Source organism: Embleya sp. NPDC008237, from assembly GCF_042956465.1.
Lineage (GTDB): Bacteria > Actinomycetota > Actinomycetes > Streptomycetales > Streptomycetaceae > Embleya.
The window spans coordinates 1-56683 of the sequence record NZ_JBIBGL010000008.1 but is presented as its reverse complement, the minus strand read 5'-3'; the positions used below and the strand labels follow the sequence as shown (position 1 = coordinate 56683).

54 protein-coding genes, 2 tRNA genes and 1 pseudogene (1 of these 57 cut by a window edge) are annotated in these 56683 nt (G+C 71.2%); 37 read left to right on the top strand and 20 right to left on the bottom strand.

What is annotated here, in order from left to right:
• Positions 1-412, top strand: the end of a protein-coding gene (locus ACFZBU_RS21325) for a UvrD-helicase domain-containing protein (RefSeq protein ID WP_391585200.1). It extends 3191 nt beyond the left edge of the window; the window shows 412 of its 3603 coding nt (coding positions 3192-3603); its start codon lies off the left edge, out of view; the stop codon is at positions 410-412.
• Positions 413-528: 116 nt separating this feature from the next.
• Positions 529-1689, top strand: coding sequence for a PP2C family protein-serine/threonine phosphatase (locus ACFZBU_RS21320; RefSeq protein WP_391585199.1), 1161 nt, complete (start codon positions 529-531; stop codon positions 1687-1689).
• Positions 1690-1704: 15 nt separating this feature from the next.
• On the opposite strand, the gene ACFZBU_RS21315 is transcribed toward ACFZBU_RS21320, so the two are convergent.
• Positions 1705-2553, bottom strand: a complete 849-nt coding sequence (locus ACFZBU_RS21315; protein WP_391585198.1) for an endonuclease/exonuclease/phosphatase family protein — start codon at positions 2551-2553, stop codon at positions 1705-1707.
• A 97-nt stretch (positions 2554-2650) separates the two neighbouring features.
• On the opposite strand from ACFZBU_RS21315, the gene ACFZBU_RS21310 reads away from it, so the two are divergent.
• Together ACFZBU_RS21310 and nudC are read left to right on the top strand one after the other, a co-directional pair.
• A complete protein-coding gene (locus ACFZBU_RS21310; RefSeq protein WP_391585197.1) occupies positions 2651-4069 on the top strand; it encodes a dipeptidase in 1419 nt (472 codons plus the stop codon).
• Positions 4066-4986: an NAD(+) diphosphatase gene (gene nudC / locus ACFZBU_RS21305; RefSeq protein WP_391585196.1), complete on the top strand. Its 921-nt coding sequence runs from the start codon at positions 4066-4068 to the stop codon at positions 4984-4986. Before ACFZBU_RS21310 ends, nudC begins: the two co-directional genes overlap by 4 nt.
• 73 nt (positions 4987-5059) lie before the next feature.
• Here the strand turns inward: nudC and ACFZBU_RS21300 are convergent, their stop codons facing one another.
• Positions 5060-5329, bottom strand: coding sequence for a mycoredoxin (locus ACFZBU_RS21300; RefSeq protein WP_391585195.1), 270 nt, complete (start codon positions 5327-5329; stop codon positions 5060-5062).
• 150 nt (positions 5330-5479) lie between these two features.
• On the opposite strand from ACFZBU_RS21300, the gene ACFZBU_RS21295 reads away from it, so the two are divergent.
• From ACFZBU_RS21295 to ACFZBU_RS21280, 4 genes are all read left to right on the top strand, one after another.
• Positions 5480-7675 (top strand): ATP-dependent DNA helicase UvrD2, encoded by a 2196-nt coding sequence (locus tag ACFZBU_RS21295; protein WP_391585194.1) that lies wholly within the window; start codon positions 5480-5482, stop codon positions 7673-7675.
• Positions 7676-7850: 175 nt separating this feature from the next.
• A complete protein-coding gene (locus ACFZBU_RS21290) occupies positions 7851-8273 on the top strand; it encodes a hypothetical protein (RefSeq protein ID WP_391585193.1) in 423 nt (140 codons plus the stop codon).
• A 138-nt stretch (positions 8274-8411) separates the two neighbouring features.
• The gene (locus ACFZBU_RS21285) at positions 8412-8750 is read left to right on the top strand and encodes a WhiB family transcriptional regulator (protein WP_355541030.1); all 339 of its coding nucleotides are present in this window, start codon (positions 8412-8414) and stop codon (positions 8748-8750) included.
• Between the two features lie 59 nt (positions 8751-8809).
• Complete coding sequence (locus ACFZBU_RS21280; RefSeq protein WP_355541032.1) at positions 8810-9031, top strand: hypothetical protein; 222 nt, start codon at positions 8810-8812, stop codon at positions 9029-9031.
• A 115-nt stretch (positions 9032-9146) separates the two neighbouring features.
• Here ACFZBU_RS21280 and ACFZBU_RS21275 read toward each other — a convergent pair whose 3' ends face one another.
• Together ACFZBU_RS21275 and ACFZBU_RS21270 are read right to left on the bottom strand one after the other, a co-directional pair.
• Positions 9147-10523 carry an ABC1 kinase family protein gene (locus tag ACFZBU_RS21275; protein WP_391585192.1) on the bottom strand — a complete coding sequence of 459 codons (1377 nt, stop codon included), beginning with the start codon at positions 10521-10523 and terminating at the stop codon, positions 9147-9149.
• Positions 10520-11626, bottom strand: coding sequence for a ThiF family adenylyltransferase (locus tag ACFZBU_RS21270; protein ID WP_391585191.1), 1107 nt, complete (start codon positions 11624-11626; stop codon positions 10520-10522). Before ACFZBU_RS21270 ends, ACFZBU_RS21275 begins: the two co-directional genes overlap by 4 nt.
• Before the next feature lie 219 nt (positions 11627-11845).
• On the opposite strand from ACFZBU_RS21270, the pseudogene ACFZBU_RS21265 reads away from it, so the two are divergent.
• From ACFZBU_RS21265 to ACFZBU_RS21250, 4 genes and pseudogenes are all read left to right on the top strand, one after another.
• A pseudogene (locus ACFZBU_RS21265) lies at positions 11846-12457 on the top strand (M48 family metallopeptidase); the annotation flags it as partial.
• A gap of 436 nt (positions 12458-12893) precedes the next feature.
• On the top strand, positions 12894-14696 hold the full coding sequence (locus ACFZBU_RS21260; protein WP_391585190.1) for a TerD family protein: 1803 nt from the start codon (positions 12894-12896) through the stop codon (positions 14694-14696).
• 7 nt (positions 14697-14703) lie between these two features.
• On the top strand, positions 14704-15390 hold the full coding sequence (locus tag ACFZBU_RS21255; RefSeq protein WP_391585189.1) for an AIM24 family protein: 687 nt from the start codon (positions 14704-14706) through the stop codon (positions 15388-15390).
• A gap of 22 nt (positions 15391-15412) precedes the next feature.
• A complete protein-coding gene (locus tag ACFZBU_RS21250; RefSeq protein WP_391585188.1) occupies positions 15413-16168 on the top strand; it encodes an AIM24 family protein in 756 nt (251 codons plus the stop codon).
• Between the two features lie 85 nt (positions 16169-16253).
• On the opposite strand, the gene ACFZBU_RS21245 is transcribed toward ACFZBU_RS21250, so the two are convergent.
• Positions 16254-16784 carry an NUDIX hydrolase gene (locus tag ACFZBU_RS21245; protein WP_391585187.1) on the bottom strand — a complete coding sequence of 177 codons (531 nt, stop codon included), beginning with the start codon at positions 16782-16784 and terminating at the stop codon, positions 16254-16256.
• Positions 16781-18259 carry a zinc-dependent metalloprotease gene (locus tag ACFZBU_RS21240; RefSeq protein ID WP_391585186.1) on the bottom strand — a complete coding sequence of 493 codons (1479 nt, stop codon included), beginning with the start codon at positions 18257-18259 and terminating at the stop codon, positions 16781-16783. The genes ACFZBU_RS21245 and ACFZBU_RS21240 overlap by 4 nt, the downstream gene beginning before the upstream one ends.
• 398 nt (positions 18260-18657) lie before the next feature.
• Here ACFZBU_RS21240 and ACFZBU_RS21235 point away from each other — a divergent pair, with 398 nt between their 5' ends.
• From ACFZBU_RS21235 to ACFZBU_RS21220, 4 genes are all read left to right on the top strand, one after another.
• Entirely contained in the window at positions 18658-19725 is a 1068-nt protein-coding gene (locus ACFZBU_RS21235; RefSeq protein WP_391585185.1) for an NAD-dependent epimerase/dehydratase family protein, read from the top strand.
• Between the two features lie 204 nt (positions 19726-19929).
• Positions 19930-20352 carry a molybdenum cofactor biosynthesis protein MoaE gene (locus ACFZBU_RS21230; RefSeq protein WP_391585184.1) on the top strand — a complete coding sequence of 141 codons (423 nt, stop codon included), beginning with the start codon at positions 19930-19932 and terminating at the stop codon, positions 20350-20352.
• 124 nt (positions 20353-20476) lie between these two features.
• Positions 20477-20713 (top strand): hypothetical protein, encoded by a 237-nt coding sequence (locus tag ACFZBU_RS21225; RefSeq protein WP_391585183.1) that lies wholly within the window; start codon positions 20477-20479, stop codon positions 20711-20713.
• A gap of 47 nt (positions 20714-20760) precedes the next feature.
• A complete protein-coding gene (locus tag ACFZBU_RS21220; RefSeq protein WP_391585182.1) occupies positions 20761-21813 on the top strand; it encodes a PDZ domain-containing protein in 1053 nt (350 codons plus the stop codon).
• Positions 21814-21841: 28 nt separating this feature from the next.
• On the opposite strand, the gene ACFZBU_RS21215 is transcribed toward ACFZBU_RS21220, so the two are convergent.
• Positions 21842-22384, bottom strand: coding sequence for a PPA1309 family protein (locus tag ACFZBU_RS21215; protein WP_391585181.1), 543 nt, complete (start codon positions 22382-22384; stop codon positions 21842-21844).
• 192 nt (positions 22385-22576) lie between these two features.
• On the opposite strand from ACFZBU_RS21215, the gene ACFZBU_RS21210 reads away from it, so the two are divergent.
• Positions 22577-25591, top strand: a complete 3015-nt coding sequence (locus ACFZBU_RS21210) for a UPF0182 family protein (RefSeq protein WP_391585180.1) — start codon at positions 22577-22579, stop codon at positions 25589-25591.
• A 112-nt stretch (positions 25592-25703) separates the two neighbouring features.
• Positions 25704-25777 (top strand) — tRNA-Met (locus ACFZBU_RS21205).
• Between the two features lie 205 nt (positions 25778-25982).
• On the opposite strand, the gene ACFZBU_RS21200 is transcribed toward ACFZBU_RS21205, so the two are convergent.
• Positions 25983-26255 (bottom strand): hypothetical protein, encoded by a 273-nt coding sequence (locus tag ACFZBU_RS21200; RefSeq protein ID WP_391585179.1) that lies wholly within the window; start codon positions 26253-26255, stop codon positions 25983-25985.
• A gap of 320 nt (positions 26256-26575) precedes the next feature.
• Between ACFZBU_RS21200 and ACFZBU_RS21195 the strand changes: the two genes are divergently transcribed.
• The 3 genes from ACFZBU_RS21195 to ACFZBU_RS21185 all read left to right on the top strand — a co-directional run bounded on the left by ACFZBU_RS21195 (position 26576) and on the right by ACFZBU_RS21185 (position 30286).
• Positions 26576-26652: transfer RNA gene (locus ACFZBU_RS21195), tRNA-Met, on the top strand.
• Positions 26653-26791: 139 nt separating this feature from the next.
• The gene (locus ACFZBU_RS21190) at positions 26792-28717 is read left to right on the top strand and encodes a sel1 repeat family protein (protein ID WP_391585178.1); all 1926 of its coding nucleotides are present in this window, start codon (positions 26792-26794) and stop codon (positions 28715-28717) included.
• A 519-nt stretch (positions 28718-29236) separates the two neighbouring features.
• Positions 29237-30286: a hypothetical protein gene (locus ACFZBU_RS21185; RefSeq protein WP_391585177.1), complete on the top strand. Its 1050-nt coding sequence runs from the start codon at positions 29237-29239 to the stop codon at positions 30284-30286.
• Positions 30287-30302: 16 nt separating this feature from the next.
• Here the strand turns inward: ACFZBU_RS21185 and ACFZBU_RS21180 are convergent, their stop codons facing one another.
• The gene (locus tag ACFZBU_RS21180; protein WP_391585176.1) at positions 30303-30719 is read right to left on the bottom strand and encodes a Fur family transcriptional regulator; all 417 of its coding nucleotides are present in this window, start codon (positions 30717-30719) and stop codon (positions 30303-30305) included.
• Between the two features lie 123 nt (positions 30720-30842).
• Between ACFZBU_RS21180 and ACFZBU_RS21175 the strand changes: the two genes are divergently transcribed.
• Entirely contained in the window at positions 30843-32300 is a 1458-nt protein-coding gene (locus tag ACFZBU_RS21175; RefSeq protein WP_391585175.1) for a catalase, read from the top strand.
• A gap of 88 nt (positions 32301-32388) precedes the next feature.
• Here ACFZBU_RS21175 and ACFZBU_RS21170 read toward each other — a convergent pair whose 3' ends face one another.
• Positions 32389-32790 (bottom strand): cyclic nucleotide-binding/CBS domain-containing protein, encoded by a 402-nt coding sequence (locus ACFZBU_RS21170; protein WP_391585174.1) that lies wholly within the window; start codon positions 32788-32790, stop codon positions 32389-32391.
• A 262-nt stretch (positions 32791-33052) separates the two neighbouring features.
• Positions 33053-33850, bottom strand: a complete 798-nt coding sequence (gene hisN / locus ACFZBU_RS21165) for a histidinol-phosphatase (protein WP_391585173.1) — start codon at positions 33848-33850, stop codon at positions 33053-33055.
• 194 nt (positions 33851-34044) lie between these two features.
• Between hisN and ACFZBU_RS21160 the strand changes: the two genes are divergently transcribed.
• From ACFZBU_RS21160 to ACFZBU_RS21145, 4 genes are all read left to right on the top strand, one after another.
• Positions 34045-34584, top strand: a complete 540-nt coding sequence (locus ACFZBU_RS21160; protein ID WP_391585172.1) for a hypothetical protein — start codon at positions 34045-34047, stop codon at positions 34582-34584.
• 105 nt (positions 34585-34689) lie between these two features.
• The gene (locus ACFZBU_RS21155; RefSeq protein ID WP_391585171.1) at positions 34690-35799 is read left to right on the top strand and encodes a ferritin-like domain-containing protein; all 1110 of its coding nucleotides are present in this window, start codon (positions 34690-34692) and stop codon (positions 35797-35799) included.
• 86 nt (positions 35800-35885) lie between these two features.
• On the top strand, positions 35886-36575 hold the full coding sequence (locus ACFZBU_RS21150; protein WP_391585170.1) for an HAD family hydrolase: 690 nt from the start codon (positions 35886-35888) through the stop codon (positions 36573-36575).
• A 73-nt stretch (positions 36576-36648) separates the two neighbouring features.
• Positions 36649-37194, top strand: coding sequence for a DUF2087 domain-containing protein (locus tag ACFZBU_RS21145; protein WP_391585169.1), 546 nt, complete (start codon positions 36649-36651; stop codon positions 37192-37194).
• 25 nt (positions 37195-37219) lie between these two features.
• Here ACFZBU_RS21145 and ACFZBU_RS21140 read toward each other — a convergent pair whose 3' ends face one another.
• Complete coding sequence (locus ACFZBU_RS21140; protein ID WP_391585168.1) at positions 37220-37996, bottom strand: DUF4097 family beta strand repeat-containing protein; 777 nt, start codon at positions 37994-37996, stop codon at positions 37220-37222.
• Between the two features lie 234 nt (positions 37997-38230).
• Here ACFZBU_RS21140 and ACFZBU_RS21135 point away from each other — a divergent pair, with 234 nt between their 5' ends.
• Positions 38231-38746, top strand: coding sequence for a DUF2231 domain-containing protein (locus tag ACFZBU_RS21135; protein ID WP_391585167.1), 516 nt, complete (start codon positions 38231-38233; stop codon positions 38744-38746).
• A gap of 19 nt (positions 38747-38765) precedes the next feature.
• On the opposite strand, the gene rsgA is transcribed toward ACFZBU_RS21135, so the two are convergent.
• Entirely contained in the window at positions 38766-39806 is a 1041-nt protein-coding gene (rsgA, locus tag ACFZBU_RS21130) for a ribosome small subunit-dependent GTPase A (RefSeq protein WP_391585166.1), read from the bottom strand.
• Positions 39807-39819: 13 nt separating this feature from the next.
• Positions 39820-41097, bottom strand: coding sequence for a 3-phosphoshikimate 1-carboxyvinyltransferase (gene aroA, locus ACFZBU_RS21125; RefSeq protein WP_391585524.1), 1278 nt, complete (start codon positions 41095-41097; stop codon positions 39820-39822).
• 69 nt (positions 41098-41166) lie between these two features.
• On the opposite strand from aroA, the gene ACFZBU_RS21120 reads away from it, so the two are divergent.
• The 5 genes from ACFZBU_RS21120 to ACFZBU_RS21100 all read left to right on the top strand — a co-directional run bounded on the left by ACFZBU_RS21120 (position 41167) and on the right by ACFZBU_RS21100 (position 44331).
• Positions 41167-41937, top strand: coding sequence for an SOS response-associated peptidase (locus tag ACFZBU_RS21120; protein ID WP_391585165.1), 771 nt, complete (start codon positions 41167-41169; stop codon positions 41935-41937).
• A gap of 67 nt (positions 41938-42004) precedes the next feature.
• The gene (locus tag ACFZBU_RS21115; RefSeq protein ID WP_391585523.1) at positions 42005-42685 is read left to right on the top strand and encodes an alpha/beta family hydrolase; all 681 of its coding nucleotides are present in this window, start codon (positions 42005-42007) and stop codon (positions 42683-42685) included.
• A 148-nt stretch (positions 42686-42833) separates the two neighbouring features.
• On the top strand, positions 42834-43469 hold the full coding sequence (locus tag ACFZBU_RS21110) for a sigma-70 family RNA polymerase sigma factor (protein WP_063744985.1): 636 nt from the start codon (positions 42834-42836) through the stop codon (positions 43467-43469).
• Entirely contained in the window at positions 43466-43786 is a 321-nt protein-coding gene (rsrA, locus tag ACFZBU_RS21105) for a mycothiol system anti-sigma-R factor (protein ID WP_391585164.1), read from the top strand. The genes ACFZBU_RS21110 and rsrA overlap by 4 nt, the downstream gene beginning before the upstream one ends.
• A 329-nt stretch (positions 43787-44115) precedes the next feature.
• On the top strand, positions 44116-44331 hold the full coding sequence (locus ACFZBU_RS21100) for a biotin/lipoyl-binding carrier protein (protein WP_355535427.1): 216 nt from the start codon (positions 44116-44118) through the stop codon (positions 44329-44331).
• Positions 44332-44383: 52 nt separating this feature from the next.
• Here the strand turns inward: ACFZBU_RS21100 and ACFZBU_RS21095 are convergent, their stop codons facing one another.
• From ACFZBU_RS21095 to ACFZBU_RS21070, 6 genes are all read right to left on the bottom strand, one after another.
• Entirely contained in the window at positions 44384-44578 is a 195-nt protein-coding gene (locus ACFZBU_RS21095) for a hypothetical protein (RefSeq protein ID WP_020557291.1), read from the bottom strand.
• A 53-nt stretch (positions 44579-44631) separates the two neighbouring features.
• Entirely contained in the window at positions 44632-45195 is a 564-nt protein-coding gene (locus ACFZBU_RS21090; protein WP_391585163.1) for a GNAT family N-acetyltransferase, read from the bottom strand.
• 23 nt (positions 45196-45218) lie between these two features.
• Positions 45219-46910 (bottom strand): acetolactate synthase, encoded by a 1692-nt coding sequence (locus ACFZBU_RS21085; protein WP_391585162.1) that lies wholly within the window; start codon positions 46908-46910, stop codon positions 45219-45221.
• A 147-nt stretch (positions 46911-47057) separates the two neighbouring features.
• Entirely contained in the window at positions 47058-48092 is a 1035-nt protein-coding gene (gene bioB / locus ACFZBU_RS21080) for a biotin synthase BioB (RefSeq protein ID WP_391585161.1), read from the bottom strand.
• A gap of 5 nt (positions 48093-48097) precedes the next feature.
• Complete coding sequence (bioD, locus tag ACFZBU_RS21075; RefSeq protein WP_391585160.1) at positions 48098-48823, bottom strand: dethiobiotin synthase; 726 nt, start codon at positions 48821-48823, stop codon at positions 48098-48100.
• Between the two features lie 218 nt (positions 48824-49041).
• Positions 49042-49827, bottom strand: a complete 786-nt coding sequence (locus ACFZBU_RS21070; RefSeq protein WP_391585159.1) for a GntR family transcriptional regulator — start codon at positions 49825-49827, stop codon at positions 49042-49044.
• 323 nt (positions 49828-50150) lie between these two features.
• Between ACFZBU_RS21070 and ACFZBU_RS21065 the strand changes: the two genes are divergently transcribed.
• From ACFZBU_RS21065 to ACFZBU_RS21045, 5 genes are all read left to right on the top strand, one after another.
• Positions 50151-51443, top strand: coding sequence for an extracellular solute-binding protein (locus ACFZBU_RS21065; RefSeq protein WP_391585158.1), 1293 nt, complete (start codon positions 50151-50153; stop codon positions 51441-51443).
• A 220-nt stretch (positions 51444-51663) separates the two neighbouring features.
• Positions 51664-52668: a carbohydrate ABC transporter permease gene (locus ACFZBU_RS21060; protein ID WP_391585157.1), complete on the top strand. Its 1005-nt coding sequence runs from the start codon at positions 51664-51666 to the stop codon at positions 52666-52668.
• Positions 52665-53498: a carbohydrate ABC transporter permease gene (locus tag ACFZBU_RS21055; protein ID WP_391585156.1), complete on the top strand. Its 834-nt coding sequence runs from the start codon at positions 52665-52667 to the stop codon at positions 53496-53498. The genes ACFZBU_RS21060 and ACFZBU_RS21055 overlap by 4 nt, the downstream gene beginning before the upstream one ends.
• Before the next feature lie 6 nt (positions 53499-53504).
• Entirely contained in the window at positions 53505-54971 is a 1467-nt protein-coding gene (locus ACFZBU_RS21050; protein WP_391585155.1) for a glycoside hydrolase family 3 protein, read from the top strand.
• A 350-nt stretch (positions 54972-55321) separates the two neighbouring features.
• Positions 55322-56392: an SIS domain-containing protein gene (locus ACFZBU_RS21045; protein ID WP_391585154.1), complete on the top strand. Its 1071-nt coding sequence runs from the start codon at positions 55322-55324 to the stop codon at positions 56390-56392.
• Positions 56393-56683: the final 291 nt, after the last annotated feature.

Below are 56683 nucleotides of genomic sequence, written 5' to 3'. Positions count from 1 at the left end.
GGGCGCGGCCGACGAGGAGATCACCGACGAGGCCGACCTGCTCGCGCTCCAGGAGGCGTTCCTGCGCACGCCCTACGCGCAGCGCGCCCCGTACCGGGTGGAGGCACCCTTTCAGCTCTTTCTCGGCGGTCGGATCGTGCGCGGTCGGATCGACGCGGTCTACCGCGAGGGCGAGGGCTTCGAGGTGGTCGACTGGAAGACCAACCGGGTGCAGAACGCGGACCCGCTCCAGCTCGCGGTCTACCGGTTGGCCTGGGCCGAATACGCCGACGTGCCGATCGAGGAGGTCTCGGCCGCGTTCCTGTACGTGCGCACCGGGGAACTCGTCCGGCCCAGGGGACTGCCGGGCCGCGACGAATTGGAACAGTTGTTCACAGAAGCCGACGAATCGGGTCGGGACCGAGGTCCTTGATCCGCGCGAAACCCGGATCGGGGGACGATGGGCCCGATGCGGCCGGTTTCCGACGCTCGTATGGTTTATGGAAATCGGCAGTACGGCGAACTTCGACGGGACGGGAAACGGCACCGGTGCGCGGAACAGCACAGACGAGACGGGCACTGCGGCTCGTCGGCGTTGCGGGCGACCGTCCCCTGCTGCCGGTGATCGGCCTGTTCCTGCGCCTGTTGCCGTTCCTGGTGATCTTCGCGGTCGTGGTGCTGGCCGCCGCGACGCCGGAGGACGTGCACGTGGGACCGCTGCTCGCGGTCGCGCCCGCGCTGTCCGGGCTTACCCAGACGGTGCCGCGCGGACCGTTGATCACCGGCGCGGTGGCGGCCGTGGTGGCGGTGGCGCTGGCCGCCCTCGGCCAGGGCCGAGGCGGCGGCGAGCCCTTCATCACGCTCGTCTCGATCGCGTTGGTGACCACCACCGCGTGGGCCGGCGTGCATGTGCGGATGCGCCAGGAGCGCACCATCGAGGAGGTGCGCAGCGTCGCCGAGGCGGCCCAGGAGGTGCTGCTGCCCCAGGTTCCCAGGAGCATGGGCCACCTCACCGTCGGCGTGCGCTACCGCGCGGCGGCGGCCGAGGCGCGGATCGGCGGGGACCTGTACGAGGTGGTGCCGACCCCGTTCGGCGTCCGGGTCGCGATCGGGGACGTGCGCGGCAAGGGACTCGGCGCGGTGCGGACCGCCGCGGCGGTGCTCAGCGCGTTCCGCGAGGCCGCGTACGAGGAGCCGGACCTGCCGGGCGTGGCCCGACGGCTCTCGGCCAGCCTGGAGCGTCGACTCGGCGAGGACGACGAGGAGTTCGTCACGCTGATCCTGCTCGGCTTCCCGGGCGACGGCGCCTGCGTGGACATCCTCAACTGCGGCCACCCCGCGCCGCTGCTGCTGCGCGGCGTGCACGCCGAGCCGCTGGATCCGCCGGCCCCGACGCCGCCGCTGGGCATCCTGGACCTGCGCAAGCTGGAGCTGCCCGTACTGCGGGTGCCGCTGCTGCCCGAGGACCGGCTGCTGCTCTACACGGACGGGATCATCGAGGCGCGCAACCCGGCCGGCGAGTTCTACCCGCTCCCGGACCGCGCGCCGGACAGCCTGCCCGGAGTCGAGGACACCCTGGACCGGCTGGAGGCCGACGTGCAGCGGCACGTGGGCCATCCGCTCCAGGACGACGCGGCGATGGTGCTGCTGCGCTACCGGCCCGTGCTCGCCCGACAGGACGGGCTGCGCGGGGAGCGGCTGACCGCCTGAGCGCCGCCGTCCCGCTCAGCCGACCTCCAGCTCCACCACGAGCGCGCAGTGGTCCGACACGCCCAACCGGACCGCCTCGGTGCGCCGGACCGCCTCGGGGCCGATGCCGTGCCCGAGCACGTGGTCGAATTGCACCCGCGGGCGATACGAGGGATACGTGGGCACCCGGGCCAGCGAGCGCCAGCGCACCGCACCGGCACCCCGCCCGCGCCGACCCACCACCGCCTGCGGGATGCGCCCGGGCAGGTTGAAGTCGCCGAGCAGCAGCTGCGGACCGGGCAGGTCGGCGGTGGAGCGGCGGATCCGGGCGAGCTGCGAGATGTTCCAGCCGGGTACGAAGGACAGGTGCGCCGCCAGCACCGTGAACGGTCCGTGCGGCCCCTCCACGACCGCCGCGAGCACGCCGCGGGGCTCGTCCGGGACGCGGGTCAGGCCCGGCCGGCCCTGGACCCGCAGCGGCAGGCTCAGCGGCGCCGCCGGGAAGCGCCGGACCCGCCAGCGCGAGACCGGCAGCCGGGACAGCAGGGCGATGCCGTATCCGGGCCCGCCCTCGCCACGCTCGCCATCCGCGTACACGCGACGCTCGCCCGGCACCGGTTCGTCCTCGGTCCACCCCGACACCGGCGCGGGCACGCCGTGCACCGACGCCAGGAAGCGCCACTGCGACATGCCCAGCGCGTCGGCCGCGATCGCCGCCTGGTCCGCGCCACCCGAGCGTTGTTGATGCCGGTCCACCTCCTGGAGGGCCACGATGTCGGCGTCGAGGTCGGCCAGCGCGGCGCGCAGCCGCTCCGGATCGGACTCGCCGTCGGCCAGATCCATACCGTGCAGGAGATTGAAGGTCGCGATCCGCAGCGTCGTCATCGACCGACGGTAACCCCGGCGGGCTCACGAGCGTGGGCCGATCGCCGCCCCGACGCCACACGCCGCCCGTCCGCGCGGCAGGCATATGGTCGGATCCATGAGCATCCCCGACCACGACATCTCCGCCTACGTGCACGCGCACGCGGCCGACTTCTTCGCCGATCTGCGCGCCTGGCTGGCCATTCCCTCGATCTCCGGCGACCCGGCCGCGGCGGCCGACGTCGAGCGCAGCGCGTGGTGGCTGGGCGGCGCGTTGCGCGATGCCGGCTTCCCCACCGTCGAGGTGTGGGAGACCGCCGGGTTGCCGGCGGTGTTCGCCGAGTGGCCCTCGGCCGACCCGGACGCACCCACCGTGCTGGTCTACGGGCACCACGACGTGCAGCCCGCGGCGCTCGCCGACGGCTGGAGCACGCCGCCGTTCGAGCCGACCGATCGGGGCGACCGGCTGTACGCACGCGGCGCGGCGGACGACAAGGGTCAGGTGCTCTTCCACCTGCTCGGCGTGCGGGCGCACCTGGCGGCGACCGGACGGGACACGCCCGCGGTCCACCTCAAGCTGATCGTCGAGGGTGAGGAGGAGTCCGGCTCGGAGCACCTGCCGGGGCTGCTGCGCGAGCGCCGGGATCGGCTGGCGTGCGATGTCGTGGTGGTCTCCGACACCGGCATGTGGGGCGCGGACACACCCAGCACCTGCACCGGCATGCGCGGTCTGGCCGAGGTGCAGATCGACTTCTTCGGCCCCACCTCGGACATCCACTCCGGCTCCTTCGGCGGCGCGGTGCCCAATCCGGCCACCGCGCTCGCCAGGCTGATCGCCGCGCTGCACGACGACGACGGCCACGTCACGATCCCCGGCTTCTACGACGGCGTCGGCGAACTGACGGACCGCGAGCGGGAGTTGTTCGGCAAGCTGCCGTTCGACGAGGCGGCGTGGCTGGCCAACGCGAAGTCCGCCGCGACGAGCGGCGAGGCCGGATACACCACCCTGGAACGGGTCTGGGCGCGTCCGACCGCCGAGGTCAACGGCATCTGGGGCGGCTACACCGGCCCCGGCCGCAAGACCATCGTGCCCGCCTCCGCCCACGCCAAGCTCTCCTTCCGGCTGGTGGACCGCCAGGACCCGGAGCACATCGACCGGATCGTGCGCGCGTGGGTGGCCGAACGGGTGCCCGCCGGGATCCGCTGCGAACTCGACTTCGGCACCGGTGTCCGGCCGTGCCTGACCCCGTTGGACCATCCCGCACTGCGCTCGGTGGTGAGTGCGCTCGGCCGCGCGTTCGACAGGGAGATCCTGTACACCCGCGAGGGCGGCTCCGGGCCGGAGGCCGACCTCCAGGAGGTGCTGGGCGCGCCGGTGGTCTTCCTGGGCGTCTCGCTGCCCGACGACGGCTGGCATTCGGTCGATGAGAAGGTGGAGAAGCCGCTGCTCCTCAAGGGCGCGGAGGCCGCCGCACACCTTTGGCACGATCTGGCGGCGACCTGGCACGAAGCACGATCCGGAAGGGACGTCAGTTGATCCACCCCAAGCCTGTCGCCGGACAGGCCCTGGCCCGAGCCACCCTCGACCGGGCGGCCGAACACCGCCTGGACCAGGCCTGGTTGGACCAGGCGTGGCGCACGCCCGAAACCCGCGTCCTGGTCCTGGCGCAGGGCCGGTCGCACTGGACGGGCGACCCGGGCGCGCCGCGCCTGGTCCTGGTCGAGCCGGCCCAGGCGCCCGCGGGCGAGCGGTACCTGCTCGGCGTCGACGCGGACGGCGTGCGCTACTTCGCGGTCACGGTGGAGGAGTTGGCGGAGCCCGCGGCGGACGTGCGCGCGGGCACCCTGCGCGAGCTCGGCACGCTCCTGGACGATCGGGACGCGGGGCTGCTCGTGCACGCCACCGGGCTGCACCACTGGCACCGCACCCACCGGTTCTGCGCGCGTTGCGGGCAGCCGACCGAGATCGCCGCGGCCGGCCACGTGCGCCGCTGTCCGGCCTGCGAGGCCGAGCACTACCCGCGCACCGACCCGGCGGTGATCATGCTGGTGCTGGACCGGGACGACCGGTGCCTGCTCGGCCGGCAGGCGAGTTGGCCGGACCGGCGGTTCTCCACCTTCGCCGGCTTCGTCGAGCCCGGCGAGTCGCTGGAGCAGGCGGTCGCGCGCGAACTGCACGAGGAGGTCGGCGTCCGTACCGCGTCCACCGAGTACCTCGCCAGCCAGCCGTGGCCGTTCCCCTCCAGCCTGATGCTGGGCTTCATCGCCTACGCCGAGGACGACCGGGTGCGGGTGGACGGCGAGGAGATCTCCGAGGCCCACTGGTACTCGCGGGCACAGCTCAAGGAGGCGATCGACGCGGGCGAGGTGCTGCTGCCCGGGACGCTCTCCATCGCCCGATACCTGATCGAGAAGTGGTATGGCGAAGCCTTGGACGAGGGCAACCACTGGTAGCCCCCGTCCGCACGTGCCGCGGCCCGCGACGGGAATCCGTCGTGGGCCGCGGCATTCGTCGGGTCGCTCGCGCTCAGGCGGCGAGTTCCGCGACGGCGGCCTTGACCTGGGCGAGGCTGGGGTTGGTCGCGGTCCACAGCGGGTCCCCGCCGTCCGCCGGCAGGATCACCAGCGTCGGCACCGTCTGGTTGCCGCCGTTCACACTCATCACGAAGTCGGCGGCGGCGGGGTCGTGCTCGATGTTCACCTCGGTGTAGGCGATGCCCTCGCGCTCCATCTGGCTCTTGAGCCGGCGGCAGTAGCCGCACCACGTCGTGCTGTACATCGTCACGGGGGCCGACATCGTCATGCACTCCTTTGTTCGCCCGGTCCGGGAACGGCTTCCGACATCGGCAACGTGTGTGCGACCGGTTTGATTCCACGCCTGTGCACAACCCGGGCGCCTGTGCACAACCGGGCTTCGCGTGCTCGGGATGCCTGAGAGGATGGGCCGATGATCGCTTCCCCCGACGACGTCCTGGACGCGCTCGATCCCGAGCAGCGCAGGGTGGCCAAGGCCGTCGACGGCGCCGTGTGCGTGCTGGCGGGCGCGGGCACCGGCAAGACCCGGGCGATCACCCATCGGATCGCCTACGGCGTGCTGACCGGCGCGATGCAGCCCGGCCAGACCCTGGCGGTCACCTTCACCGCGCGCGCCGCGGGGGAGATGCGCGGCCGGCTGCGCGACCTGGGCGTGCCCGGCGTTCAGGCGCGCACGTTCCACGCGGCGGCCCTGCGCCAGTTGTCCTACTTCTGGCCGAAGGTCTTCGGCGGCGCGCCGCCCCAGCTGGTGGAGACCAAGATCATGCTGGTCCGCGACGCGGTGCAGCACTGCCGACTGCGGGCCGATCGGGCCGAGCTGCGCGACATCACCGGCGAGATCGAGTGGGCCAAGGCGACCCAGACCGCGCCGGACGACTACCCGGGCGCGGTGCTCGCGGCGAGCCGCAAGCCGCCGCGTGCGGCGGCCGAGATCGCCCACGTCTACGCGGCCTACGAGAAGATCAAGTCCGGCAAGGGCCGGATGGACTTCGAGGACGTGTTGCTGCTCACCATCGGACTGCTGGACGAGCGCCCCGAGGTGCGCGAGGCGGTCCAGGCGCAGTACCGACACTTCACCGTGGACGAGTACCAGGACGTCAACCCGCTCCAGCAGCGGCTGCTGGACCTGTGGGCGAACGAGGCCCGCAGCCTGTGCGTGGTCGGCGACGCGAGCCAGACGATCTACTCGTTCACCGGCGCGACGCCCGCCTACCTGCTCGGCTTCCGCCGCCGGTATCCGGACGCCGAGGTGGTCGAGCTGGTCCGCGACTACCGCTCCACCCCCCAGGTGGTGGGCCTGGCCAACCGGCTGCTCGCACACGCCTCGGGCGAGGCGGCGAAGCACCGGCTGAAACTGATCTCGCAGCGCGGCGAGGGCCCGGCCCCGCGCTTCGTCGAGCACGCCGACGAACAGGCCGAGGCGGAGAGCACCGCGAAGCAGATCCGCGCGCTGATCGAGGACGGTGTGCGGCCCGCCGAGATCGCCGTGCTGTTCCGGACCAACTCGCAGTCCGAGGCGTACGAGCAGGCGCTCGCCGAGCAGTCCGTGGCGTATCTGCTCAAGGGCGCCGAGCGCTTCTTCGAGCGCGCCGAGGTGCGCCAGGCGGTGGGCTTCCTGCGTGCGCACGCCATCTCGGGTGGATCCGAATCCGAGTCGGAGACCGGCTCCCTGCCGGGCGAGGTGCGCGCGGTGCTGGGCAATACCGGGTGGAGCGCGGAGCCGCCCGCCGGATCCGGTCAGGCGCGGGAGAAGTGGGAGTCGCTGGCCGCGTTGTTGCGGCTCGCCGAGGAGTTCGCGGCCAAGCGGCCACAGGCGACGCTGCGCGACTTCAACGTCGAATTGGCCGAGCGGGCGAACGCGCAACACGCGCCGACGGTGGAGGGGGTCACGCTCGCGTCGCTGCACGCGGCCAAGGGCCTGGAGTGGGACGCGGTGTTCCTGGTCGGCCTCAACGAGGGCATGATGCCGATCGCCTACGCGGACACCCCGGACAAGATCGAGGAGGAGCGCCGGCTGCTCTACGTCGGGGTGACCCGCGCCCGCGAGCGGTTGACCCTGTCCTGGGCGCTGGCCCGCACTCCCGGCGGGCGGCCGCGCAAGGCCTCCCGGTTCCTGGACGGCCTGCGCGGCGGCGGCTCGTCCGGCACCGGCTTCGGGCAGCCCGACGCGTTCCGCGCCCCGGGCTCGGTCCGCGGTCCGGACGGTACGACCCGGCCCCGGCGCAAGGTGGGACCGGTGCGCTGCCGGGTCTGCGCGCGCGCGCTCCAGGACGCCGCCGAGCGCAAGATCGGCCGCTGCCTGGACTGCCCCTCGGACATCGACGAGTTCCTGTTCGAGCAACTGTGCGCGTGGCGGCTGGAGCAGGCTCAGGAACAGAGCCAGCCCGCGTTCGTCATCTTCACCGACGCGACGCTGACCGCGATCGCCGAGGCCCGGCCGCTCAACGAGCGCCAACTCGCCGCGATTCCGGGGGTGAGCCGGACCAAGCTGGACCGATTCGGTGACGACGTGCTCGCGCTGTGTGCGGGCCACGACCCGACGATCGAGCCCGTACCGGACGACTTCGAGCACATCCCGGTGGACGAGGATGCCCCCGACGGGGTGTGAGGTGTGAGGGGTTTCCCTCAAGTGACGAGAACCATGCAATAAATCGTTTGCGTCTCGCTCCGAACCGCATCTACGCTCACGAGCACGGTCGGAACGTTCGACCGTGCTCGTCCGTGAAACTTGGAAGCACCCCTGCGGTGTTGCCCCGAAACCCTCTCGAAAGGAGGTGAACGTCGTGATCACCAGGAACTTGAAAGCCCAGCGTCAGGCGTTCGCCGCCGCTTCGGTCGTGGTGTCGGTGGGCTCCGCCAAGCTGTCGCATGCCGATCTCTCCCTGCCCAAGTCCGGCCTGGCCGGGCTCCCCCTGGATCTGTCCTATGCCGGGACCGATGCCCTGATCACCGCCTCCGCGCGACTGCGCGGCAACGGCAGTGGTGTGTCCGCAGCAGCGGGTGCCTCAGGTCTCGTCGGTCTGGCGGGCAGCGCCGAGGGTCCGTGGCAAGGCGAGCAGGCAGCCACGACGCGTCGCAACGAGCGACCGTCGAGTGCGGCGGCTTGCGAGCAGGCGCAGAAGCAGGAAACGCAGCAGGCCAATGGCATGACCATGGCCGGTTTTGCCGGTAACAACGGGTATCCGTCCTGGAGGAACAGGACCTGACGAGACGTCAGGTCGGCACCCTCCAGGGCCGCGGAATCCCGAACACCGGGATCCGCGGCCCTTGTCTTTTGTCGGCTGTCAGCAGCACCGAGTAGCGACCACCGGGGACACGAGTCCCACGAATCACAGGAGCACCACGTGCCCCACGTCAAACCCCCCGCACCCGGCAGCACAGCCACAGCGACATCGGAGGTAGACCTGATGACCCTCACCGCTTTCGAGGACGTCGAGCAGCTCGAGTCGACGATCCCCTGCCGTTCCTACGACCCGGAGGTCTTCTTCGCCGAGTCCCCCGAGGACGTCGAGTACGCGAAGGCCCTCTGCCGTGAGTGCCCCGTGCGCGAGATGTGCCTCCAGGGTGCGCTCGAGCGCCGCGAGCCCTGGGGCGTCTGGGGTGGCGAGCTCTTCGTGCAGGGCGTCGTCGTCGCCCGCAAGCGTCCCCGTGGCCGTCCGCGCAAGACGGAGGTCGCCGCGTGACCCCGCCCGCAGGACCCCGACGCACGAGCACCCGACGCACCACGTACGCGCAGGAACCCATGAAGCACATCCACGACACGAACGCCGTTTTGCCCAATGACAGGAGCAGGGAGTTGCATCTCATCAACGAAGCCCTCGCGAGGGCTCAGATGGATCAACAGCTCCGTGAAGCGGAGCTCCAACGCAGGGCGTACCACGTCCGGATGGCGCGCAGGATGCGCCGTCGGGCGGAGGTCGCCTCCATGCGCGCCCGCCGGGCCCTCGCCATCGCGGTGATGTAGCAGAGCCGGTGCGCAACACGCCGAAGGGCGGGCACTCCCCGAGGGGAGTGCCCGCCCTTCGGCGTGCGCGGGGCCAACGCCCGGTGGTGCGCCCGGAGTTCTCGCCCGCGTCGGTCTACTCGACGTCTTCGACGTCCTCGGCATCCTCGACGGAGAAGTCGAACTCCTCGGCCTCGTAGTCCTCTTCGGCGAAGCCGGGCAACCACGTGACCAGTTCGTCGCGGAACGGCGCGGTCGCACCGAGCTGGCACAACACGCCGATCGTGCTCAGCGTGACCCGGTGGATCAGCAGGTAGCTCGGCGGCAGATTCAGCTGCCGGGCCAGCGCGGACGCGGGATTGCGCGGGTCGCCGACCCGCGCGCCCTGTTCGCGCATCCAGGCTCGGGTGAAGGTGAACTCCTCGGCCTCGGCCGGTTCCAGGAACGGCAGCAGGTAGTCCAGGACTTCGGCCGCGTCCAGCCGGATCGACGGCTTGACGAAGCCCTCGGTGCGGAGCACCTGCATCACGCTCTCCGCGTCGCCGTCGAGCGCGAGCCGAAACGCCCGGCCGATCGGCTCGGGCAGCCCCTCGGGCAGTCGGTTGACCGTGCCGAAGTCCAGGACGCCCAGCCGCCCGTCGTCGAGCAGGCGGAAGTTGCCCGGGTGCGAGTCGGCGTGCAGCATGCCGGTGCGCGCGGGGCCGGAGAACAGGAAGCGGCTGAGCATGTGCCCGGCCCGGTCGCGCTCTTCCTGGCTGCCCTTGTCGATCACCTGGGACAGCGGCTTGCCGTCCATCCACTCGGTGATCAGCACCCGCTCGGTCTGGTGCACCACGTGCGGCACGAAGATGTCCGGGTCGCCGTCGAACTCCACGGCGTGCGCGGTCTGCGCCTCCGCTTCGAGCTGGTAGTCCAGCTCCTCCGCGACCCGGGCCTTGAGCTCGGCGATCAGCGGCTTGACGTCGATGCCCGGGATCAGCGCGCCGGCGAAGCGGGCGACGTGGCCGAGCTGATTGAGGTCGGAGATCAGCGCGTCGCCGGCCCCGGGGTACTGGATCTTGACCGCGACGGCGCGCCCGTCGTGCCAGACCGCCCGGTGCACCTGGCCGATCGAGGCGGCTGCGGCGGGGGTCTCGGAGAACTCCTCGAACAGCGAGCGCCAGTCGCCGCCGAGATTGTCGGCGAGTGCCTTGTGCACGGTACGCGCCGGCATCGGCGGAGCCGCGTCCTGGAGTTTGGTCAGCGCCGAGCGGTAGGGCCCGGCCACCTCCTCGGGCAGCGCCGCCTCGAACACCGACAGGGCCTGCCCGAGTTTCATCGCGCCGCCCTTCAACTCGCCGAGCACCTTGAAGAGTTGTTGCGCGGTGCGCTGCTGGAGTTCGGCGGCGACGATCTCGGCCGGTCTGCCACCGATGCGCCTGCCCAGGCCCAGTGTCGCCCGGCCGGCCACCCCCAACGGGAGGGAGGCGAGCTTGGCGGTGCGGGTCACGGCCCTACGCGGAAGATCGCTCACGCGACCCATTGTGTCCGACTCGACGCTTCGGCATGTGCGATGGGCCCCACCTCTTGCGCCGGGTGGGTGGCCCGACAGTCGCAGCGGGGGTGCGGCGACCAGCTCCGGCGCCGGGTCAGGCCGTCCGGCAGCTCGATCTCCACGGTGCCGTCCACGGTCGTGGGCAGCGCGCCGTCGAGGAAGGTGAGCACCTGCAGGCACGCCCGCGCCGCGACCTCGGTGGCGAGCACCACATCGCACGGGGCGTCGCCGGGCACGGGCGCCGCCGCGAGTTGGGCGAGCAGGCGCGGCCAACCGGGATCGCGGTCGCTGCGGGCCAGATCCAGACAGCGCCCGCACGCCGACCGTCCCACCAGCACGAACGGCCCGATCACCCCGGTCGTCTCGCGGATGTCCGCGTACAGGTGCGGCACCCGCTGCCGGACCAGCCGGGCGCCCGGCGCCGGATCCGGGCGGCCCTCCGGCACGAGCACCGCGACGTCGGGGGTGCCGCGTCCGGCGGGCAGCGCACACCGCACGCCCGGGGCCAGTCGGCGCAGCGCGGCTCGCACCGTGGTCTCCCGGCGCGGGCGCTCCTCGTCCCAGCCGAACGCCACCGGCCCGGCATCGCCCGGGCGCACCGGCCGGCGGTCCGCGGGCACCACGTGGCCCACGCCGGCGGCGGCGAGCAGCCCGGCCACCGCCGCGCCCACCCGGCCGGCGCCGTGCACCGCCACCACAGCCCGGGCGCGTCGGTCCAGCGCGGCCAGGCCCGCGTCGCCGCTGCCGTGCACCAGGGCGAGCGAGGTCAGGTCGGGACCCAGCCGGGCCCGCTCGCGGGGCAGCGCGGGCACCGGGGTGGGTCGCCCGGAGGCGTCCTCCAGAACTCCCTCGCGGGCCAGCAGGTCGAGCACCGCCTCGGCGTGCGCGCGACCCAGCCCCACCCGTTCGGCCAGCTCCCAGGTCCGGTCCAGGTCGCGGGTGCCGTCCAACTGCTCGACGAAGCGGGTGGTGGTCGGATCCAGCCCGCCGAGCAGCACCGCCCGGCGCGGATCCAGGCCCAGTTGCAGGGTCTGTCGATCGCGCCACAACCGACGCAGGGCGGGCTTGAGGAGCGGGCGCATGGTCGGCCTCCGAGCATCGATACACCGGGAACGGGGAGAGGGACCGAGATCCGCGGGACGGCTCGGCCGGCCCAGCGTGCCCGACCGCGGACCGCCGGGTATTTCGTCGTCCACAACCGGCGTATGAATATGCTATTTGGAAATATTAGGCACAGAAGAATGGAATGGGAGATATCGAACGAATAGCGCTTTCGCCGCGCTGCGACATGGGATCGGGCGATGTCGAATATCCCCCGGCCGGCCCGAAGTGCGGGCGCCCTGTCGGTGCGGTCGGTTAACGTCCTGGTTGTGGTCGCCGATCCCGGGGCCGGACGCGACACGTCGTCCGGAGCCCCCTACCAGGGTGCCGTCGAGGTGCGTCGCAGCGCCCGACGGAAACGAACCGTGTCGGCCTACCGGGACGGGGATCGGACCGTGGTCCTGCTCCCCGGCCGGATGACGCAGACCGAGGAGAAACGCTGGGTCGGCGTGATGCTCGAGCGCCTGGCCGCCCAGGAGCGCCGCCGACGGCCCAGCGACGAGGACCTCGCCGTCCGGGCCCGCGAGCTCTCCGCCCGCTATCTGGGCGGACGGGCGCAGCCGGCGAGCGTGCGTTGGGTGGGCAATCAGAACACCCGCTGGGGTTCGTGCACGCCGGTCGACGGCACGATCCGACTCTCCACCCGGCTGCGCGGCATGCCGACGCATGTCGTCGACTATGTATTGCTGCACGAACTCGCGCATTTGCTGGTGCCCGGTCACGGGCCGCGCTTTTGGACGCTGCTCGCCGCATATCCGCGCACCGAACGCGCACGGGGATATCTGGAGGGTGTCGCGGCCGCGAGCGGACTGGCGATGAGCGACGACAAGGACGATGTGGAAACCGCGGCAGGCACCCCGCAGGCGGTGCCGCCGGAAGCGGCGCCGACCACCCGCGGCCGAGGCGCCTCGCCGGGCCCGCGCGCGGCCCGCAAGGGCACCGCCGCTGCGGACGGTACGCGCGCCGGGACTGCGCGCGATCGCACCGGCCGCAAGCCCCGCGGCTGACCCGGATCCGGGCCCCGCGAGTCGTCGCGGCGCCGGATTCGGGCGTATAGCGTGAGGCGCGTACGCAACCGGGAACCGGTCGTGGGGAATCGCTCGTCGGCGCTACGAGAGCGCCGTCGGGCGTTGTGCCGTACCCGGACCGGGGCGGATCCGATGTTGTAGCGTGCCGAGCGCGGCGGGGACCCAGGTGGTGGGCGCCCGCACCGCCGGTGGGCGGAAAAGCGGGGAAGGGAGCCACACAGTGGTCGAGTTCAGGAAGGGACAGAAGTCGAAGCTGTCCGACCTGACCGCGGGGACCGATCTGTATGTCGGGGTGCAGCTGGAAAGCCCCGGGCTGACGTTCGACATCGCGTGCTTCGGGTTGGACGCGGGCGAGCGGCTGTCCGACGATCGGTACTTCATCTTCTTCAACCAGCCCAAGTCGCCCGAGGAATCGATCCAGCTCCTCGGTGCCCAGGCCGGTGACACCGAGTCCTTCCGGGTGACGCTCGACCGAGTCCCGCCGAACGTCAACAAGCTCGCGTTCACCGCGACCGTGGACGGCGACGGCGTGATGTCCCAGGTCGCCTCCGGCTACCTGCGGATCGTCGCGGGCGGCCAGGAGGTCGCGCGCTACTCGTTCACCGGGCGCGAGTTCAGCACCGAGCGTGCCGTGATGATCGCGGACATCTACAAGAAGGACGTCTGGCGCTTCTCCGCCGTCGGACAGGGCTTCGACGGCGGGCTGCGCGCGCTCTTGGAGAACTTCGGCGGCGAGGTCGCCGAGGACGAGCCGGACGAGGCGCCCAAGCCGAACCCGGTGCCCTCCGGTGCCGCCCCGGGCTTCGCTCCGCCCGGCGCCGGCGGCATGCCGCCGCAACAGCCCGCACCCTCGTTCGGCCCGCCCGGAGGCGGCCCGCCGCCTGCCCCGACCCCGAACTTCGGCCCGCCGCCCGGCGCGCCCCAGCCGGTCGGCGCGATGCCGGCGCACGGCGGCCCGCCGCCCGGCCCGCCCCAGTACAACCAGCCCGGCACACCGCCGCACGGCGCCCCCGGCGGGTATCCGCCGCCGCCCGGCCCGCCGCAGTACAACCAGCCCCAGGGCACGCCGCCGCACGGCGCGCCGGGAGGCTACCCGCCGCCGCCCGGCCCGCCCGGTCCCGGCGGCTTCCCGCACCAGACGCCGCACCAGGGCCACATGGCGCCGCCCGCTCCGCCCGGCGGCTACCCGCCTCCGTCCGGCCCCGGGGGCTACCCGCCGCCCGGCCCGCCCGGACCCGGCGGCTACCCGGGAGCGGGGCAGCCCGGCCAGATGCAGCCCACGCTGCAGATGCCGGTGCCCGGCGGCCCGCCCGGCCCGCCCGCACCGCCGCCCGGCATGCAGGGAGTGGGCGTCGCCTCGTCCGAGCCCGCCTTCCAGTACGGCATCGAGCAGTACCGCGAGGTGGCCGCCGGCGGTCGCTGGACCCAGCAGAACGCCAAGATGGTCCGCGTCGACGTCTCCGGCGGCAAGGTGATCGCCCGCCAGGGCGTGATGGTGGCCTACCAGGGCGACGTGAAGTTCAAGTTCCAGGGGCAGAGCCTGCGCAGCCGCTACGACAACCGGCAGACCGGCCAGTCGCTCGAACTGATGCGCTGCGAGGGCAACGGCGAGGTGTTCTTCGCCGAGGACGCCGCCCACCTGCACCTGGTCGAGCTCCAGGGCAACAAGCTGTTCGTCAACGTGGCCAACGTGCTCGCCTTCGACGAGGGCCTGACCATCGAGCCGGCCCGGGTCGAGGGCGTGGGCATCCCCGGCGGCGCGCTGTTCGCGCAGACCTTCAGCGGCCAGGGCACGGTGGTGGTCAAGACCCAGGGCATCCCGCTGGTGCTCCCGGTCCAGGGGCCCACCTTCGCGGACAGCAACGCGATCGTGGCGTGGACCGACATGGACGTCTCCACCACGACCCAGATGCGGCTGCGCCGGACCGCCTTCCCCGGGCACAGCGGCGAGACGGTCAACCTGCAGTTCCGCTGCCCGCCCGGCAGCAACAACTTCATCGTCGTCCAGCCCTACGAGGTGTGAGGGGAACATGGATCAGCAACTGATCGCCGCGTACGGGCAGACCGCCCCTCAGGCTCGGATGAGCGCACACGGCAACAAGATCTGTCGGGTCAACATCCAGCCCGGCGCACCCGGCGTGTTGGCCAAGCAGGGCGCGATGATCGCCTACGAGGGCTACATCCGGTTCGCCGGCCACGGCCAGGGCGCGCAGCGCCGGGTGACCGGCGGCCTCACCGGCGAGCGCATGCACCTGATGAGCTGCACCGGCCAGGGCGACGTGTACTTCGCCGACTACGGCGCGGACGTGGCCATCATGCAGCTCAACCAGGGCGAGGGGCTGTCGGTCAACGCGAGCAACATCCTCGCGTTCGACGAGAACCTGGAACACCGGATCAAGATGGTGAGCGGGGTCACCGCGAAGTTCAGTGGCAACGGCCTGTTCAACATGGAGCTGTCCGGCCAGGGCTGGGTCGCGATCACCACGCGCGGCACGCCCGTCGTGCTCAACCCGTCCGAGCGCGAGACCTACGTCGACCCGGACGCGCTGGTCGCCTGGAGCACCAGCCTCAAGGTCGGCACCAAGCGCTCGATGCGGCTCGGCGGCATCGTCGGGCGCGGTTCCGGCGAGGCGATGCAGGTGTCCTTCAAGGGCAACGGCTTCGTCGTCGTGCAGCCGGCCGAGGACGCCACCGACCGTTTCCACGTGCGCGGCTGACCGCGAGCGAAGGAGGAATACCGTGCAAAGCTCGCTTTTCGGTCACGCGCCCATGCAGACGCCCGAGCGGTTCAGTCTGCAGAACGCGCACATGCTCAAGGTGCAGCTCGGCAACGGACTGCCGGACCATTGCCTGGCCCGGGTCGGCTCGATGGTCGCCTACCAGGGCGCGATCGACTTCGACGGGAACATGCGCACCGGTGCCGAGCAGCAGGCCGCCGCGGCGACCGGCGAACAGCTCAACCTGATGCGCGCCCACGGCACGGGCACCATGTGGCTGGCCAACATGGCCCAGTCGATCCACGTGCTCGACCTCGACTTCGAGGGCCTGACCGTGGACGGGCAGTACGTCCTGGCCCTGGACAGCACGCTCAGCTGGAACGTGGTCGCGATCGAGAGCGCGCAGTCGGTCGCCGGCGCCGGTTCCTACAACCTGGACATCAGCGGCAACGGCAAGATCGCGCTGATGACCTCCGGCAAGCCGCTGATCATGCGGGTCACCCAGGGCGCCGAGGTGTTCGCGGACGCCGACGCGGTGATCGCGTGGAGCACCCGGCTGTCGATCAGCATGCAGGCCCAGACCAACTCGGCGCGGATCTACCGCCGCCGCCGGGGCACCGGCGAGGGCTGGAACATGGCCTTCATGGGCGAGGGCTACGTCGTGGTCCAGCCCAGCGAGATGTTGCCGCCCGTCGAGTTCATCTCGGCCGGCGGTTACCTGGCCAACCGGGGCCTGGGACAGGACGGCGGCGTCCGGGGCAACACCTGGGGCCAGTAGCCGGCAGCCGTACATCGCACGAGGGGCGCCCGACCGGAGATCGGTCGGGCGCCCCTCGCGGTGTCGCGTCGTGGCCTCGCGGCGCTCAGAGCACCTCGCGGGCCCGGGTCACCAGCGCCCGGACCGAGTCGTCCGTCCCGGTGGGCAGCGCATCGAACGCGAACCACTGCAGATCCAGCGACTCCTCGCTGATCAGCTCGGTCGAGCCGGGCGGGGCCAGCGCGACGTACTGCACGTCCAGGTGCACCGCGCACGGCGTGTGATGCCGGTCCAGACCGACCGGCGCGCCGCCGGCGAGCAGGGTCAGGCCGGTGATCCCGGACTCCTCACGCGCCTCGCGCAGCGCCGCCTCGGCCACCGTGCGGTCCACCGGCTCGCAGTGCCCGCCGGTCTGCAACCACTTGCGGACCTTCGCGTGCAGGGTCAGCAGCACCTGCCCCCGAGCGGGGTCCACGATCACCGCGCTCGCCGTCACGTGGGCCTCCGGGCAGGCCTTGAGCATGCCGTCCTCGTGCGCGGCCAGGTGCGTCAGGTAGGCCCGACGCAGCCGGTCCGCCCGGTCGTCGGGCGCGTCCCACTTCGACAACACGTCGACCGCGTCGAGCCGCAGGCTCACGCGTCGGACCCCTTCCCGCCGTCCTTGCCCTCAGACTCGTCGCCGCGGCCGGACTCGCCGGCGGGCGCGTCGCCGGTGGACTCGTCGGCACCGGGCTTGTCGAGGCTCGGCTTGGCACCGCTCGGCTTGTCGTCGGTCGACTCCAGCCGGTCCAGGTCCGCATCCAGCTCGGCGTCCAGGCCGGACAGGTCCAGCTCGGCGTGGTGCACGAAGCCGTCCGGGTCGTCCAGGTCGTCGGCGGTCGGCAACATGTCGGGGTGCTGCCACACCGCGTCCCGGCCGTCCACACCGCGCGCGTCCGCGAGCGAGGCCCACAGGCGCGCCGCGTCGCGCAGCCGGCGCGGGCGCAGCTCCAGCCCGACCAGCGTGGCGAACGTCTGCTCGGCCGGGCCGCCGGTCGCCCGTCGCCGGCGCAGCGTCTCGCGCAGCGCACCCGCCGAGGGCAGCCGAGGCTCGGCAGCGCTGTGCACGACCGCGTCCACCCAGCCCTCCACGAGCGCCAGCGCCGTCTCCAGGCGGGACAGCGCGGTCTTTTGCTCCGGGGTCTCCTCGGGCTCGAACAGACCCTGCGAGAAGGCCTCCTGGAGCGCCTCGGGGTTGCTCGGGTCGATCCGCCCCGCGGCCTCCTCCAGCCGGCTCATGTCCACCTTGATGCCCCGCGCGTACGCCTCGACCGCGCCGAACAGGTGCTGCCGCAACCACGGCACGTGCGCGAACAACCGCTGGTGCGCCGCCTCGCGCAGGGCCAGGTACAGCCGGACCTCGTCCTGCGGCAGCGACAGCCCCTCGCCGAACGCGGTCAGGTTGGCCGGCAGCAGCGCGGCCTTGCCCGCGGGCCCGATCGGCAGCCCGACGTCGGTCGAACCGACCACCTCGCCGGCCAGCGCGCCCAGCGCCTGCCCGACCTGGGCGCCGAACATCGCGCCGCCCATGCCGCGCATCATGCCGAGCAGCGGCCCGGCCATGCTCTGCATCTCCTCGGGCATCATCTCGCCCATGGCCGCGACCACCCGGGTCGCCAGCGGCTCGACCAGCGCGCGCCACTGCGGCAGCGTCGCCTCGATCCACTCGGAGCGACTCCACGCCGCGGTGGTGCTCACCCCGGAGGGCAGCGAGGTGGCCTCGTCCAGCCACAGTTCGGCCAGCCGCACGGCCTCCTCGACACCCGCGCGCTCGACCGCGCCGATCGACGCGTCGCCCTGCTGGGCCACCGTCTGCCGGGCGATGTCCCGGGCCAGATCCCAGTTGACCGGGCCGCCCTCGTACGACAGCAGCTTGCCCAGCTGCTGGAACGCGGCGCCCAGGTCGGCCTGGTTCATCTGCCCGAACAGCGCGCCGAACGGATTGTTGGGGTCACCGCCGGCCGCGCCGAAGCCGAACGGGTCGTTGGGGTTCGAGCCACCGGAACCGCCGCCGGGACGATCGGGGTCGTCGTCGCCCGAGGGCTTGCCGAAGCCGAAGGGGAAGTCAGCCATGGTTGGGCCCCTCTACGTTGTCCACGTGTGCGGCGCCCTCGGGCCCGACCACTCGATGCTGACTCACGGTTACCTCGTCTCGCTCGGCCTGTCCGCCGTTCCGGCCGGAGGCAACGCCGCAGGAGCGCCGATTCGCGCCTGGCGTGAAGATCACAACAACACCTCCGGCAGGATGGATCGCGGACACTGACAGGAAAGGCAAGCAGTCGCGCGTACCTTTCTTGACGAACCGCTCGTACCAAACTAACCACGGGAGACCGCCAGTGAGTTCCCAGCCCCCACGCGTTCGCTCTGGGCGGAGCGGGCGGGAGAGCACGAGCGATGGCACCGGGACCGATGCCTCGGAGACCGCTCCGGAGCCCAATGCCTCGGCCTCGGCCCACCCCTCGGACAAGAGTGTGCCCCGGGTGCGCCCGGTCGTCGCGGTCACCGGCGCCGCAGCCGGGCTGGGACATCGCGTCGCCTCGCTTCTGGCCGCGAACGACCAGGTCAAACGTCTGATCGCGATCGACGAGCGGCGCGGCGAGATTCCCGGCGCCCAGTGGCGGATCATGGACGTCCGCGACCCCGCCCTGGCCGGTCGGCTGGAGGGCGTGGACGTGGTGGTGCACCTCGCGCTCGACATGTCGCTCGACTCCGAACCCCGCGCCCGCGGCGCACGCAACGTGCGCGGCACGCAGACCGTGCTGACCGCGGCCGCCGCGGCCCGGGTGCCCCGGGTCGTGTTGTGCACCTCGGCGATGGTCTACGGAGCGTTGCCGGACAACGCCGTACCGCTCGCCGAGGACGCGCCCCTGCGGGCGACGGCGGACGCCTCGCTGGTCGGCGACCTGCTGGAGATCGAGGAACTGGCCGAGCGCACCCCGCGCGCCCACCCGCACGTCAAGGTCACCGTGGTCCGCCCGGCGACCCTGGTCGGCGGGCCCGAGGCGGACAGCGTGATGACCCGGCACTTCGAGGCGCCGCGCCTGCTGGTGGTCTCCGGCGGGCAGCCCCGCTGGCAGTTCTGCCACCTGGACGACCTCGCCTCCGCGCTCGAGTTCGCCGCGCTGGGCCGGGTCGAGGGTGTGGTCACCGTCGGCTCCGAGGGCTGGCTGGAGCAGGAGGAGATCGAGGAACTGTCCGGGATGCGCCGGATGGAATTGCCCGCGTCGCTGGCGCTGGGCACCGCCGAGCGGCTGCACCGACTGGGCATCACCCCCGCCCCGGCGGGCGACCTGGCCTACACGATGCACGGCTGGGTGGTCTCCTCCGAGCGGCTGCGCGCGGCGGGCTGGCGCCCGGTGTGGACCAACGAGGCGGCCTTCGCGGTGCTCCTGGAGGACGTCGACGGACGGCACGCGCTGGTGGCCCGCCGACTGGGCCGCAAGGACGCCACCACGCTCGGTGCGGCGGGTGCGACCGTGGCCCTGGTGGGCACGGCCGCGATCGTGCGCAAGGTCCGGCGCCGGCGGCGCGGCTTCTGACGGGCCGCCCGGCGGGCACCCGGCGGCAGGCACCGGCGGACCCGTACGGCAGCGGCGGCGCGCGGAACCGCGGCGCACGGCGTCCGTGGACCCGGCGCGCCCGCGGATCCGCGCGCTCGCGGACGCATGCGCCTTGCCGGACCCGCGTGTGAAATCGGGACCGGGATGGTCGGTGTCGATCCGTCGCGCGCGATACTGCCCGTTATGGACGTCATCCGCATCGCCGAGATCCGCGACACGCCGTTGTCCGTCGAGGAGGTTTTCGCCGCCGTCGGCGACCCGTCCGCGGGCGGCACGGACCTGTTCGTGGGCACGGTCCGTAACGCCGACAGCGGGCGCACGGTCACCGCGCTGGAGTATTCCGCCCACCCCTCGGCCCAGGCCGAGCTGTATCGGGTGATGGAGAAGATCGCGGCCGATCTGCCCGTGCGCGCGATGGCGGCGGTGCACCGGATCGGCCGGCTGGAGATCGGCGACCTCGCGGTCGTGGTCGCGGTCTCGTGTCCGCACCGCGCGGAGGCGTTCACCGCGTGCCGGCGGCTGATCGACGAACTCAAGCACGAGGTGCCGATCTGGAAGCTCCAGCACTTCGTGGACGGCGACTCGGACTGGGTCGGCGCCTGCTGAGACCCCCGCGAGTCCCGTCCGTCACCTGGGTCACACCCGGCTCGGAGCAGCAGAAATGCACCATTATCACCACATACATATGATTTAAGCCATCAGCCTCTCCCTCCTGTGGACGGAGTACGTCATGGCGTCTGTCGCATGGTGGTGGGCCATCCCGGGGGTTGCACTCGTGATCGCGGTGATCTGGGCCGCGTGGGTTCGCCGGTCGTTTCGCACGCCGAGCATGCACGACTCGATGTCCGAATTCGCGGAATGGAACGCGGTCCTGGACCGGGTCCGCGCGGCGACCCCGGTCCGACCCGAACCCACCCCCGGCGGCACCGCCGAGAAGGCTCCGGAACCGGGCTTCGAAAGCCCGTGACGGCCCGGGCCGCACCGGGAAATCCCGGGTGCCGTAGGGTCGGGCGCATGTCGCGCCGCACCGCCACACTGGTCGTCTCGGGCCTGTTGCTGCTGGCCCTGGCCTGCGCCGTCCTGTTCGCGCCGGTGCCCTACGCCGAGCTGAGCCCCGGGCCCACGTACAACACGCTCGGCGACGAAGGCGGCAAGCCGGTCATCGAGATCTCGGGCCACGAGACGTATCCCACGAGTGGTCACCTGAACATGACCACCGTGTCCGTGACCAACAAGTCCTACGACATGCCGCTGCTCGACGCGCTCGCCGGCTGGGTCAAGGGCGACGCGGACGTCGTGCTCAAGAAGTCGTTGTACCCCGACGACAAGTCCGCGGCCGAGGTGGAGCGGGAGAACGCCGAGGAGTTCAGCTCGTCGCAGGAGCATGCCAAGGTGGCGGCGTTCGCGGCACTCGGCATCCCGATCGAGAAGCAGGTGATCGTGGCCACGGTGGCCAAGGACGCGCCCGCGCTCGGCAAGCTGCACGCCGGCGACATCATCCTGGCCGTGGACGGCACGCCGATCGGCAAGCCCCAGGACGTCGCCGCGGCGATCACCAAGCACCAGGCCGGCGAGAGCGTCACGCTCACCGTCGACCCCGCGGACGCGCGCGGCACCCGGCGCGACGTACAGGTGGTCACCGGGAAGGCCGAGGACGACGGCCGGGCCCTGGTCGGCATCACGCCGGGCATCCTGCCCAAGTTCCCGTTCAAGGTGGAGATCCACCTGGAGGACGTCGGCGGTCCCAGCGCGGGGATGATGTTCGCGCTCGGCATCGTGGACAAGCTCAGCCCCGGCGACCTGACCGGCGGCAAGTTCGTGGCCGGCACCGGCACCATCGACGACGAGGGCAAGGTCGGCGCGATCGGCGGCATCCAGATGAAGACCATCGGGGCCCGCCGCCAGGGCGCCAAGTACTTCCTCACGCCCAAGGCCAACTGCGCCTCCGCCGCGCAGACCAAGCCGGGCGGGCTGACCCTGGTCCAGGTGGAGACGCTGGACGACGCGCTCAAGGCGCTGGAGACGATCCGCACCGGCCAGGGCACTTTGACGGAATGTCATGCGTGACCGGTGCGGACCCGCTCGGGAAAGGCGACTAGTCCTCGTCACCCTCGCCGAACGTGGCCAGCAGCGCCTCGGCCAGCCCCGGCACCAGATCCGCGCCGGAGAGCACCTCGGAGTCGTCGTCCTTGTCCCGCAGCCGCACGGCCGACTCGCGCGAACCGTCGCGCAGCACGCCCACGGCGAGGCGGACCTCCTGGCGCTGCGGGTGCGACGCGACCCAGTCGTGGATCTCGCGATCACTGCCCACCGCGGGCATGGTCGCCTCGGCGGACGGCGGCAACATCAGCCGCTCGACCACCAGCGCGCAGCCGAGCACGGCCTCGGGCCAGGCGATACTCGCCAGGAATTCGTCGATCGCGACGTTCTCCGGGACTTCCTCCTGCTCGATCGGAGTGAGGGTGTCGATGGGCGCGTCGCGGTCGGCGGACAAGCCGAGCTGCGCCGCGAGGTCGGGTTCGGTACGGGCCAATTCCGCGGTGTCCACGAGCGCGTAGAGGCGGGCCTGCTGGTCCCAGCCGTACGCCGCCACGTGGCGTTCGATCTCGACGAGGGCCTGGGTGAGTGCAACGGTCATGACCCCATCTTCCCGTCTTCGCCCCACGGCGGATCACGAGCCTGTATCGGCCGTGTCGGTGGGGAACCACGTCCTGTCTCGGTAAGTTGACCCATCGAGCGCCGACCGGGCGCGTCCAGGTAATGATCGAGGTGCGCACCCTTGGTTTTTCAGATGCCCGAACGAGGCGGCTCAGGTGGCCGTCGGATCAGAATGGGAGCTCCGTCCCGCAGGTCCAGAACCCTGCTCCTGACGCTGGCCATCCTCGTGGTGATCGTTGTCGCGTGGGTGCTGTTCGCGAATTTCTGGACGGATTGGCTCTGGTACAAGTCGGTCGGCTACGGAAACGTATTCACGACCAAGTTGTGGACGCGCATCGGGTTGTTCCTGGTGTTCGGTCTGCTCATGGCCGTGGCCGTCGGCGCGAACGTGTATGTCGCCTATCGGCTGCGACCCGCGTTCCGGGGGATGTCGCTGGAACAGCAGAGTCTCGACCGCTACCGGTCGGCCATCACCCCCTTCCGCACGTGGTTGCTGATCGGCCTCTCGGTCGTCATCGGCATCATCGCCGGCACCTCGGCGTCGGGGCAGTGGAAGACGTGGCTGCAGTTCGTGAACGGCGTCTCGTTCGGAACCAAGGACCCGCAGTTCCACAAGGACGTGTCGTTCTACGCGTTCGACCTGCCGTTCTATCGATTCCTGATCAATTTCGCGTTCGTCGCGGTCGTCGTCGGCCTCGTCCTCGCGGTGATCACGCACTACCTCTACGGCGGGCTTCGGGTCCAGAGTCCGGGGTCGCGGGCGACACCGGCCGCTCAGGCGCATCTTTCGCTGCTGCTCGGCCTTTTCGTGTTGTTCAAGGCCGTCGCGTACTGGCTGGACCGCTATTCGTTGGCGGTCTCGTCCGGTGATTTCAAGCAGGCGTCGCAATTCACCGGCCTGCGCTACACCGACGCGCACGCGGTATTGCCCGCCAAGACGATCCTGTTCATCGTCGCGCTGATCTGCGCGACGCTGTTCTTCGTCAACGTCTTCCGCCGCACCTGGGCACTGCCGATCATCGGCTTCGGCCTGATGGTGCTGTCCGCGGTGCTCATCGGCGGGCTCTACCCGGCGATCGTCGAGCGCTTCCAGGTCAAGCCGAACCAGCAGGCCAAGGAAGCCAAGTACATCGAACGCAACATCGCGGCGACGCGGGACGCGTACGGCATCGACGACGTCAAGCCCGAGGCGTACGCGGGCAACGTCGACGCCCGGCCGGAACTCAAGGACGAGGCGTCCGCCACGGCCAGCATCCGGCTGCTCGACCCGAACATCGTCTCCCCGACGTTCAACGTGCTCCAGCAACTGCGGCAGTACTACGGCTTCCCGGCCACTCTCGACGTCGATCGCTACATGATCGGCGGCAAGATGCAGGACACCGTCATCGCGCTGCGCGAGTTGAACCCGAAGGGCAACCAGAGCCACAACTGGGTCAACGACCACACCAAGTACACCCACGGGTACGGCGTGGTCGCGGCCGAGGGCACCGCTCGCGACCCCGAGGGCAAGCCGGTCTTCATCGAGAAGGACATCCGGACCGACACCCAGGAGAAGACGAGCCCGAGTCCGCTCGGCCCGTACGAACCGCGGATCTACTTCGGCGAGCAGACGACCGAGTACTCGATCGTCGGGGCCCCGAAGAAGGCCGCGGCGACCGAGGTGGACTATCCGCTCGACAACAGCCCGACGGGTCAGCAGACCTATACGTATCAGGGCAAGGGCGGCGTTCCGATCGGCGGCATGTTCAACAAGCTGCTGTACGCGACGAAGTTCCAGGAGGGCAACATCCTGCTCTCCGACTCGATCAACAAGGATTCCCGGATCCTGTACAACCGCACGCCCAAGGAGCGGGTCGAGGCGGTCGCCCCATGGCTGACCATCGACGGTGACCCGTATCCGGCCGTGATAAACGGCAAGGTGCAGTGGATCGTGGACGCGTACACGACCAGCAACGGTTATCCGTACGCGACCCGCACCACGCTCGGTGACGCCACCGCCGACTCGCTCAACGCCGAGGACCGGGCCCGCGGCGCGGTCGGCAACACGGGCAACGTCAACTACATCCGCAACTCGGTGAAGGCGACGGTCGACGCCTACGACGGCTCGGTCAAGCTCTACCAGTGGGACGAGAAGGACCCGGTCCTCAAGACCTGGATGAAGGCCTTCCCGAACACGGTCAAGAAGAAGACCACGATCCCGCCCACCCTGATGGAGCACCTGCGCTACCCGCAGGACCTGTTCAAGGTGCAGCGCGATCTGCTGACCCGGTACCACGTGACCGACCCGCGGACGTTCTTCAACGGCTCGGACTTCTGGAAGGTCCCCAAGGACCCGACGGGCACCGGGGTCGGCGGAGCCGACCAGCCGCCGTACTACCTGTCCATGAAGCTGCCGCCGGCTCCCGGCGACGCCCAGGCGCAGCAGGCGAAGGATCAGTCGTTCCAGTTGACGACCACCTTCGTGCCACGAGAACGGCAGAACCTCGCGGCGTTCATGGCGGTCAACTCGGAACCGGGACCGGATTACGGCAAGGTCAGACTGCTCACGCTGCCATCGGCGACGGCGATCAACGGGCCGGACCTGATGCAGAGCCAGTTCAAGTCCGACTCGTCCGTGATCGGGCTGCTGAACGTCTTCCAGATCGGCAACTCGAAGGTCGTCTTCGGCAACCTGCTGAGTCTTCCGGTCGGCGGCGGCATCCTCTACGTCGAACCGGTGTACCTCCAGGCCAATGCGGCCGGGTCGTATCCGGTGCTGCAGAAGGTGCTGGTGTCGTTCGGCGGCAAGATCGCGCTGCAGAACACGCTGCCGGAGGCATTGGCGGCGGTGTTCAACGGCGAGACGACACCGGCTCCGCCACCGACGGGGACCACACCCCCGAACACGGGCAACACCACGCCACCGCCCACCACGGGTGGGACCGGCACCCCGCCGGCCCAGAACCCGACGGTCAAGCAGGCGCTGGACGAGGCCAACCAGGCCCTCAAGGACGCCGACGCGGCGCTGAAGGCCGGTGACTTCGCCAAGTACGGCGAGGCACAGAAGCGCCTTCAGGCGGCCGTGGACCGGGCCCTGGCGGCCGAGGCGGCGGCGAAGAACCCGGCGGGCACTCCGTCGACGCCACCGGCGAACGGAACGCCACCGGCCAACGGGACACCGCCCGCGACCGGGGCGCCCAAGCCGTGATCGACGGCGCGTGACGAAGGCGACGGGCCCGTTTCCCCTTCGGGAGGCGGGCCCGTCGCGTTATCGATTTGGTGTGCGGCCTCGGGTCACGTAAGCTCAAGGCACAACGCATCGCGGGGTGGAGCAGTTCGGTAGCTCGCTGGGCTCATAACCCAGAGGTCGCAGGTTCAAATCCTGTCCCCGCTACTCGGAAACACGTGAGAGGCCCGGTTCTTCGGAACCGGGCCTCTTGCGTATTGCCATGTCTTCGCTTCGCGTGGTTCTGCCTCGTGGTGTTGCGTCTCGCCCCGGTCGGTGTGGTCGCCCCGGAGGTCGTGCGGCTCGGGGCGTGACCCGACTCGGTGAGTCGGGTGGTGGCGCACGAGCTGAGGGCGCGGCGGACCGCGGCGGACTAGAGCGCGATCTGGCGGCGGCGCTTGGCGCGCAGCGGAGCCATCAGGGTCACGCGCGCCAGCCGGTGGGTGCCGCGCGATTCGTTGCGCGGGGCCACGCTCTGGATGATGGCGGCCGATTCGAGGCTGTTCGCCGTCTCCTGCGTGGAGGCGCGGCCGATGAGGGCGAGGTGCCTCTCCAGGCGCTCGCCCACGCCGCTTCGACCGACGTCCATCGGTGGAACCGGGACTCGGCGCGGCATGCTCGGATGGTCCATTCCTGATATGACCACGACGCAGACCGTACCCCATCGGGGGCACGCCGTGACGGCTTCCGGCCCCATGTCGAGACCCGATCGTGTCCCCGATTGGCCGGGAACCCCGTTGTGGCGCAAACGAACTGCCGGGCAAGCAGGGGTAATTGCGGTCAAAGGTGGATCGGTTCGGGATCGGGGCCGAGTCGAACGGGTTCACTCCATGGTCTGAATTCGGCCGCTCTCCCGAGTGGTACGCGCGTCGGACGCACGGCCGCGGACCCGGCGGGGCCGTCCCGGGCGGGAGCCGAGGGGATTTGCCTGCCCCCGGGACGCTGCCGTACAGTTGTGTCTACCGACGCGGGGTGGAGCAGCTCGGTAGCTCGCTGGGCTCATAACCCAGAGGTCGCAGGTTCAAATCCTGTCCCCGCTACCACATCGAAGGGCCCGGTCTTACGACCGGGCCCTTCGTGCATGCCCCGACAGGGGGCGTACCACGACAATACGGCCGGAGTCGGGTTGTCGTTGCCGAATCGCGACTGCATGGATGTGGCCCGAGATGCCACGATGGACTCATGGGGGCGTGGAAGGGACATCGCGGACGGCGGGGGGACGACCCACCGCCGGAGGCCGACGTCTTCGAAGCGGTACCGGAAGGCCCCGACACGGTGGTCCTGGACCGCGGTCGGGCCGCCGCCGCCACGGCTCCCGCGCATCCCGACGACTATGCGGTCCTGGTCCCGTTCCGGCCGCGTCGGCGCAGCCCGAGCGGGAGCGTCGAGGGACACGAGGCGCTGGATCGGCACGAGGCGGCCGAACTCGAACGACGCTATCGCGAGCGGGCCGGCCGCAGCCCCTCCGCGGCGAACAGCCTCGCGCTGATGTTGCTGGAGCGCGGCGAACAGGACGAGGCCGCCGAGCTGTTGCGGCGCGCCGCCGAGGCGGGACACCGGGGCGCGGCGACCAACCTGGGTGTATTGATGCACCGTCAGGGGCGGGACGACGCCGCGTCGTTGTGGTGGCATCGTGCGGCGGAGGCGGGCAGTCGGATCGCCGCCTTCTCGCTCGGCGCGCTGCTGCTGGATCAGGCCGACGCGGCGCGTGCGGGTGCCGGCGCGAGCATGGGCGCCTACCACGACCTGTCCGGTCAGGGCGTCTATTGGCTGCGCAACGCGGCCGAGTCGGGGCATGTGCGGGCCGCGCTCACGCTGGGCGAGTTCTTCGAGTTGACCGGGCGCCCCGGCGCCGAGCGGTGGTATCGCCGGGCGGCCGAGGCGGGGCACCCCGAGGCGGCCTATCGGCTGGGCCGGATGGGACAGGAGCGGGACGACGAACGTGCCGCGTCGACGTGGTTCCTGCGCGCGGCCTCGTGCGGCCACGTGCGGGCCGCGGTAAGGCTCGCGACCTCGCTGGAGCGGGCGGGGGACACCGCCGAGGCGATCGGGTGGTACCGGCTCGCGGCCGAGGAGGGCGACGCCGAGGGCGCCCGTGCGCTCGGGTTCCTGTTGCAGGACGCGGGCGACGTCGAGGGCGCGGCGCGGTGGTGGCAGGTCGCGGCGGAGGCCGGTGACGGGATGGCGGCCAATGCGCTCGGGGCGTGGTTCGCCGCCTGCGGGCGATCGAGCGAGGCGGCCCGGTGGTACGAGCGGGCCGCGGCGGCCGGCGAGTGCAACGGGGCCTTCAATCTCGGCCTGTTGCACGCCGAGCACGAGGACGCGTCGGGCGCCGAGCGCTGGTTCCGGATGGCCGCCTACGCGGGTCACGGGGACGCGGCCAACGCGCTGGCGGGGCTGCTTCTGGAGCGCGGGGACGACGAGGAGGCGCGGATATGGTTCGCGCGGGCCGCCGAGGCGGGCAGCGTGGACGGCTCGTACAACCTGGGCATCCTGCACGCGCGGGGCGGTCTGGACGACGCCGCCGAGACGTGCTGGCGGCGCGCCGCAGAGGCCGGGCACGCGGACGCGGCGTTGCAGATGGGGCTGTTGCTGGAGCGCCGGGGGGATGCCGAGGGGGCGGCGCGCGCCTATGAGACGGCGGCGCGAGCGGATCGGCCGACGGCGGCATTTCGGCTCGGGGCGATGCTTGCCGACGCGGGGGCGGCCGAGCAGGCGGAGCGCTGGTACGCGGTGGCCGCGGACGCGGGGCACGTGACGGCGGCACTGCGGTGCGGGGTGTTGTGCGCGCGGCGTGGTGAGGACAAGTCGGCGGCGCGGCGGTTCAAGGTCGCGGCCGAGGCGGGCAGCGTGTCCGGGGCGTGGAACCTCGCTCTGCTGCATCTGCGGCACGAGGATCCGGACGGCGCGGAGCCGTGGTTGACGGTGGCCGCGCGCGGTGGGCACGGGCGGGCGGCTCTGCGGCTCGTGGTGCTGGCGTTGCGGCGCGGGGATCTGGCCGATGCGGAACATTGGTGTGGGCCGGCGGTTGCGCATGGTCCTGCGGATGTCGCGGCCAAGGCGCAACGGTTGCTGGACGCGTTCCGGGCGGAGTCGCTGGCGAGTTGAGGACATGGTCCTCGGGCGGGCGGGCGGCGGGTGGCCTTGGTTGGGGTGTCCTCAAACGCCGGACGGGCTGAACTCGGTTCGGTGGCACGTGTGATGTTGCGCCGGGGTGTTCTTGGGTGCCGGGCGCGCTGAGCCGGTTGCGGTTGCGCCTTGGGCTGCGCTGGGTTGTCCCCAAGCGCCGGACGGGCTGAAGGTGCCGACTTGGTTGCGGTTGTGCCTTGGGCTGCGCGGGGTGTCCTCAAGCGCCGGACGGGCTGGATTTGGTGCGGTCGGTGCGGTGGGTGGTGTGTTGGCTGGGGTGTCCTCGAGCGCCGGGCGGGGGGAACTTGGGCTGGTGGCGGGGGATGGTGCGCCGGGGTGTTCTTGGGTGTCGGGCGCGCTTGGGGTGTCAGGGTTCGGGTGGGTTGAGTTGGTTGGGTTGTGGGGGGTTCGGTGGGGGGTCGTTAGGGTTTGCGGGATGGAGGTGGCGGGATGGGGCTGTTGTGGAGGGGGCGAGGGGTCGGGGGTGGGGCCGTTGTCGTGGGGGATTGGCCCGGTGACGACGGGTCGCGGGAGCAGGCGGTGCGGTTGGTGGCGTACCTGCGCGGCGTCGTGCAGGCCGGGGATGGTGATTCGGACGCGGTCGCGGCGCGGGTGATCGGGTTGTCCGCGGCCACGCTCGTGCGGATGGATCGGGCCGCTCGGCCGCAGGCGGCGGGCGCGCCGGTTGGTCCGGGGGCGGCCAGGGTGCTGCTGCGTACCCGCCGGCACCCGTTGGTCGCCGCGGTGACGAGCCTGGACGCCAACGGCGGACTGCGCGAGGAGGCGGTGGTTCGGTTGGCGGCCGAACCCGGGCCGCTGGCCTCGGCCTTCCTGGCCCTGCGGACCGACGACTGGGTGGACTCGGTGCGCGCGCGGGCGCTGGCCGCGCTGCGCTGGCACGACGAGCCGGACGAGGTGCGGGCGGCGGTGCCCGTGCTCGACGCGTTGCGCGGGCGGAGCCGGTCCAAGGGTGCGTTGGACGCCTACCGGGAGGTGCTGCTCGCGAAGCCGCGTCAGCAGGCCCGAGGCCGCGCGGCGGTCACCGAGGCGCAGCCGAGCGTGCGTCGCCTGGGCATGGAACTGCTGGACGAGGACGCGCTGTTGGCAATGGCGCTGCGCGACTCGGACCATGCCTGCCGGACCGCCGCCGGACATGCCCTGCTGGCCCGACTGCGCGGCCGGGACCGGCAGCACGTCGCGTTGCGGCTGCTGCGGGTGCCCGATCCGCGGGTGCGCGAGCGGGCGGTCGAGGTGTTGCCGGCCGGGATCGAACCGGCCGTTCTCGCGGGCGCGTTGGCGGATCGTTCGGCCAAGGTGCGGGACGCCGCACGGCGCCGACTACAGGCCGGCGGCACCGATCCGGCCGCCGCCTACCGGGCCTTCCTGCGCACCCGGCCCTCGCCGGGCATGCTGCTCGGGCTCGCCGAATGCGGCGAGGACGCGGATCTGGACATCCTGCACGCGCACCTGGACGCGGAGCGGTCCGCGCTGCGCAGGGCGGCCCGCGCGGGCGCGGTCCACCTGGTCCGGCGGACCACGCCCTCGTAACGGGCCGGGCGCGGGTTCAGCCCCCCGCGCAGTCCGGGCAGATGCCGCGGAAGGTGACCTCGACTCCGGAGATGTCGAAGCCGAAGCGCTCCGCCTCGGCGAGGCCGGCGATCGGGTCGCAGTCCGGATGTACGTCGCGGATCGTCCCGCACACGCGGCACACCAGATGCTGGTGCGCGGTGCGGGCGTTGGGGTCGTACCGCTTGGCCCGCCCGTCGGTGCCCACCTCCAGCACCTCGCCGAGTGTGACGAGTTCCCTCAGCGTGTTGTAGACGGTCGCCCGGCTGATCTCCGGCAGGCGCCGGCCCGCACGTGCGTGTACCTCGTCGGCGGTCAGGTGCACGTGGTCGCCGTTCAGGACCTCGGCGACGACGCGACGCTGCGCGGTCAGGCGCCATCCCCGCTCACGCAGTCGTTCCAGAAGGTCGCTCATGTACACGACGATACACGTCCCTGGATTGGAACTGGTCTAAATATCGTTCTGGACAAAGTCCAAACTTGGCTCTAGGTTGAGTGCCGGACCTCAGCACGAGCAACGCCAGGGGAGACGCAGACCATGTCGCAGCAGCCGAACACGTTGACCACCGAATCCGGCGCACCGGTGGCCGACAACCAGAACAGCCAGACCGCGGGCCCCGGCGGGCCGTTGTTGCTCCAGGACCAGTACCTGATCGAGAAGTTGGCCCGGTTCAACCGGGAGCGCATCCCGGAGCGGGTGGTGCACGCCCGCGGCTCGGGAGCGTTCGGCTATTTCGAGGTCACCGCGGACGTGTCCCGGTTCACCAGGGCGCACTTCCTCGCCGAACCGGGCCGGCGTACCGAGGTGTTCACCCGCTTCTCCACCGTCGCCGGCAACCTCGGCTCGGCGGACGCGGTGCGCGATCCGCGCGGTTTCGCGGTGAAGTTCTACACCGAGGAGGGCAACTACGACCTCGTCGGCAACAACACTCCGGTGTTCTTCATCAAGGACCCGCTGAAGTTCCCGGACTTCATCCACACCCAGAAGCGCGACCCGTACACCGGCAGCCAGGAGGCGGACAACGTCTGGGACTTCTGGTCGCACTCGCCCGAGGCCATCCACCAGGTCACCTGGCTGTTCGGCGATCGCGGCATCCCCGCGTCCTACCGGCACATGGACGGCTTCTCCTCGCACACCTACCAGTGGGTCAACGCCCAGGGCGAGGCGTTCTGGGTCAAGTACCACTTCAAGACCGACCAGGGCATCCGGAACCTGACCGCCGAGGCCGCCGCCGCTCTTGCGGGCGCCGACGCCGACTCGCATCAGCGCGACCTGCTCACCGCGATCGACGCGGGCTCCGCGCCGTCGTGGACGCTCAAGGTGCAGATCATGCCGGTCGCGGAGGCCGCGACCTATCGGTTCAACCCGTTCGACCTGACCAAGGTGTGGCCGCACGCCGACTACCCGCTGATCGAGGTCGGTCGGCTGGTGCTCGATCGCAACCCGGAGAACGTGTTCGCCGACGTCGAGCAGGCCGCGTTCAACCCGGCCAACTTCGTGCCGGGCATCGGCCCCAGCCCGGACAAGATGCTCCAGGGACGGCTGTTCGCCTACGCCGACGCGCACCGCTACCGGGTCGGCATCAACCACACCCAGCTCCCGGTCAACGCGCCGCACGCCACCGTCGCCCGCAATCACGGGCGGGACGGCCACATGGCGACCAACCCGGGCGGTCGGGCCAAGAACTACGAGCCGAACAGCTTCGGCGGCCCGTACGAGAGCGGCGTGCCGCTGTGGGCGTCGACCGCGGTGACCGGCCTCACCGGAACGCACGAGGCCCCCGCGCACGCTCAGGACGACGACTACGTGCAGGCCGGCGACCTGTACCGGCTGATGGCGGCGGACGAGCAGGCCCGACTGGTGGCCAACATCTCCGGCTTCCTGGCCCAGGTCTCCCGCGACGACATCATCGACCGCGTCGTCGGCCACTTCCGGGCCGCCGACCAGGACTACGGCGACCGGATCGCAGCCGCCGTGAAGGACCTGCGCGGCTGACCCCCCGAGAACCGCCGCCCGGTACCTGAGCCACGCATCGGTACCGGGCGGCGCTCACCCTGTCCGGCATCCGGTGTCGCGGACGCGGTCAGCCGACCAACTCCTCGGCGCGTTGTGCCTCGCGGATCTGGCAGCGCACGATGTCCCGGACCGAGATGATGCCGAGCACGTCGCCGCCGTCGAGCACGATCAGGTGGCGGAAGCCGCCGCGCGTCATGGCCGCCGCGGCGTCCGCCAGCGTCCAGGACGGGGTCGCGAAGACCACGTTCGAGGTGAGGTGGTCGCCGGCGTACTCGGTGTCGGGATTCTGGCCCGCACCGATCGACATCAGGATGTCCCGCTCGGTGAGAATGCCCAGACCGGATGTGTCCGGGTCGATCACCACCGCCGCGCCGATCTGGCGGGCGGACATCAGGCGCGCCGCAGCGCGGAGTGTGTGGGCCGGGCCGATGGTCAGAACGATCGTGCTCATGCCGTCGCGGACGAGCATGTGACACCACCTCCGTCGGGGCGTGGGTGTCAGGGCGGGGGTGCGCTCGGGAAAGATTTCACAAGTTCACAAGCCCTGTTTTCACATGGTCACATGCCCGGGAAGGTCAAGGGAAGGTATAGCGGGCAACTCACTCGAAGGGAGTAGTCAAGCGGGGGTCGGACAGTTCTTCCGAATCCGTGGAAATCCGCCGAAACTCACCGAAGAACGCCGGGCGTTCGCCAAACCCGTCAACCCGTCAACCCGTCAACCCGTCAACCCGTCAGCCCTGCTCGTGCGGATCGCCGAGCCGGTCCAGCAACTCGTCGTGCAGGAGGCCGTTCGACGCGGCCGCGGTGCCGCCGGCCGGGCCGGGGGTGCCGCCGAGCGAGGTGAACCGCCCGCCCGCCTCCTCGACGATCACCGACAGCGGCGCGAGGTCCCACAGGTTGACCTCGGGCTCCGCGCAGATGTCCACCGCGCCCTCCGCGACCAGCATGTACGACCAGAAGTCGCCGTAGGCACGGGTGCGCCAGCAGGCGCGGGTCAGGTCGAGGAAGTCGTCCATCCGGCCGCGTTCCTCCCAGCCGCCCATGCTGGAGTACGCGAACGAGGCGTCCTCGATCGCACCCACCTTCGACACCCGACAGCGCGAGGCCTGGGACAGGCTGCGGCCGGTCCACGCGCCGGCGCCCTTGGCAGCCCACCAGCGACGGCCCAGGGCGGGCGCGGAGACCACGCCCATGACCGACTCGTCGCCGTCCATCAGCGCGATCAGCGTCGCCCACACCGGGACGCCGCGGACGAAGTTCTTGGTGCCGTCGATCGGGTCGATCACCCAGCGCCGGGGCCCGTGGCCGGTCGAGCCGAACTCCTCGCCCAGCACCGCGTCACGGGGGCGACCGCGCCCGAGCTGGTGCCGGATGATCTCCTCGGCGGCCTTGTCCGCGTCGCTGACCGGAGTCATGTCCGGCTTCGTCTCGACCTGGAGGTCGAGCGCCTTGAAGCGGTCCATGGTGGTCGCGTCGGCGGCGTCCGCGAGGACGTGGGCGAAGCGCAGATCGTCGTCATAGCCGGGCATGACACGAACAGTACTGGCGCCTCGGACGCGTTGGCGCACGCCCCGCGCGCACGGACACACTTACGCGCCGTCGCCGCGGCCTCGTACGCTCGTTATGCAGACAAGGAAGCGCGAGCAGCGACAGTCGACAACCGTTCATCGGTCGTACGCGTGTTACGGGTACGAGTCGATGGCGGAGGGGGTGCGGGACCGCGATGGCACTGTTCGGGGTCGGGCGCAGGACAACACACGGCAAAGAGGCCGTACCGGGACCCGGTCTCGTCCAACCGCGTCGAAGTCTGGACGGTTGGACGCTGGAGGGCACTCCGCTCGCGGACCGATTGGAGCGCGAGGAACTGCGCGAACTGGGCACCCTGCTGCACGGCGTCGGTGCCGAGATGCGTACCGCGTGGACCTACGAACGCGCCGCCGACCTGCTGGAGCGGGCCGGCGAGCGGCCCCAGGCGCTTGCCGTCGTGGAGGCGTGGTTCGCCCTGCCCGAGGAGGTGCGCCGGGCCAGCCCGGCCGCGACCCGCTCGCTGGGTCGACGCCGGCAGCGGCTGCGCAGCCGACTGGGCTCCCCGGCCGGATCGGCGGCGGCCATCCCGCAGGCCAGGACCGGCGTGTCGATCCCACCCGAGCCGAGCGCGCCGCCCGCGACTCCGGGCGAGAGCGGGACCGCGTCCCGGCGCACACCGGCCAAGGGAGCGCCGACCGAGGGAACGTCGCGGACGGAGCAGGCTACCCGCTGGTAATCGATGGCCCCGCGGGGGTTCCGGTCGGCGCGCCGAGGGCGTAGGACAGCGGGTACACGGCTACCGCCGACCGCACGTCACACGTCTCTCGCGAGGAGAACGCCCGTGTCGACGCACGATTTGTACGCGCTGCCCGCCGACATGACCGTCTGGGAGGTCCCCGCGTCGGGGGCGGCCCGGTTCAACTGGGAGTACGACGAGGGCCGGGACCGGCTCCTCGCCCTGTACGCCAAGGGCAAGGACAAGCAGTGGGACGCCGCCCGGCGGATCGAATGGGACCTGCCGGTGGACCCGACGAACCCGCTGGGCATGCCCGAGGAACTGCACACGCTGTACGGCACGCGCAGTTGGAACATGATGTCGCAGCGCGAGCGCGACGAACTGGGCCGGCACGCCATCGCCTGGCAGTTCAGCCAGTTCCTGCACGGCGAACAGGGCGCCCTGATCTGTAGCGCGCGGATCGCGGAGTCGGTGCCGGACCTGGACGCGAAGTTCTATGCGGCCACCCAGGTGATGGACGAGGCCCGGCACGCCGAGGTGTACGCGCGTTTCCTCAAGGACAAGGTCGGCCTGTACTACCCGATCAACCCGAGCCTGAAGTCGCTGCTCGACGACACGCTGTCGGATGCCCGCTGGGACATGCCCTACCTGGGCATGCAGGTGCTGATCGAGGGGCTGGCCCTGGCCGCCTTCGGGATGTTGCGCGACCTGACCACGGTCGCGCTGCCCAAGCAGATCCTGGCCTACGTGATGCAGGACGAGGCCCGGCACGTGGCCTTCGGGCGGATGGCGCTGCGCGACTACTACCGCGAGCTGACCGATGCCGAACGCGGCGAGCGCGAGGAGTTCGTGGTCGAGGGTTGCTATCTGATGCGCGACCGGCTGCGCGACGAGGAGGTGTGGGAGAACTTCCGGATCGACAAGGTCGAGGCGCGCGAGGCCACCGAGAACTCCGAATACCTGCGCGAGTTCCGCCGGTTGTTGTTCAGCCGGATCGTCCCGTGCATCAAGGACATCGGGCTGTGGGGACCGAAGGTGCGCGCCACCTTCGCCGAGATGGGCGTGCTGGACATGGGCGATTCGAACGTCGAGCGCATGATGCGCGACGACGAGGACCAGGCCGAGGCGCTGGACCGGGACCGGCGCATCCGCGCGGAGGAACGGGCCCGGGCCGCCGAGGTCACCGACATGGTGGAGTTGGGCTCGGACGGATGAAAAGCGACCCATTCGGAGTCCGGACGCGGTGTCCGTGATCCGGCACGGGAGGGCCGCCCGCGCGGGAACGGGCTAGATTTTTCGGCATGACCGATCTTGTACGCAGTCGTCCGCCCGCTTTCGTCTTCGACCTCGACGGAACCCTCGTCGATAGCGTCTACCACCACGTCATGTCGTGGCAGGAGGCGCTCAGCGACGCCGGCATCGACCTGGCGATGTGGCGGATCCACCGCAAGGTCGGGATGAGCGGCGGGTTGTTCGTCAAGGGCATCCAGCGCGAGACGGGCATCGACCTCTCGCCCGAGCAGGTGGAGGCGCTTACCGACGCGCACGGGCGCAACTACGCCGCCCGGGTGCCGTTCGTGGAGCCGCTGCCCGGGGCCCCGGAGTTGCTGCGCCACCTCACCCGGGTGGGCATCCCGTGGACCATCGCCACCAGTGGGCGGCGGGCCGGCGCCGAGCCGATGCTGGCCAAGCTCGGCGCGCCCGCCGACCTGGCGATGGTCACCCGCGACGAGGTCGCCCGGGCCAAGCCGGATCCCGACCTGTTCCTGGCCGGCGCGGCCAAGCTCGGGGTGGACCCGGCGCAGTGCGTGGTGGTCGGGGACAGCATCTGGGACCTGCTGGCCGCCCGTCGGGCGGGCTCGCTGGGCGTGGGACTGCTCTCCGGCGGCTACGGTGCGGACGAACTCGAACGCGCGCACGCCTTCCGGGTCTACGACGAGCCGGGCGACCTGCTGGCGCACATCGACGAACTGGGCGTACGCGGCGACTGAGATCGCGCATGCATCCGGGTGATCCTGCTCGGCAAGCCGTCCCGGGCGGCGTCGAAAGTCCTACCCTTGAGCCATGGGTCCGGCCGACGAACCTGCGGAACTGCTCCGTCTCCTCGCCGACGACGCCCGATTGAAGGTGTTCGCCGCGCTGGTCCTGGAGGCCCATCTCAGCTCCGAGATCGCCGATCGGGCCGGGCTGCCGCTGCGGGACACGATCAAGGTGCTGGCCCGGCTGGAGTCCGTCGGTCTGGCCGCGCGGGCCGGCGACGGCTGGCATGCGTGCCCCGAGGCGCTGGCCCAGGCCGCGGCCGGCATGGGCGAGGAGCCGGACGACGCGTTCGCCGACCGCGGCCCGGCCGAGGCGGCCGTGTTGCGCACCTACCTCACGCGGGGCCGGGTCCGGCAGTTGCCGGTACAGCGGGCCAAGCGGCTGGTCGTGCTGGATCACGTCGCGGGCAGCTTCGAACCCGGCGTGCGCTACGACGAGGCCGAGATCGAGGAGACGCTGCGCCGGTTCATGGACGACCATGCCGCGCTGCGCAGGCACCTCGTGGACGAGGGCTTCCTGGGCCGCGAGGGCGGGATGTACTGGCGTACGGGCGGGTCGTTCGTGGTCTGAACGACCCGCCGAGGTGCGCCGGGCACTAGCGGACCGGCGCCCGGTTCATGTCGATGCCGCCGTTGTCCGTGCGGACGTCGATCACGCGGTTCGAGCGCGTGTCGTTGCCGATCTCGTTGCGCACCCCGCCGTTGTCGGTCGCGGTGGACACTCGATAGCTGTTCTCGTCGTCCGGAACGCTGATCCGGACACCGCCGTTGTCGGTGCGCACCTTCACGTTGGTGGGCGGGGTGTCGAAGCGCAGCCGGACACCGCCGTTGTCCGTTTGCACGGAGACCCGGTCGGCGCTGACCCGGGACACGCCGATGCCACCGTTGTCGGTGCTCAGGCTCAGATTTCCGGCGCTGTCGTCGATGTCGATGTGCCCGTTGTTGGTGGCGAACTCCATGTCCTGGCGCAGCCCGCTCGCGTTGATCGAGCCGTTGTCCGTGGAGACCTTGAGCGGGATGTCGAGCGGGATCTTGATCTTGTACGACCCGCCGCAGGCGACGCCCATGAAGCTCGGGCAGTTCAGCCGCAGCTTGAGCCGGTTGCCCTCCAGGGTCCAGCTCGGGTCGGGGCCGTTGACGCTGTCGGTGATCCGTCGGTCCACGGTGATCTTCCCCGGTTCGCCCCGTTCGAGGGTGACCCCGCCGTTGTCGGTGTCGATGACCAGGTTGGCGGAGCCGATGGTGAACACCTTCGTGGCGTGCACATCGTGGGCGGAGAGCAGGGTGATCCCGGTCCACGCCGCCAGCAGGATCCCTCCGAGGGTGAACACCCCACCGAAGAAGATCAGTGACGTCCGTAGCGGCCTTTTCATGACACTCTCCCCGACAGGTGATCCGAAGCTGCCCAAACTGTATGAGCGGCCGGCCGGGGGACGGCATCCGGCGGTCACCCGAACCGGAGGTAGGGCTGGCCCCCCTGAGCGGACCGTGACCGACCGGTGGTGCGGGTGTTCGGCGTGCACTGAACCCGGGCAGAGTCAGAGCCGTTCCCCTGTGCGAGGGTCGTGCTTTCCCCTCGGGCCCCGACTGCTTAGGAGAGCCGCTTCATGTTCGACACCGTCTCCGGCCTGCCCCTCCACGTCCTGGTCGTGCACTTGGCGGTGGTCGTCGTGCCGGCGGCGGCGATCGCGAGCGTGCTCGTGGCGGCTCGTCGTCCGTGGCTGCTGCGCGCCGGGTGGTGGGTGGTCGGCCTGGACGCCGTCGCCGCGCTGACCACCTTCGTCGCGAAGGAGAGCGGCGAGAAACTGCTCGCCCGGCTGGACCGGCTCACCGAGGGCCAACGGGCCGCCGCGGTACAGACTCACGTGGATCGGGGCGCGGACATGCTCTGGTACACGCTCGGCCTGTTCGGCATCACGCTCGTGCTGCTGCTGGTCGCCCGGCACCGGGCCGCCGCGACCTTCCGGCCGCGGACGATACCGCCGATCGTGATTCCGATCGTGGCCGTGCTGACCGTGGTGGCCGCGGTGTTCGCGGTCGTCCAGGTGGTGCGGGTGGGCGAATCCGGATCCAAGGCGGTCTGGCACGACACGGTCGAGAACAGCCTTGCGGCACCGCGCTGACCCGAACCGGTACCGCCCGTCAGTCGCCCTCGTCGCGCTCGCGGGTGCTCAGCAACCGGCGCAGCGAGTACAGCCGGGCCGGGTCCGCGTGGCCGGCCTCGACCCACGCGTCGAGTGCGCAGTCCGGTTCGTCGTGCGAACACGCGCGCGGACACTCCTCCGTGCCGGCGGCGAGGTCGGGGAAGGCGTTGATCACCCGGCTCAGGTCGACGTGGTTGAGGCCGAACGAGCGCACCCCCGGGGTGTCCACGACCCAGCCCTGGTCCTCGCCCGCCTCGAAGACCGGCAGCCGCAGGGTCAGCGCCGACGTGGTGGTGTGCCGGCCACGGCCGGTCACCTCGTTGACGTGGCCGACCGCCCGCTGGTGGTCCGGCACCAACTCGTTGACCAGGGTGGTCTTGCCGACGCCGCTGTGTCCGACGAAGACGGTGATCTTCCCGGCCAGGCGGGCGCGGATCGGGTCGAGGTCCCAGTTCGACTCGCTCCTGGTGACCACGTACTCGACGCCGAGCGCGCCGTACATCTCCAACAGGTCGTCGGGCGAGGCGAGATCGGCCTTGGTCAGCACGAGCAGCGGCTCCAGGCCCGCGTCGTAGGCTGCGACCAGGCAGCGGTCGATCAGCCGCGGACGCGGCTCGGGATCGGCCAGCGCGGTGACGATCGCGAGCTGGTCGGCGTTGGCCACGATGATCCGCTCGTACGGGTCGTCGTCGTCCGCGGTGCGGCGCAGCGTGCTGCGCCGCTCCTCGACCCGGACGATCCGGGCCAGCGAGCCGTCCTCGCCGCTGAGGTCGCCGACGATGGCGACCCGGTCGCCGACCACGACGCCCTTGCGGCCCAGTTCGCGGGCCTTCATCGCGGTGATCGAGCGGTCCGGGGCGTCCTCGTCCTCCAACAGGCACGTGTACCGGCCGCGGTCGACGGTCAGCACACGGCCCTCGCGGGCGTCCTCGTGCTTGGGTCGGGTCCGGGTGCGCGGACGCGAACCGCGCTTGCCCGGACGGATCCGGATGTCGTCCTCGTCCAGGTCCTTGCGTCGGTTGGAGCCGAGTCCCGCCATCGTCCCGGGCCCCTCAGCCGCGTCGCGCGGTCAGCATGCGCGTCCACAGGCCGGTGAAGTCGGGCAGGGTCTTCGCGGTGGTCTCCACGTTCTCCACTTCCACGCCCGGGACCAGCAGGCCCAGTACGGCGGCGGCGGTGGCCAGCCGGTGGTCGTCGTAGGTGTGGAACACCCCGCCGTGCAGCGGACGCGGCCGGATCTCCAGGCCGTCCTCGATCTCGTTCACGTCGCCGCCGAGGTCGTTGATCTCCTTGACCAGCGCGGCCAGCCGGTCGGTCTCGTGCAGCCGCAGGTGGGCCACGCCGGTCAGCCGGCTGGGGCCGTCGGCCAGGGCCGCGACCGCCGCGATCACCGGGGTCAACTCGCCCACGTCGTGCAGGTCCGCCTCGATGCCGTGCACCGCACCGCCCCCGGTCAGGGTCAGGCCGGCCGGGGTGAGCGCGCACGAGCCGCCCATCGCGGTGAAGATCGAGCGCAACCGGTCACCGGGCTGCGTGGTGTACTCCGGCCAGTCCCGCACGGTCACCGAACCGCCGGTGACCAGCGCGGCGGCCAGGAACGGGCCGGCGTTGGACAGGTCCGGCTCGACGACCATGTCGCGGCCGAGCAGCGCGCCCGGGGCGACCCGCCACACGTTCGGCTCGGCGTCGTCCACCCGGGCACCGGCCGCCCGCAGCATGTCCACGGTCATCGCGATGTGCGTCATCGACGGCACCGAACTGCCGGTGTGCCGGACCTCGACGCCGAGGTTGAAGCGCGGCCCGGACAGCAGCAGCGCGCTGACGAACTGCGACGAGGAGGACGCGTCGATGTGCACCACGCCGCCCTCGACCCCGCCGCCGCCGAGCACGGTCATCGGCAGCCGGGCCTCGCCCTCGTCGTCGATCCGGGTGCCCAGGTCGCGCAGCGCGTTGATCACGCCGTCCAGCGGGCGCTCGTACGAGCGCGGGTCGCCGTCGAAGCGCACCGGCCCCTCGGCGAGCGCGGCCACCGGCGGCAGGAAGCGCATCACGGTGCCCGCGTTGCCGCAGTCCACCGTCGCGGGGCCGGTCAGCCCGCCGGGCAGCACGTACCAGTCCGCGCCGCGGTCCTCGATCACCACACCGAGCGCACGCAGGCCGGCCACCATCAGCAGCGAGTCGCGGCTGCGCAGCGGGCGGCGGACATAGCCGGGGCCGTCGGCCAGCGCGGCCAGCACGAGGGCGCGGTTGGTCACCGACTTGGACCCGGGCACCTCGACGGTGGCGGTCACGGGAGCGGGGGCGACAGGGGCAGACCACAACGCAGACATCACGTCCCAAGCCTAGTCGTTCGCGGCCCCCGCCCCGATTTGCTTTCCGTACGTGGCACCCTGGACGCCATGTGTGGCCGGTATGCGTCCAGCAAGAGTCCCGATGACCTCGTCGAGATCTTCGAGGTCGATCGGTTCGACCCCGCGGACGAGCTTCCTCCCGACTGGAACATCGCGCCGACCAAGCAGGTGTACGCCGTCCTGGAACGCCCGGTCGAGTCCGGCGGCCCGCCCGCCCGGCAACTGCGTCCGGTCAAGTGGGGCCTGGTGCCGTCCTGGGCCAAGGATCCCGGCATGGGCGCCAAGATGATCAACGCACGGTCGGAGACCGTGCACGAGAAGCCGGCCTACCGCAAGGCGTTCGCCGCCCGGCGGTGTCTGCTGCCGGCCGACGGCTACTTCGAATGGCACACCCCGGAGACCGCGCCGGACGGCCCCAAGGGCGCCTCGCGCAAGCAGCCGTACTGGATCCACCCGGCGGACGGCGCCGAGGTGGCCTTCGCCGGGCTGTACGAATGGTGGCGCGACCGCAGCCGGGCCGACGACGACCCGCTCGGCTGGTTGTGGACCTGCACGATCCTCACCCTGGACGCCGATCCCGAGCTGGCCCGGATCCACCACCGGATGCCTCTGGTGCTGACCCGGGACAAGTGGGACGGGTGGCTGGACCCGGCGTGGACCGAGCCGGAGGAGGTCCGCGGCCTGCTGGTGCCCCCGCCCACCGGGTTCATGACGGCGCACCCGGTCTCGACGGACGTCAACAACGTCCGCAACAACGCACCGCACCTGCTCGAAGCGATCCCCGAGGACGAGGTCACCGTTGACGCGACGCTCTTCTGACCGAGCCGCCGAGGCCGACCGGGTCGGCCCGGTCGACGGGGCTGCCGCGGACCCGGCGGGCGCCGCGGTGGGGCCGGATGCCGCTGCCGGGCCGCCGGAGGTGTTCGAGGTGGCGACGCCGGTCGGCGTCGCGCGGGTGACCCTGCGGCGCGCGACGACGGTGCCGGCCCGGGCATGGTTCGTGGCGAGCCACGGCGCGGGCGGCGGGATCGAGGCGCGCGACCTGGCCGCGCTCGCCGCGGTGCTGCCCGCGCGCGGCATGCATGTCGCCCTGGTCGAGCAGCCGTGGCGGGTGGCCGGTCGGCGACTGGCCCCCGCGCCCAAGACCCTGGACGCGGGCTGGCTTCCGGTGCTCGCCGAGATCGCCGGGCGCAACCCGCAGGGTCTGCCGGTGTTCGGGTCCGGCCGCAGCGCCGGCGCCCGGGTCGCGTGCCGCACCGCGGGTGAGACGGGAGTGGCGGGTGTGGTCGCGCTGGCCTTCCCGCTGCATCCGCCCGGACGGCCGGAGCGTTCGCGCTTGGCTGAACTGCTCGGCGCCGCCGTGCCGACCCTGGTCGTCCAGGGCGGGCGGGACAGCTTCGGCGGGCCGGACGAGTTTCCGGCGGACGGTCCGACCGTGCTGCGGGTGCCGTTCGCGGACCATGGATTCGCCGTCCCCAAACGCGCCGAGATCACCCAGGAAGCGGCGTTGGCCCTGATCACAGCGGGTGTCGGCGATTGGCTGGTGGCCGCGAGCACACGGGAATGATCCGTGTCGGCGACGTGTTCCCCCAACTGTCAAGCGTCGACGAGTGGAGGTCGCTCCCATGCTCAAGGCCGCCGGTTCGGTTGTCCGAAACGAGGCACCGTTTCTCGCCTGGCCCGAGTGGGGTGCGGGCACCGATCAGCCTCGGGCGATATCGTCGACTCCTGGCTTGAAGGAGGTGGGTCTCGTACCGGAGACCTTGGAGCAGCAAGACGCGCGGTTCGAGCGGGACGCCCTGCCGTTCCTCGATCAGTTGTATTCGGCGGCGCTGCGGATGACCCGCAACCCGGCGGATGCCGAGGACCTGGTCCAGGAGACGTTCGCCAAGGCGTACGCGTCGTTCCACCAGTTCAAAGAGGGCACCAACCTCAAGGCCTGGCTGTATCGCATCCTGACCAACACCTTCATCAACTCCTACCGCAAGAAGCAGCGGCAGCCGCTGGAATCGCATGCGGAGGAGATCGAGGACTGGCAGCTGCACCGCGCCGAGTCGCACATGTCCACCGGACTGCGCTCGGCGGAGGCGCAGGCGCTCGACCACCTGCCCGACTCCGACGTGAAGACGGCTCTGCAGGCGATCCCGGAGGAGTTCCGGATCGCGGTGTATCTCGCCGACGTCGAGGGCTTCGCGTACAAGGAGATCGCGGACATCATGGGTACTCCCATCGGGACCGTGATGTCGCGCCTGCACCGCGGGCGGCGCCAGCTCCGCGATCTGCTGGCCGACTACGCACGTGAGCGCGGCCTCGTCCCCGCAGGCACCGACCGGAAAGGCTCGGACTCATGAGCTGCGGTGACCACCACGAGGTGGATTGCTCCGAGATCCTCGGGCACCTGTACGAGTACATCGACAACGAGCTGGCGGACGCGGACTGCACCAGCATCCGCACGCACCTCGACGAATGCTCCCCGTGCCTGGACAAGTACGGCCTGGAGCAGCAGGTGAAGGAGCTCGTGCACCGCTGCTGCGGGCGCGACGAGGTCCCCTCGGAGCTGCGCAACAAGGTGCTGGAGCGGATCAAACTGGTGCGCGTCGAGGTGGACGCGCAGCGGGTCTCGGTCGAGGAGAGCGTGGTCGAGATAGAGCGTCCGGGTCGCACCTGACGCGATCGGTGGGGCCCGCGTCGATCCGCCCGGTGCCTCGATCGCCGGGCCGATGCGAACGCCGCGCCGACGCCGGGCGGGCTGCCGACCCGAACGAGCCGAAACAGGGGCGCATGGCCGGGACAAACCCGGCATGCGCCCCTTCGCCGTTCCCGGCGCGGCCCATTCTCGGTGGCCCGAGCGGCCGGCGTCGGTGTGCGCGGGAGGGCCCTGTCCGGCGGGACGGCCGCCGCGGCCGGTTTCCCGTGATTGGATTTCGGGCGGGGCGCCATCGCGCCCGCGGTACGCGCTTCGCAACGGCCCGACCCGGGCCCGAAGGAGGAACGACGATGGCCGAACAGGTCCTGGCGGAGATGGTGGCCAACGTGGCCAAGGTCGTCGCCCACGAGGGGGACACGGTCGAGGCCGGCAGCACCCTGGTCATCCTGGAGTCGATGAAGATGGAGATCCCGGTCCTCAACGAGTTTCCGGGCACCATCGCACGCATCACCGTCGCCGAGGGCGACGTGATCCAGGAGGGCGACCCGATCGCGGTGATCGAGTAGCAGCCCGGCGAAGCGCCCTGCCGGGGTGGCTGCGTCGGCCCGACCGCGGGGGTCAGATCGACGTGAGCACGCCGTGCTCGACGCATTTGGCGGTCCAGCCGCGCGGGGTCACCTGAACGGTCATCCGTCGCCGGCACCGACCGCAATAGCGGGGTGGTTCGAGTTCGCGGCGCCGCACACAGTCGTCGTGCGCGGCGCCGGCAAGCTGTTCGCCGCAGTGGTCGCAGAAGGCTGCATCGGTGGTCACGGCCGTAGATTACGGCCTGCGCCACGCGCTGCCGGCGCTGGGAGCGGCCTGGCCTAGACCTGCGGGGCCTCGCGCAGGTCCTTGAGGTAGCAGATCAGTTCCACCTCGGGCACCGGCCACCAGTCGCGCTCGGGTGCGCGGTGGAAGCCCATCCGCGCGTAGAGCCGGTGTGCGGCGCGCATGTCCCACACGGTGGAGATCGCGACGGCGGTGAAGTGGTACTTGCGGGCCCGCTCCAGGCACGCCTCCACCAGCGCCTCGCCGATGCCGCGACCGCGGGCGGCCGGGCTGACCGCGAGCATCCGGAACTCGCCCTCGCCCTCCCGGGAGACCTCCGCGTACGCACTGCCGGGCAGCACGAACGCCACGGTGCCCAGGATCTCGCCGCTGCTCTCGTCCACGGCCACGAGCAGTTCGGAGTTCTCCGCCCGGTGCGCGGCCTTGCGCAGATCGTTGACGTACTCCTGGTCGGCGGCGACGAGGCCCGCGTAGCCCGCGACGGTCACGTCTCCCACCGCTTCGTACTCCTCCGCACGGGCCTGGCGGATGCGGACGCCGGCCGGTGCGGGGTGGTGGTCGTGCGCTCGGGCCGCGGCGGCGGAAGGGGGAGGACTCATAGCCGTCCAGTTTACGCGGTGAATCACACGCCCATGGTCGTGCGCGGATAGACCGCCTCCGGATCGGTGAGCACGTTCAGCAGGTACGGCACGCCGGAGTCGAACGCCCGACGCAGTGCCGGGCCGATCCGCTCGGAGCGGGTGATCGTCTCGCCCGCGCCGCCCAGGGCGCGCACCACGTCGTCGTAGCGGGTGCCCGGGGTCAGGTCGGCGGCCACGTCGTGCCCGTACAACATGCGCATCGGGTGCTTCTCCAGTGCCCAGCAGCCGTTGTTGCCGACGATCAGCACCACCGGCAGGCGGTGCCGGACCAGGGTGTCCACGTCCATCAGCGAGAAGCCCGCCGCACCGTCCCCGAGCAGCAGCACGACCTGCGCCGAGGGGCGGGCCAGCCGGGCGCCCAGCGCGTAGCCCAGGCCGGTGCCCAGGCAGCCGTACGGGCCCGCGTCGAGCCAGCCGCCCGGGCGGGCGGGTTCGATGTACTTGCCCGCGAAGGAGACGAAGTCGCCGCCGTCGCCGATCACCACGGCGTCCTCGTCGAGCCGGCGGAGCAACTCGCCGTGCACCCGCGCCGGATGGATCGGCCGGCCGGGGCTGCCCAGAAGTGGTGCGTCGGACTGCGCGGCGGTGCGTGCCGCGTCGCGCACGTGCGCGGCCCAGATCCGGTACATGCCGACCCGACCGACCCGCTCCCACGCGGCGGTGAGCGCGTCGAACAGCGCGGTCAGGTCCGCGGCGAGCGTCATCGCGCAGTGCGCGTGCGCAGTCGGCCCCGCGGGTGCGTCGGTCAGGTGCACCACGCGGGCGGGGGCTCCGCCGCCCCGGCCGCCGAAACTGCCGTAACCCAAGCGGAAGTCCAGCGGCGCGCCCGCGACCAGCACCAGGTCGGCGCCGCCGAGGGCGGTCAGCCGGGCTCGACCGGCGAGCAGCGGGTGGCCGGCGGGCAGCACGCCGCGGCCCATCCCGTTGGCCACCACCGGTATCCCCATGGTCTCGGCGGCCCGGCGTGCGGCGTGCTCGGCGCCGCCGATCCACACGTCCTGGCCGAGCACCAGCACCGGTCGCGCCGCGCGGGCGAGCAGGTCGGCGACCTCGGCGACCGGATCCGGGTCCGGCAGCACCGGCACCGGCGGCGTCGGATCCGGCAGCGACACCTCGGCGCGGTCGTAGAGCACGTCCATCGGCACGTCCAGGAAGACCGGACCCCGGTGCGGACTGTTCGCCAGGGTCAGCGCGGCGTCCACCTCGGCGGTGATCCGGTCGGTGTCGTGCACGGTCGCCGCACGCTTGGTGATCGGCGCCAGCAACGGCGGATGGTCGAGCTCCTGGAGCGCCCCCGAGCCCCAGCGGAACGCGGGTGCACGTCCGCCCAGCACCAGCATCGGCGAGCCGTTGAACCAGGCGGTGGCCACCGCGCTGATCCCGTTGGTGACGCCGGGACCCGCGGTCAGCACGGCCAGGCCGGGCCGGCGGGTGAGCTTGGCGGTCGCCTCTGCGGCGAACACGGCGGTCTGCTCGTGTCGTACGTCCACCACCCGCATCGGCGGCGCGGCGCCGGCCGCGGCGTCGTAGAGCGGGAGGACGTGCCCGCCCGAGAGCGTGAACATCGTGTCGATGCCGTGCGCCCGGGCGGCGGCGACGGCCAGCGTGCCACCGTGCCCCTCGACCGTGCGGTCGGCGTGGTCTCGTTCCTCGGCCCCTCGTCGTGTGCGCATGCCCGACCTCCGTCGCCGTGGACACGGCGGGCCCCGTGCCGCAGGGAAACCTATCCGCGTGCGCTACCGGTCAGTAAGAGGCGAACCGCCGACGGCCCCGGATCGTGCGGCTGTCGGCGGGTCGGGGCGGCCTTCGCCGCGCCGGCACTACAACGTCTGGTTGAGCGCCTTGACCGGCATGCTCAGTTCCTTGAGCAGCTCCAGGTCGGCGTCCGCGGCGCGGCCCAGGGTGGTGAGGTAGTTGCCGACGATCACCGCGTTGATCCCGCCGAGCAGGCCCTCGCGGGTGCCCAGGTCGCCGAGCGCGATCTCCCGGCCGCCCGCGTAGCGCAGGATGGTCCGGGGGAGGGCGAGCCGGAAGGCGCCGATGATCTTGAGCGCCTCGCGCGGCTCCAGCACCTCCTGGTCGGCGAACGGGGTGCCCGGGCGCGGGTTGAGGAAGTTCAGCGGCACCTCGTCCGGCTCCAGCTCGGCCAGCTGACCGGCGAACTCGGCGCGCTGTTCGGCGGACTCGCCCATGCCGACGATGCCGCCGCAGCACACCTCCATGCCCGCCGCGCGCACCATCCGCAGGGTGTCCCAGCGCTCCTCCCACGTGTGCGTGGTGACCACGTTGGTGAAGTACGACTTGGCCGTCTCCAGGTTGTGGTTGTAGCGGTGGATGCCCATGTCGGCGAGCTCGTCGACCTGCTCCTGGGTGAGCATGCCCAGCGACGCGGCGATGTTGATGTCGACGGCCGCGCGGATCGCCGCGACGCCCTCGCGCATCTGCTTCATCAGGCGCTCGTCCGGGCCGCGCACCGCGGCCACGATGCAGAACTCGGTGGCGCCGGTCGCGGCGGTCTCCTTGGCGGCCTCCACCAGCGAGGGGATGTCCAGCCACGCGGCGCGCACGGGGGAGGGGAACAGGCCCGACTGGGAGCAGAAGTGGCAGTCCTCGGGGCAGCCACCGGTCTTGACCGACACGATGCCCTCGACCTCGACCTCGGGCCCGCAGTGCCGGACCCGGACCTCGTGGGCGAGTTGGAGCAGCTCTTCGAGGCGGTCGTCCGGAAGTTCGAGCACGGCCAGCACCTGATCGGCGCTCAGGCCCTCTCCCCGGTCGAGGACTTGGCGCCGGGCCACGGCCAGGATGTCGTCGTTCACGGTCTGCGTACGGTCACTGTCGAGGGTTTCCGTCATGTCGCTCACCTTGCGGTCGGATCCTGTATGGCGCGGAACGCGGCCGGGTCGAAGGTACCGCCCAGCGCCGGCGACAAACTCGCGCGGGCGGTGAGCAGGAAGTCGGCGGGGTGCAGCGAGGCCGCGCCGGCGGGCAGCACACCGGCCAGCGGCCGGGCGGCGAGGGTCTCCAGATCCCGGACGTTGCACCGCATCGCCAGGTCCGGCTCGGCGGGCCAGGAGCCGATCACCACGCCGACCAGATCCACACCCCGATGGGCCATCGACTCCAGGGTGAGCGCGGTGTGGTTGAGCGTGCCCAGGTCGGGCCGGGCCACCACCAGCGCGCCGGCCTTCAGCTCGTGGGCGAGGTCGGCGATCGTGGTGCCCTCGTCGTCGAAGCGCACGAGCAGGCCGCCCGCGCCCTCGACGACGACCAGGTCGGTCTCCTTGGCGAGCGCGCGGACCCGGTCGGCGACGCCGTACAGGTCCACCGGCGGCAGGCCGGAGACCCGGGAGGCGGCGGCGGGGGAGAGCGGGTCGGGATAGCGCGAGTACTCGTGCAGATCGGTCACCCCGGCCAGGCGCCGCACCTCGGCGAGGTCGCCCGCCTCGTTCGGCCCCACGCCCGTCTGCGAGGCCTTGACCACGGCCACCGTGCCGCCCCGCACCGCCGCGATCGCCGCGACGGCCGCCGTGACGATCGTCTTGCCCACCCCGGTGTCGGTACCGGTCACCACGAGAACGCTCATGGCGTGAGCCTAGGGCCTGTCTTCCATCGCACGCCGAGCACCGCGACGCCCGGCATCCGCCCTGCGGGCCCGGCTCGGCGAGGCGGCGTGACCGCCGTACGGGCGGCCCGGCGCACGGGCTGGGGGAGCGAACGGCCTTCCTTCGGCGATCGGCCGGACGGCCCGGGTGGAACCGGGCCGTCCGGCCGATGGCATGCGCACGGGCGAGGTGCCCGGTCTCACTCCTGCGGGCGGCGCAACCGGGCGACGAACTTGTACCGATCCCCCCGGTACACGGAACGGACCCACTCGACCGGCTCGCCGTCGGTGTCGAAGCTGTGTCGGGACAACAGCAACAGCGGCAGACCCACGTCGGTGCCCAACAGCCCCGCCTCACGCGGGGTGGCCATCGCGGTCTCGATCGTCTCCTCGGCCTCGGCCAGGTGCACGTCGAAGCCGGCGGACAGGGCTCGGTAGAGCGAGTTGTGCTTGGCCAGGTGCTTGCGCAGGCCCGGGAAACGTTTGGTGGACAGGTGCGTGGTCTCGATCGCCATCGGCTCCGAGTTGGCCAGCCGCAGGCGCTCTATCCGCAGCACCCGGTTGCCGGGCCGGATCGCCAGCCGCTCCGCGAGGTGGTCGTCGCACGTGATGTAGCCGATCTCGATCAGCCGAGAGGTCGGCTCCAGGCCCTGGGCCTGCATGTCCTCGGTATAGGAGGTCAGCTGGAGGCTCTGCGCGACCTTCGGCTTGGCCACGAAGGTGCCCCGGCCCTGGGCGCGCTCCAGCCGGCCCTCGATGACCAGTTCCTGAAGGGCCTGTCGCACCGTGGTGCGGGAGATGTCGAACTGCGCCGCGAGGGTGCGTTCCGGCGGCACGGGTGTGCCTGGTGGCTGGGTGTTCGTCAGCTCCTGAAGATGGCGCTTGAGGCGGTAGTACTTCGGCACGCGCGCGCTCGGCTCGAGGCCGGGGTCGCCTCCTGCCGTCACACTGTCCGCCGCGGTTGTGATCGCGTGTTCCGCCGTCACCGGTGCCCTCCTGACACGTTCGGTCCCCATCGTGGCACGACCACCGATCCCCCCAGGACCAGGAGTGCGGATGTCGGTCCGATAACGGCGCGGGTTCGCCGTCTACGGAACCTTGACACCCCAATTGGTCTATGCCAACCTCCGAAATGGTCTAAACCATTGATGGTCACCGCGCAACCCTCGTCCCTGGTGCGTCAGTGTTTTCCCATTCGAGTCCCCTCCCCAGTGGGGGACTCGGTCGGTCCGCGCACCACACGGATCCGACGGGGGACATCGGCAACTCCATACCGAACTGCGGTGCCCGACATCCTGAGGAGGATGTAGTGAAGCGTCGTCTTCTCGTCGCGGCCGGTGTCGCGGCGGCGCTGACCGGTGTTGCCGCTTGTGGATCCGACAGCAGCGATGACAAAAAGGACAACAAGCCGGCGGCTTCCAACGCGCCGGCCGCGGCCAACGGCAAGACCGTTCGGGTCTGGCTGATGAAGGGTTCCGCACCCGACGACTACATCGCCGCGCTCAAGGCGAAGTTCGAGACGGACCACCCGGGCGCCAAGCTGGACGTGCAGATCCAGCAGTGGAACGGCATCGGCCAGAAGATCACCGGTGCGCTCGCCAGCAACGACGCCCCCGACGTGGTCGAGGCCGGCAACACCCAGATCGCCCAGTACGGCGCCTCGGGCGGTCTGAAGGACCTCAGCTCCAAGGTCACCGAGCTCGGCGGCAAGGACTGGCTGACCGGCCTGTCCGAGCCCGGCAAGGTCGACGGCAAGACCTACGGCATCCCGTTCTACGCCGCCAACCGCGTCGTGATCTACAACAAGGAGCTCTTCGCCAAGGCCGGTGTGCAGCCGCCGAAGACCCGCGCCGAGTGGATCGAGACCACCAAGAAGCTCAACACCGGCGACCAGCAGGGCATCTACCTGCCGGGGCAGAACTGGTACTTCTACGCGGGCCTGCTCAAGGACGAGGGCGCGGACATCGCGACCAAGTCCGGCAGCGCGTGGAAGGCCAACCTGGACGGCGCGCCGGCCACCGCAGCGTCCGCCTTCTACAAGGAGCTCCAGGCGCTCGGCAAGGCCGCCAAGGACGGCGACGAGAAGACCCAGCCCGAGGTCGTCGCGGCCGACGGCGGCAAGATCGCCCAGTTCATCGCCGTTCCGGGCGAGGCCGAGACGATCATCAAGTCGAACCCTGCCCTGAAGGACAAGTTCGGCTTCTTCCCGATCCCGGGCAAGGACGCGAGCAAGGCCGGTGCCGCGCTGACCGGCGGTTCCGACCTGATGGTCCCCGAGGCGTCGAAGAACCAGGACCTGGCCTACGACGTCATCAAGCTGATCAACAGCGACGAGTGGCAGACCAAGCTCGCGCAGGCGACCAAGCAGCTCCCGAACAAGACCACCCTCGCCGGCGCCGTCACGGCCGACCCGGGCGGCGCGGCGATGATGGAGGGCGCGAAGAACGGCTTCGCCACCCCCAACTCGCCGAACTGGGCCTCGGTCGAGGACAACAACCCGATCAAGGCGTACCTGACCAAGGTGATGACCGGCAACGACCCGGCCGCGGCCGGCAAGGAAGCCAACGCGTCGATCGAGAAGACGCTGAACACCAAGAACTGACCTGACGCGTGCACCCGAACCGCCGAGCGGATCGGGTGAAGCGCAGTCGGGCCGAACGGTCGGTTCCCGCCGCGGGGCACTCCTCCGGGGCGGGACCGGCCCGGCCCACCCGGCGCGGCCCGCCGGCGGACCCCCGTCGCCGGCTCCGCGCTCTCGCCACGTCCCGCCACCGGGCCGGACGGGCCGGAGACCCCCGACACCGAACAACGGGAAGGCAGCTGTGTCAGCCTCCAAGGCAGATGCGGTGGTCGCGACACCTACGCAGCCCCCGCGCAACCAGGCGCCCTCCGGCGCCAGACGCGCAACGAAGCCCCCACGCAAGCCGTCGGGGATCGTCAAGTCGGTCACCCCATACCTTCTTGTCGCGCCCGCGATCCTCGGGATCGTCTTCCTGCTGTTCTATCCGGTGGTCCGGAACGTCATGTTGTCGTTCCAGCATTACCGCTTCAAGCAGCTGATCTCACGATCGGCCGACTACGTCGGCTGGGAGAACTACCAGGAGATCCTCAAGGACAGCGAATTCTGGGAAGTCACCCGCCGTACGTTCTACTTCACCGCGGTCAACGTCGTGGCGATCATGGTGATCTCCACCCTGTGCGCGCTGATGCTGATGAAGCTCGGCAAGTCCATGCGCATCGTGGTGCTGATCGGCCTGGTCGCCGCCTGGGCGACGCCGGTCATCGCCGCGACCACGATCTTCAAGTGGCTCTTCCGCTCCGACAACGGCGTGGTCAACTGGGCGCTGGTCAAGCTCGGCTTCGACTACGAGGGCTACACGTGGTTCGGGCACGCCGGATCCACCCTGACGGTGGTCACCCTGCTCATCGTGTGGCAGTCGATCCCCTTCGCGACGCTGACCCTGTACGCCGGTCTGACCACGGTCTCCACCGACATCTACGAGTCGGCCCGCCTCGACGGCGCAGGCCCGGTGCGGATCTTCAGCTCGATCACCTTCCCGATCCTGCGCCCGATCTTCGCGCTGGTGGCCTCGCTCGAAGTGATCTGGATCTTCAAGTCCTTCGCCCAGATCTGGGCGATCGCGGGTGAGAACGGTCCGATCAACGAGGTGCGCACGCTGCCCGTGTACGCCTACCAGCAGGGCATGTCGGCCAAATTGTTCGACATGGCCGGGGCGATCTCCACGATCACCGTGGTGATCCTCGCCGTAATGCTCGTCTTCTACTTCCGTCAGATGTTCAAGCAGGAACGGGAGGCCGACAAGTGAAGGCGCGCACCCTGAAGCGGATTCCGCTCAACATCGCGGCGCTGCTGGTATTCGCCGTGTCGATCTTCCCGGTCTACTGGATGATCCTCACCGCGTTCAAGCCGGCCAAGGACATCCAGTCGGCAACGCCGAAATTCCTGCCCAGCTCGATCTCGTTCCACAACTTCGACACCGCGACCAGCGAGCCGCACTTCTGGGACTACTGGCGCAACAGCCTGTTGGTCGCGGGCGTGGGCGTGCTCCTGGCCCTGATCGTCGCGTGCTTCGCCGCGTTCGCGGTGGCCCGGATGCAGTGGAAGGGCCGGGCGCCCTTCATCCTGATGGTGTTCATCGCGCAGATGGCGCCGTGGGAAGCGCTGATGATCCCGATGTACCTGATCGCGCGCGACAACGACCTGCTCGACTCGCTGCCGATGCTCACCGCGATCTACTTCGTGATGACGCTGCCGTTCTCGATCGTGACCCTGCGCGGCTTCCTCGGCGGCATTCCGGTCGAGCTGGAAGAGGCCGCACGAGTGGACGGCTGTTCGCGGTTCACCGCGTTCCGCAAGATCGTCTTCCCGCTGCTGGCCCCGGGTCTGCTGTCCACGTCGCTGTTCGGCTTCATCACCGCGTGGAACGAGTTCGCGTTCGCCAACGCGCTGCTGCTGAACAAGCCGGAGCAGCGCACGCTGCCGACCTGGCTCAACTCGTTCAGCAACGGAATCACCATCGACTGGGGCGCCATCATGGCCGCCTCCACCCTGTTCATGCTTCCGGTTCTTGCGATTTTCCTGGTCCTGCAGGGCAAGGTCACCGGCGGTCTCACCTCCGGCGCGGTAAAGGGCTGATCGACCATGTCCGAACGTCTCGAGCGCCTTGCGCTCGCCGTCCTGCAGCCCGGGTTCGACGGCCTGACCGCGCCCGGGTGGCTGCGGCACCACATCGCCGGCGGACTGGGTTCGGTGGGCCTGTTCGGTCGCAACGTCGCGACCCCCGAGCAGGTCACCGCACTGACCGAGGAACTGCGCCGGGAGAACCCCGACCTCGTCGTCGCGATCGACGAGGAGGGCGGCGACGTCACCCGCATCCACGTGAACACCGGCAGCCGTTGGCCGGGCAACCTGGCGCTCGGCGTGGTGGACGACACCGCGACCACCGAGGCGGTCGCCCGCGGGCTGGGCCGTGAGCTGGCCGCGTGCGGCGTCAACCTCAACTGGGCGCCGTCGGCCGACGTCAACTCCAACCCGGACAACCCGATCATCGGCGTGCGGTCCTTCGGGTCCGACCCCGAGCTGGTCGCTCGGCACACCGCCGCGTACGTGACCGGCCTGCAGGCCGCCGGCGTGGCCGCGTGCGTCAAGCACTTCCCCGGCCACGGCGACACCGCGATGGACTCGCACCACGGGCTGCCGCGCGTGGACGCCTCGCGCGAGACGCTGGCCGCGCGCGAGCTGGTCCCGTTCCACGCGAGCATCGCGGCGGGCAGCAAGGCGATCATGAGCGCGCACATCGTGCTGCCCGCCTACGACACCGAGCTTCCCGCGACGTTGTCCCGCAAGATCATGACCGGGCTGCTGCGCGAGGAACTGGGCTACACCGGCCTGATCGTCACGGACGCGATCGAGATGGGCGCGATAGCCGACACCTACGGCATCGCCGACGGCACGGTGCGTGCGATCGCGGCCGGCGTCGACGCGGTGTGCGTGGGCGGCGGGCTGTGCGACGAGGAGACCGTGCTGCACCTGCGCGACGCGCTGGTGAACGCGGTCCGCGAGGGCCGGCTCGCCGAGGAGCGCCTGGTCGACGCGGCCACCCGGGTCCACGAGCTGGCCACGTGGGCCAAGGTCGGCGCGGCCGAATCGGTCGACTACGCGCTCGGCCTGGACGCGGCCCGCCGCGCGGTGCGGGTGACCGGCACGGTGACGCCGATCAGCACCCCCGCACACGTGGTCGAGTTGTCGCCCACCGCCAACATCGCGGTCGGCGAGCAGACCCCGTGGGGTATCGCCCCGGTCCTGACCGAGGCCCTGCCCGGCACCACCGTCACCCGGGCGCGGACCGCCGAGCCGCAGCTGATCGACGAGGTGCTGCGCGCGGCGACCGACCGCCCCCTGATCCTGGTGGTCCGCAACCTGGACCACCACGAGTGGGCCGGCGAAATCGTGGCGAGCCTGCTCGCCGCGCGGCCGGACGCCGTCGTGGTCGAGATGGGCATCCCCGGAGCTGCCACTCCGGGCACCGCCCACCTCGCCACGCACGGCGCCGCCACGGTCTGCGGCATCGCCGCCGCCGAGATCCTGACCGGCCGCCGGCTGGGCTGACGGCCCGGATCGACCCGGAGCGTAGCCAGGCACGATGCGTCCGGACGCTGTGAACCCGTTCGACACGATGCGTCCGGACGCCGTGAACCGGCGCGACACCGGGAGGCCGGAGACTGGGGCCGGGCTCGGGGAGCCCGGCATCGGGAGTCGGCGGCCAGGGGCTGGGTAGACGGAGCCTGGGTGGGGAGCCCGGGTACCGGGCGAGGCCGGGCATCAAGGGCCTGCGTGGCCTGCGTGTCCTGCGTGGATTGTCCGAGCCGTCCGGGTTGCCCGGCCGAGCGAAGCCCCCGGTGCCTCGAAAAATACTGCAAGCACTCATGCACCACATGAAACCAACGGAAGGCCGCACCATGTCCGCCACCGACGACCGTGACGCCCTGGGACCCGACCGGGGCACCATCATGTCCGCCGAGATGGCGGAGCAGCCTGCCGTCCTGCGCCGGATCCTGGCCGAGGGCGCTCCGACGATCCGGGCCATCGCGGCCGAGATCGCCGCGCGCAACCCGCGCTTCGTGCTGCTGACGGCGCGCGGGACCAGCGACAACGCCGCGCTGTACGCGAAGTACCTGATCGAGGTGCTGCTGGGCAAGCCGGCCGGGCTCACCTCGATGTCCACGACCACCGCCTACGGCGCGGAGCCGGACCTGACCGACTGCCTGGTGATCACGGTCTCCCAGTCGGGCGGCTCGCCCGACCTGGTCGCCTCCACCGAGGCGGCCCGCAAGGCCGGCGCGATCACCCTCGCGGTGACCAACAACCCGGACTCGGCCCTGGCCGCCGTCTCCGAGTTCCACATCGACGTGCTCGCCGGCCCGGAGAAGGCGCTGCCGGCGACGAAGACGTACACCGCGGAACTGCTCGCGCTGTACCTGTTCGTCGAGGGCCTGCGCGGCGGTGACACCTCGCCGGCCGACCTGCTGCCCACGCTGGCCCAGGACGTCCTGGACCGCCGGCACGAGGTCGCCGAACTGGCCCAGCGCTACCGCTTCGCGCAGCGCCTGGTGATCACCTCGCGCGGCTACGGCTATCCGACGGCGCGGGAGGCCGCGCTCAAGATCATGGAGACCAGCTACATCCCGGCCCAGCCCTTCTCCGGCGCGGACCTGCTGCACGGGCCGCTGGCCATGGTCGACAACGTCAGCCCGGTGATCGCGGTCGTCCCCGACGGCAAGGGCGGCGACGCGCTCCAGCCGGTCCTGGAGCGACTGCGCGGCCGCGGTGCGGACCTGATGGTGATCGGTACGGCCGACCAGGTCGGCCGGGCCTCGGCCGGCTTCGTCCTCCCCGGGGGTGTGGCCGAGGAGGTCCAGCCGATCCTGGAGATCATCCCCCTCCAACTCCTGGCCTACGAGGTCACCATGGCCCGAGGCCTCGACCCGGACGCCCCCCGTGCGCTCGCCAAGGTGACGGAGACCCACTGAGTTCGTGGCCGCATGGCCCTGATGGGTCGGGTCGGTTCGGGTTCGGCGGCTGTGGTTGCGAGGTGGGTGGCTTGGGTTGTTCACCCACCCGCTCCACCCGTGGCGTGTGGTGTGGAGGTTGCGGTTTCAGGGGCGCGAGGGGGCCTGCTCCGGACCGGTGGCCCACGGCGTTGGGGGGGGGGGGGCCCCCCCCCCCCGGGGGGGCCCCCCCCGGCCCGCGACCCGGGGGGGGTTGGTGGCGCTGGGGGGGGCGCGGGTGTCACGCGGGGGGGGGGGGGGGGACACCGCGCC

Coding starts and splice junctions, on each gene's coding strand:
- ACFZBU_RS21315 (WP_391585198.1), bottom strand. CDS start 2,553: ATGACGACGCTGCGGATCGCGACCTTCAATCTCCTGCACGGTATGGAT.
- ACFZBU_RS21310 (WP_391585197.1), top strand. CDS start 2,651: ATGAGCATCCCCGACCACGACATCTCCGCCTACGTGCACGCGCACGCG.
- ACFZBU_RS21300 (WP_391585195.1), bottom strand. CDS start 5,329: ATGTCGGCCCCCGTGACGATGTACAGCACGACGTGGTGCGGCTACTGC.
- ACFZBU_RS21295 (WP_391585194.1), top strand. CDS start 5,480: ATGATCGCTTCCCCCGACGACGTCCTGGACGCGCTCGATCCCGAGCAG.
- ACFZBU_RS21280 (WP_355541032.1), top strand. CDS start 8,810: ATGAAGCACATCCACGACACGAACGCCGTTTTGCCCAATGACAGGAGC.
- ACFZBU_RS21270 (WP_391585191.1), bottom strand. CDS start 11,626: ATGCGCCCGCTCCTCAAGCCCGCCCTGCGTCGGTTGTGGCGCGATCGA.
- ACFZBU_RS21255 (WP_391585189.1), top strand. CDS start 14,704: ATGGATCAGCAACTGATCGCCGCGTACGGGCAGACCGCCCCTCAGGCT.
- ACFZBU_RS21240 (WP_391585186.1), bottom strand. CDS start 18,259: ATGGCTGACTTCCCCTTCGGCTTCGGCAAGCCCTCGGGCGACGACGAC.
- ACFZBU_RS21230 (WP_391585184.1), top strand. CDS start 19,930: ATGGACGTCATCCGCATCGCCGAGATCCGCGACACGCCGTTGTCCGTC.
- ACFZBU_RS21225 (WP_391585183.1), top strand. CDS start 20,477: ATGGCGTCTGTCGCATGGTGGTGGGCCATCCCGGGGGTTGCACTCGTG.
- ACFZBU_RS21220 (WP_391585182.1), top strand. CDS start 20,761: ATGTCGCGCCGCACCGCCACACTGGTCGTCTCGGGCCTGTTGCTGCTG.
- ACFZBU_RS21215 (WP_391585181.1), bottom strand. CDS start 22,384: ATGACCGTTGCACTCACCCAGGCCCTCGTCGAGATCGAACGCCACGTG.
- ACFZBU_RS21210 (WP_391585180.1), top strand. CDS start 22,577: ATGGGAGCTCCGTCCCGCAGGTCCAGAACCCTGCTCCTGACGCTGGCC.
- ACFZBU_RS21190 (WP_391585178.1), top strand. CDS start 26,792: ATGGGGGCGTGGAAGGGACATCGCGGACGGCGGGGGGACGACCCACCG.
- ACFZBU_RS21180 (WP_391585176.1), bottom strand. CDS start 30,719: ATGAGCGACCTTCTGGAACGACTGCGTGAGCGGGGATGGCGCCTGACC.
- ACFZBU_RS21175 (WP_391585175.1), top strand. CDS start 30,843: ATGTCGCAGCAGCCGAACACGTTGACCACCGAATCCGGCGCACCGGTG.
- ACFZBU_RS21170 (WP_391585174.1), bottom strand. CDS start 32,790: ATGCTCGTCCGCGACGGCATGAGCACGATCGTTCTGACCATCGGCCCG.
- hisN (WP_391585173.1), bottom strand. CDS start 33,850: ATGCCCGGCTATGACGACGATCTGCGCTTCGCCCACGTCCTCGCGGAC.
- ACFZBU_RS21160 (WP_391585172.1), top strand. CDS start 34,045: ATGGCACTGTTCGGGGTCGGGCGCAGGACAACACACGGCAAAGAGGCC.
- ACFZBU_RS21150 (WP_391585170.1), top strand. CDS start 35,886: ATGACCGATCTTGTACGCAGTCGTCCGCCCGCTTTCGTCTTCGACCTC.
- ACFZBU_RS21145 (WP_391585169.1), top strand. CDS start 36,649: ATGGGTCCGGCCGACGAACCTGCGGAACTGCTCCGTCTCCTCGCCGAC.
- ACFZBU_RS21140 (WP_391585168.1), bottom strand. CDS start 37,996: ATGAAAAGGCCGCTACGGACGTCACTGATCTTCTTCGGTGGGGTGTTC.
- ACFZBU_RS21135 (WP_391585167.1), top strand. CDS start 38,231: ATGTTCGACACCGTCTCCGGCCTGCCCCTCCACGTCCTGGTCGTGCAC.
- rsgA (WP_391585166.1), bottom strand. CDS start 39,806: ATGGCGGGACTCGGCTCCAACCGACGCAAGGACCTGGACGAGGACGAC.
- aroA (WP_391585524.1), bottom strand. CDS start 41,097: ATGTCTGCGTTGTGGTCTGCCCCTGTCGCCCCCGCTCCCGTGACCGCC.
- ACFZBU_RS21120 (WP_391585165.1), top strand. CDS start 41,167: ATGTGTGGCCGGTATGCGTCCAGCAAGAGTCCCGATGACCTCGTCGAG.
- rsrA (WP_391585164.1), top strand. CDS start 43,466: ATGAGCTGCGGTGACCACCACGAGGTGGATTGCTCCGAGATCCTCGGG.
- ACFZBU_RS21100 (WP_355535427.1), top strand. CDS start 44,116: ATGGCCGAACAGGTCCTGGCGGAGATGGTGGCCAACGTGGCCAAGGTC.
- ACFZBU_RS21090 (WP_391585163.1), bottom strand. CDS start 45,195: ATGAGTCCTCCCCCTTCCGCCGCCGCGGCCCGAGCGCACGACCACCAC.
- ACFZBU_RS21085 (WP_391585162.1), bottom strand. CDS start 46,910: ATGCGCACACGACGAGGGGCCGAGGAACGAGACCACGCCGACCGCACG.
- bioB (WP_391585161.1), bottom strand. CDS start 48,092: ATGACGGAAACCCTCGACAGTGACCGTACGCAGACCGTGAACGACGAC.
- bioD (WP_391585160.1), bottom strand. CDS start 48,823: ATGAGCGTTCTCGTGGTGACCGGTACCGACACCGGGGTGGGCAAGACG.
- ACFZBU_RS21050 (WP_391585155.1), top strand. CDS start 53,505: ATGTCCGAACGTCTCGAGCGCCTTGCGCTCGCCGTCCTGCAGCCCGGG.
- ACFZBU_RS21045 (WP_391585154.1), top strand. CDS start 55,322: ATGTCCGCCACCGACGACCGTGACGCCCTGGGACCCGACCGGGGCACC.